The 56,954-nt window shown below is 67.1% G+C and carries 55 protein-coding genes and 1 pseudogene (1 of these 56 running past the window's edge); 23 read left to right on the top strand and 33 right to left on the bottom strand.

All coding sequences use genetic code 11. The annotated features are described in order from the left end of the window. The 5 genes and pseudogenes from VF592_RS12105 to VF592_RS12125 all read left to right on the top strand — a co-directional run. Nucleotides 1-259: pseudogene (locus VF592_RS12105) on the top strand (ubiquinone biosynthesis protein UbiB); the annotation flags it as partial. Continuing rightward, nucleotides 256-1,380, top strand: coding sequence for a hypothetical protein (locus tag VF592_RS12110; protein ID WP_331005887.1), 1,125 nt, complete (start codon nt 256-258; stop codon nt 1,378-1,380). The pseudogene VF592_RS12105 and the gene VF592_RS12110, both read left to right, overlap by 4 nt. Next, on the top strand, nt 1,377-2,555 hold the full coding sequence (gene coaBC, locus VF592_RS12115) for a bifunctional phosphopantothenoylcysteine decarboxylase/phosphopantothenate--cysteine ligase CoaBC (protein WP_331005888.1): 1,179 nt from the start codon (nt 1,377-1,379) through the stop codon (nt 2,553-2,555). Before VF592_RS12110 ends, coaBC begins: the two co-directional genes overlap by 4 nt. Nucleotides 2,556-2,601: 46 nt before the next feature. After that, nucleotides 2,602-3,036, top strand: a complete 435-nt coding sequence (dut, locus tag VF592_RS12120; protein WP_331005889.1) for a dUTP diphosphatase — start codon at nt 2,602-2,604, stop codon at nt 3,034-3,036. Then, entirely contained in the window at nt 3,033-3,788 is a 756-nt protein-coding gene (locus VF592_RS12125) for a HesA/MoeB/ThiF family protein (protein ID WP_331005890.1), read from the top strand. The genes dut and VF592_RS12125 overlap by 4 nt, the downstream gene beginning before the upstream one ends. Here VF592_RS12125 and galU read toward each other — a convergent pair. After that, a complete protein-coding gene (gene galU / locus VF592_RS12130; protein WP_331005891.1) occupies nt 3,785-4,654 on the bottom strand; it encodes a UTP--glucose-1-phosphate uridylyltransferase GalU in 870 nt (289 codons plus the stop codon). The genes VF592_RS12125 and galU overlap by 4 nt on opposite strands. An 87-nt stretch (nt 4,655-4,741) precedes the next feature. Between galU and wecB (VF592_RS12135) the strand changes: the two genes are divergently transcribed. Continuing rightward, entirely contained in the window at nt 4,742-5,872 is a 1,131-nt protein-coding gene (wecB, locus tag VF592_RS12135) for a non-hydrolyzing UDP-N-acetylglucosamine 2-epimerase (protein ID WP_331005892.1), read from the top strand. Further along, nucleotides 5,856-7,151 carry a UDP-N-acetyl-D-mannosamine dehydrogenase gene (gene wecC, locus VF592_RS12140; protein ID WP_331005893.1) on the top strand — a complete coding sequence of 432 codons (1,296 nt, stop codon included), beginning with the start codon at nt 5,856-5,858 and terminating at the stop codon, nt 7,149-7,151. Before wecB (VF592_RS12135) ends, wecC begins: the two co-directional genes overlap by 17 nt. Here wecC and VF592_RS12145 read toward each other — a convergent pair. Next, nucleotides 7,148-8,104 (bottom strand): M48 family metallopeptidase, encoded by a 957-nt coding sequence (locus tag VF592_RS12145; RefSeq protein WP_331005894.1) that lies wholly within the window; start codon nt 8,102-8,104, stop codon nt 7,148-7,150. The two genes, wecC and VF592_RS12145, sit on opposite strands and share 4 nt — an antisense overlap. Nucleotides 8,105-8,202: 98 nt before the next feature. Here VF592_RS12145 and VF592_RS12150 point away from each other — a divergent pair, with 98 nt between their 5' ends. Together VF592_RS12150 and VF592_RS12155 are read left to right on the top strand one after the other, a co-directional pair. Next, nucleotides 8,203-8,964 carry a metallophosphoesterase family protein gene (locus VF592_RS12150; RefSeq protein ID WP_331005895.1) on the top strand — a complete coding sequence of 254 codons (762 nt, stop codon included), beginning with the start codon at nt 8,203-8,205 and terminating at the stop codon, nt 8,962-8,964. 205 nt (nt 8,965-9,169) lie between these two features. Next, complete coding sequence (locus tag VF592_RS12155) at nt 9,170-9,415, top strand: hypothetical protein (protein WP_331005896.1); 246 nt, start codon at nt 9,170-9,172, stop codon at nt 9,413-9,415. An 89-nt stretch (nt 9,416-9,504) separates the two neighbouring features. On the opposite strand, the gene VF592_RS12160 is transcribed toward VF592_RS12155, so the two are convergent. Continuing rightward, nucleotides 9,505-11,436, bottom strand: a complete 1,932-nt coding sequence (locus VF592_RS12160; RefSeq protein WP_331005897.1) for a nucleoside-diphosphate sugar epimerase/dehydratase — start codon at nt 11,434-11,436, stop codon at nt 9,505-9,507. 294 nt (nt 11,437-11,730) lie between these two features. Between VF592_RS12160 and VF592_RS12165 the strand changes: the two genes are divergently transcribed. From VF592_RS12165 to wecB (VF592_RS12175), 3 genes are read left to right on the top strand one after another with little or no spacing between them, the layout of a single operon-like run. Further along, complete coding sequence (locus VF592_RS12165; protein ID WP_331005898.1) at nt 11,731-12,783, top strand: polysaccharide biosynthesis protein; 1,053 nt, start codon at nt 11,731-11,733, stop codon at nt 12,781-12,783. After that, nucleotides 12,783-13,895: an NAD-dependent epimerase/dehydratase family protein gene (locus VF592_RS12170; RefSeq protein ID WP_331005899.1), complete on the top strand. Its 1,113-nt coding sequence runs from the start codon at nt 12,783-12,785 to the stop codon at nt 13,893-13,895. Before VF592_RS12165 ends, VF592_RS12170 begins: the two co-directional genes overlap by 1 nt. Nucleotide 13,896: 1 nt before the next feature. Continuing rightward, a complete protein-coding gene (gene wecB, locus VF592_RS12175) occupies nt 13,897-15,027 on the top strand; it encodes a non-hydrolyzing UDP-N-acetylglucosamine 2-epimerase (RefSeq protein ID WP_331005900.1) in 1,131 nt (376 codons plus the stop codon). On the opposite strand, the gene VF592_RS12180 is transcribed toward wecB (VF592_RS12175), so the two are convergent. The 8 genes from VF592_RS12180 to VF592_RS12215 form a co-directional block, all read right to left on the bottom strand. Continuing rightward, nucleotides 15,021-16,184 (bottom strand): glycosyltransferase family 1 protein, encoded by a 1,164-nt coding sequence (locus VF592_RS12180; RefSeq protein ID WP_331005901.1) that lies wholly within the window; start codon nt 16,182-16,184, stop codon nt 15,021-15,023. The two genes, wecB (VF592_RS12175) and VF592_RS12180, sit on opposite strands and share 7 nt — an antisense overlap. Beyond that, nucleotides 16,181-16,945: a hypothetical protein gene (locus VF592_RS12185; protein WP_331005902.1), complete on the bottom strand. Its 765-nt coding sequence runs from the start codon at nt 16,943-16,945 to the stop codon at nt 16,181-16,183. Before VF592_RS12185 ends, VF592_RS12180 begins: the two co-directional genes overlap by 4 nt. After that, nucleotides 16,942-17,334 carry a capsular biosynthesis protein gene (locus tag VF592_RS12190; protein ID WP_331005903.1) on the bottom strand — a complete coding sequence of 131 codons (393 nt, stop codon included), beginning with the start codon at nt 17,332-17,334 and terminating at the stop codon, nt 16,942-16,944. The genes VF592_RS12185 and VF592_RS12190 overlap by 4 nt, the downstream gene beginning before the upstream one ends. Before the next feature lie 10 nt (nt 17,335-17,344). Beyond that, the gene (locus VF592_RS12195) at nt 17,345-18,805 is read right to left on the bottom strand and encodes a hypothetical protein (RefSeq protein ID WP_331005904.1); all 1,461 of its coding nucleotides are present in this window, start codon (nt 18,803-18,805) and stop codon (nt 17,345-17,347) included. Further along, nucleotides 18,805-19,788: a lysylphosphatidylglycerol synthase domain-containing protein gene (locus tag VF592_RS12200; RefSeq protein WP_331005905.1), complete on the bottom strand. Its 984-nt coding sequence runs from the start codon at nt 19,786-19,788 to the stop codon at nt 18,805-18,807. Before VF592_RS12200 ends, VF592_RS12195 begins: the two co-directional genes overlap by 1 nt. Then, nucleotides 19,785-20,591, bottom strand: a complete 807-nt coding sequence (locus tag VF592_RS12205; protein WP_331005906.1) for a glycosyltransferase family 2 protein — start codon at nt 20,589-20,591, stop codon at nt 19,785-19,787. The genes VF592_RS12200 and VF592_RS12205 overlap by 4 nt, the downstream gene beginning before the upstream one ends. Next, entirely contained in the window at nt 20,584-20,979 is a 396-nt protein-coding gene (locus VF592_RS12210) for a GtrA family protein (RefSeq protein WP_331005907.1), read from the bottom strand. Before VF592_RS12210 ends, VF592_RS12205 begins: the two co-directional genes overlap by 8 nt. Before the next feature lie 106 nt (nt 20,980-21,085). Further along, on the bottom strand, nt 21,086-22,795 hold the full coding sequence (locus VF592_RS12215) for a hypothetical protein (RefSeq protein ID WP_331005908.1): 1,710 nt from the start codon (nt 22,793-22,795) through the stop codon (nt 21,086-21,088). A 203-nt stretch (nt 22,796-22,998) separates the two neighbouring features. Here VF592_RS12215 and VF592_RS12220 point away from each other — a divergent pair, with 203 nt between their 5' ends. Beyond that, complete coding sequence (locus tag VF592_RS12220; protein WP_331005909.1) at nt 22,999-24,222, top strand: glycosyltransferase family 4 protein; 1,224 nt, start codon at nt 22,999-23,001, stop codon at nt 24,220-24,222. A gap of 16 nt (nt 24,223-24,238) precedes the next feature. On the opposite strand, the gene VF592_RS12225 is transcribed toward VF592_RS12220, so the two are convergent. Further along, nucleotides 24,239-25,300 carry a glycosyltransferase family 2 protein gene (locus VF592_RS12225; protein ID WP_331005910.1) on the bottom strand — a complete coding sequence of 354 codons (1,062 nt, stop codon included), beginning with the start codon at nt 25,298-25,300 and terminating at the stop codon, nt 24,239-24,241. Nucleotides 25,301-25,409: 109 nt separating this feature from the next. Here VF592_RS12225 and VF592_RS12230 point away from each other — a divergent pair, with 109 nt between their 5' ends. After that, entirely contained in the window at nt 25,410-26,153 is a 744-nt protein-coding gene (locus tag VF592_RS12230; RefSeq protein ID WP_331005911.1) for an NAD-dependent epimerase/dehydratase family protein, read from the top strand. Here VF592_RS12230 and VF592_RS12235 read toward each other — a convergent pair. From VF592_RS12235 to VF592_RS12275, 9 genes are all read right to left on the bottom strand, one after another. Then, nucleotides 26,150-27,430, bottom strand: a complete 1,281-nt coding sequence (locus VF592_RS12235) for a protoporphyrinogen/coproporphyrinogen oxidase (RefSeq protein ID WP_331005912.1) — start codon at nt 27,428-27,430, stop codon at nt 26,150-26,152. The two genes, VF592_RS12230 and VF592_RS12235, sit on opposite strands and share 4 nt — an antisense overlap. A gap of 17 nt (nt 27,431-27,447) precedes the next feature. Then, nucleotides 27,448-28,761, bottom strand: coding sequence for a lipopolysaccharide biosynthesis protein RfbH (rfbH, locus tag VF592_RS12240; protein WP_331005913.1), 1,314 nt, complete (start codon nt 28,759-28,761; stop codon nt 27,448-27,450). Then, nucleotides 28,758-29,882 carry a CDP-glucose 4,6-dehydratase gene (gene rfbG / locus VF592_RS12245; protein WP_331005914.1) on the bottom strand — a complete coding sequence of 375 codons (1,125 nt, stop codon included), beginning with the start codon at nt 29,880-29,882 and terminating at the stop codon, nt 28,758-28,760. Before rfbG ends, rfbH begins: the two co-directional genes overlap by 4 nt. After that, nucleotides 29,864-30,637: a glucose-1-phosphate cytidylyltransferase gene (gene rfbF / locus VF592_RS12250; RefSeq protein WP_349256365.1), complete on the bottom strand. Its 774-nt coding sequence runs from the start codon at nt 30,635-30,637 to the stop codon at nt 29,864-29,866. Before rfbF ends, rfbG begins: the two co-directional genes overlap by 19 nt. 10 nt (nt 30,638-30,647) lie before the next feature. Continuing rightward, on the bottom strand, nt 30,648-31,631 hold the full coding sequence (locus VF592_RS12255) for an FAD-binding oxidoreductase (protein WP_331005916.1): 984 nt from the start codon (nt 31,629-31,631) through the stop codon (nt 30,648-30,650). 68 nt (nt 31,632-31,699) lie between these two features. After that, the gene (locus tag VF592_RS12260) at nt 31,700-33,505 is read right to left on the bottom strand and encodes a hypothetical protein (protein WP_331005917.1); all 1,806 of its coding nucleotides are present in this window, start codon (nt 33,503-33,505) and stop codon (nt 31,700-31,702) included. Then, nucleotides 33,498-34,796, bottom strand: a complete 1,299-nt coding sequence (locus VF592_RS12265) for a hypothetical protein (protein WP_331005918.1) — start codon at nt 34,794-34,796, stop codon at nt 33,498-33,500. Before VF592_RS12265 ends, VF592_RS12260 begins: the two co-directional genes overlap by 8 nt. Nucleotides 34,797-34,803: 7 nt before the next feature. After that, nucleotides 34,804-35,982, bottom strand: a complete 1,179-nt coding sequence (locus VF592_RS12270; protein WP_331005919.1) for a hypothetical protein — start codon at nt 35,980-35,982, stop codon at nt 34,804-34,806. A 205-nt stretch (nt 35,983-36,187) separates the two neighbouring features. After that, the gene (locus tag VF592_RS12275) at nt 36,188-37,846 is read right to left on the bottom strand and encodes a hypothetical protein (protein ID WP_331005920.1); all 1,659 of its coding nucleotides are present in this window, start codon (nt 37,844-37,846) and stop codon (nt 36,188-36,190) included. 126 nt (nt 37,847-37,972) lie between these two features. Here VF592_RS12275 and VF592_RS12280 point away from each other — a divergent pair, with 126 nt between their 5' ends. Genes VF592_RS12280 through VF592_RS12305 form a run of 6 tightly spaced genes read left to right on the top strand, consistent with a single transcriptional unit; the run spans nt 37,973 to nt 42,454 of the window. Next, on the top strand, nt 37,973-38,980 hold the full coding sequence (locus tag VF592_RS12280; protein ID WP_331005921.1) for a ketoacyl-ACP synthase III: 1,008 nt from the start codon (nt 37,973-37,975) through the stop codon (nt 38,978-38,980). A 14-nt stretch (nt 38,981-38,994) separates the two neighbouring features. Beyond that, nucleotides 38,995-39,219: an acyl carrier protein gene (locus VF592_RS12285; protein WP_331005922.1), complete on the top strand. Its 225-nt coding sequence runs from the start codon at nt 38,995-38,997 to the stop codon at nt 39,217-39,219. A gap of 17 nt (nt 39,220-39,236) precedes the next feature. Continuing rightward, the gene (locus VF592_RS12290) at nt 39,237-40,268 is read left to right on the top strand and encodes a ketoacyl-ACP synthase III (protein ID WP_331005923.1); all 1,032 of its coding nucleotides are present in this window, start codon (nt 39,237-39,239) and stop codon (nt 40,266-40,268) included. Beyond that, a complete protein-coding gene (locus tag VF592_RS12295; protein ID WP_331005924.1) occupies nt 40,265-41,026 on the top strand; it encodes an SDR family oxidoreductase in 762 nt (253 codons plus the stop codon). Before VF592_RS12290 ends, VF592_RS12295 begins: the two co-directional genes overlap by 4 nt. Nucleotides 41,027-41,045: 19 nt before the next feature. Further along, nucleotides 41,046-41,810 (top strand): SDR family oxidoreductase, encoded by a 765-nt coding sequence (locus VF592_RS12300; protein WP_331005925.1) that lies wholly within the window; start codon nt 41,046-41,048, stop codon nt 41,808-41,810. Then, nucleotides 41,807-42,454 carry a NeuD/PglB/VioB family sugar acetyltransferase gene (locus tag VF592_RS12305; RefSeq protein ID WP_331005926.1) on the top strand — a complete coding sequence of 216 codons (648 nt, stop codon included), beginning with the start codon at nt 41,807-41,809 and terminating at the stop codon, nt 42,452-42,454. Before VF592_RS12300 ends, VF592_RS12305 begins: the two co-directional genes overlap by 4 nt. Here VF592_RS12305 and VF592_RS12310 read toward each other — a convergent pair. The 12 genes from VF592_RS12310 to rpsU form a co-directional block, all read right to left on the bottom strand. Then, entirely contained in the window at nt 42,441-43,085 is a 645-nt protein-coding gene (locus VF592_RS12310; RefSeq protein WP_331005927.1) for a sugar transferase, read from the bottom strand. The genes VF592_RS12305 and VF592_RS12310 overlap by 14 nt on opposite strands. Nucleotides 43,086-43,089: 4 nt before the next feature. After that, nucleotides 43,090-43,809 carry an aldo/keto reductase gene (locus VF592_RS12315; RefSeq protein WP_331005928.1) on the bottom strand — a complete coding sequence of 240 codons (720 nt, stop codon included), beginning with the start codon at nt 43,807-43,809 and terminating at the stop codon, nt 43,090-43,092. 47 nt (nt 43,810-43,856) lie between these two features. After that, entirely contained in the window at nt 43,857-44,660 is an 804-nt protein-coding gene (locus tag VF592_RS12320; protein WP_331005929.1) for a TauD/TfdA family dioxygenase, read from the bottom strand. Between the two features lie 66 nt (nt 44,661-44,726). Next, nucleotides 44,727-45,830 carry an aromatic ring-hydroxylating dioxygenase subunit alpha gene (locus tag VF592_RS12325; protein WP_331005930.1) on the bottom strand — a complete coding sequence of 368 codons (1,104 nt, stop codon included), beginning with the start codon at nt 45,828-45,830 and terminating at the stop codon, nt 44,727-44,729. A 49-nt stretch (nt 45,831-45,879) separates the two neighbouring features. Continuing rightward, entirely contained in the window at nt 45,880-47,037 is a 1,158-nt protein-coding gene (locus tag VF592_RS12330) for a DegT/DnrJ/EryC1/StrS family aminotransferase (protein WP_331005931.1), read from the bottom strand. 93 nt (nt 47,038-47,130) lie between these two features. After that, nucleotides 47,131-48,390, bottom strand: a complete 1,260-nt coding sequence (locus VF592_RS12335; protein ID WP_331005932.1) for a hypothetical protein — start codon at nt 48,388-48,390, stop codon at nt 47,131-47,133. Next, entirely contained in the window at nt 48,387-50,597 is a 2,211-nt protein-coding gene (locus tag VF592_RS12340; protein ID WP_331005933.1) for a polysaccharide biosynthesis tyrosine autokinase, read from the bottom strand. Before VF592_RS12340 ends, VF592_RS12335 begins: the two co-directional genes overlap by 4 nt. 15 nt (nt 50,598-50,612) lie before the next feature. After that, on the bottom strand, nt 50,613-51,320 hold the full coding sequence (locus VF592_RS12345; protein WP_331005934.1) for a polysaccharide biosynthesis/export family protein: 708 nt from the start codon (nt 51,318-51,320) through the stop codon (nt 50,613-50,615). Between the two features lie 52 nt (nt 51,321-51,372). Continuing rightward, complete coding sequence (locus tag VF592_RS12350) at nt 51,373-52,761, bottom strand: O-antigen ligase family protein (protein WP_331005935.1); 1,389 nt, start codon at nt 52,759-52,761, stop codon at nt 51,373-51,375. A gap of 13 nt (nt 52,762-52,774) precedes the next feature. Then, complete coding sequence (locus VF592_RS12355) at nt 52,775-53,125, bottom strand: hypothetical protein (protein WP_331005936.1); 351 nt, start codon at nt 53,123-53,125, stop codon at nt 52,775-52,777. Nucleotides 53,126-53,147: 22 nt separating this feature from the next. Beyond that, nucleotides 53,148-53,720: an FKBP-type peptidyl-prolyl cis-trans isomerase gene (locus tag VF592_RS12360; RefSeq protein ID WP_331005937.1), complete on the bottom strand. Its 573-nt coding sequence runs from the start codon at nt 53,718-53,720 to the stop codon at nt 53,148-53,150. A gap of 105 nt (nt 53,721-53,825) precedes the next feature. Then, complete coding sequence (gene rpsU, locus VF592_RS12365) at nt 53,826-54,032, bottom strand: 30S ribosomal protein S21 (RefSeq protein ID WP_007404630.1); 207 nt, start codon at nt 54,030-54,032, stop codon at nt 53,826-53,828. 169 nt (nt 54,033-54,201) lie between these two features. On the opposite strand from rpsU, the gene cysS reads away from it, so the two are divergent. The 3 genes from cysS to VF592_RS12380 form a co-directional block, all read left to right on the top strand. After that, complete coding sequence (cysS, locus tag VF592_RS12370) at nt 54,202-55,659, top strand: cysteine--tRNA ligase (RefSeq protein ID WP_331005938.1); 1,458 nt, start codon at nt 54,202-54,204, stop codon at nt 55,657-55,659. Nucleotides 55,660-55,936: 277 nt separating this feature from the next. Then, nucleotides 55,937-56,293 (top strand): hypothetical protein, encoded by a 357-nt coding sequence (locus VF592_RS12375; RefSeq protein WP_331005939.1) that lies wholly within the window; start codon nt 55,937-55,939, stop codon nt 56,291-56,293. 19 nt (nt 56,294-56,312) lie between these two features. After that, nucleotides 56,313-56,954: the 5' portion of a D-2-hydroxyacid dehydrogenase gene (locus VF592_RS12380; RefSeq protein ID WP_331005940.1), read on the top strand. The gene runs 297 nt beyond the window's last position; only the first 642 of its 939 coding nucleotides appear in the window; it begins with the start codon at nt 56,313-56,315; the stop codon falls past the right edge of the window.

Consider the following 56,954-nt stretch of genomic DNA (forward strand, 5'->3'; position numbering starts at 1 on the left):
GGAATGGGTGCGCGGCGAGCTCGGGCCGGAGGCGATGGTCGCCAATCGCCTGGTCGCCGACATCCGCACCCTCGCCAAGCTGCCCGAACTCGTCCGCCGGCTCGAGACGCGCTACCTGCCCCCGCCCGGCGGCGCCCCCCCGCCCCTGCCGCTCGCCCATGTCGAGATCGTCGGCGCGCGATTCGGCTGGCGATATGCCGTCGTAGCGGTCGCGGCCGCCGCGCTGGGAGTCGTGGCGACGATGCTGGCGGTCGGTTGATACGCGCGGCCAAGCCCTGGTGGACCGCGCAGCCGACCCGCTTCGCCGGCCTTTCCAGGGGCCGGGCGCGCGCGGCGCTCGGACTGCTCCTGCTGCTGCTCGCGGCCTGCCTGCTCGCGCTCCGTGCCCCCTCCCCGCCGCCGGCGAGCGGAGAGCCGGCGAACCGGGCGGAGGATCAGGCCGATGTCGTCCTCTACCAGACGATCGTCGAGCAGGTCCGCCACGGCGGCGACTATTACGCGATCACCGCCGCGGCGCTGAGGAGCGGGAACTATCCCCTCCGACCCTTTGTGACCTTTCGCCTGCCGACGCTGGCGGCGATCCAGTCGCGCCTGCCTGATCGGGGATCGGAGGCGCTCCTTTACGCGCTCGCGGCGGCGGTGGCGCTCGCCTGGTGGGCGCGGTTCGTGCCGGCATTCGGGCGAGGACCGCCGCGCATGGTCGCGCTGCTGCTGCTCGGGGCGGGAATGCTCGTCTTCGTCCAGCGCGAGCTGATCTGGTTTCACGAGATCTGGGCCGGCCTGCTGATCGCGCTGTCGCTGGCGCTCAGGCGGCCCGGGCGCTGGGTGGAGGCGGCGGCGTTCGGGCTGGCGGCGATGCTGGTGCGCGAGACGGCCGCCTTGTATGTCGGGGTGATGGCGGCGGCGGCGTGGATCGAGGGCGAACGGCGCGAGGCGCTGGGCTGGGCGTTCGCGCTGGCGGTGTTCGCGATCGTGGTCGCCGCCCATGCCCATGCGGTGGCCCAGGTGGTGCGCCCGCTCGATCCCGGTTCGCCGGGCTGGGCGGGGATGCTCGGCTTCGGCTTCTTCGTGCGGACGATGACGATCACGACCGCGCTCAGCCTGCCGCCGCTCTGGCTGGCCGCCCCGCTGGTCGGCATGGCCCTGTTCGGCTGGGCCGCCTGGGCGGAGCCGCTGGCGGGGCGGGCGCTGGCGACCTTCGCCGCCTATGCGATCCTGCTCGGCGTCGCGGGCCGGGTGGATACCTTTTATTGGGGGCTGCTCGTCGCCGGACCGTTGCTGGCGGGCCTCGCCTTCGCCCCCGACGGCCTGCGCGATCTGCTGCGCACGGCGGCGGGCGAGCGGCGCCGCCGGATCACCATCACCCGGGTGGTGCGGTGAAGCGCATCCTGCTGATCGTCGGCGGCGGGATCGCGGCCTATAAATCGTGCGAACTCGTCCGGCTGCTCCGCAAGCGCGGACATGCCGTCCGCTGCGTCATGACGGAGGGCGCCGGCCATTTCGTCACGCCCATGACGCTGGCCGCGCTGTCGGAGGACCACGTCTACACTTCGCTCTGGGACCTGAAGGACGAGCATGAGATGGGGCATATCCAGCTCAGCCGGCAGGCCGATCTGGTCGTGGTCGCCCCCGCCACCGCCGACCTGCTCGCGCGCATGGCGGGCGGACAGGCCGGCGACCTCGCGACCACCGTGCTACTCGCCACCGACAAGCCGGTTCTGGCCGCGCCGGCGATGAACGTGCGCATGTGGCTGCACCCCGCGACGCAGCGCAACGTCGCGCGGCTGCGCGGCGACGGCGTACGCGTGCTCGACCCCGACCAGGGCGCGATGGCGTGCGGCGAATGGGGGCCGGGCCGCCTGCCCGAGCCGCCCGCCATCGCCGACGCGATCGAGGCGATGCTGACCCCCGGCGCCCGTCCGCTCGTCGGGCGCCACGCGCTGGTGACGGCGGGGCCCACGCACGAGCCGATCGACCCGGTCCGCTACCTCGCCAACCGCTCCTCGGGGCGGCAGGGCTTCGCGATCGCGGAATCCCTGGCCATGCTGGGCGCGCGGGTGACGCTGGTCGCCGGCCCCGTCGCGCTGCCCACGCCCGCCGGGGTCGACCGGGTCGATGTCGAGACCGCGCGGGCGATGGCGGCGGCGGTCGACGCGGCGCTCCCCGCCGATGTCGCAGTGATGGTCGCGGCCGTGGCCGACTGGCGCGTCGAAGCGGCGGCGCAGAAGACCAAGAAGGGCGAGGCGGCCCCGGCGCTCCAGCTGGTCGAGAATCCAGACATCCTGGCCACGCTCGCGCGCTCGCCCACGCGGCCCGGACTGGTGATCGGTTTCGCGGCGGAGACCGAGCGCGTCGTCGAACACGCGGTCGCCAAGCGGGTGCGCAAGGGCTGCGACTGGATCGTCGCCAACGACGTATCGGGCGACGTGATGGGGGGCGAGGCTAACGCGGTGCACCTCGTCACCGCCACCGGCGTCGAGGATTGGCCGCGCCTGCCCAAGCAGGCGGTCGCGGCGCGGCTGGCCGAGCGGATCGCGGCGGCGCTCGACCGGTGACCGGGCCGGGGTCGCGTCGCCCGATCGGGGGCGCTAAGGCGGCGCCATGATCCGCATCTCCCTTCTCCGCCTGCCGCATGGCCGGGACCTGCCGCTCCCGGCCTATGCGACCGCGGGCGCGGCGGGCATGGACGTGGTCGCGGCCGAGGACCTGACGCTGGAACCCGGCGCGCGTGCGGCGGTCGCGACCGGCTTCGCCATCGCGATTCCCGACGGGTTCGAGGTGCAGGTCCGCCCCCGCTCCGGGCTCGCCCTCAAGCACGGCATCACCTGCCTCAACACGCCGGGCACCATCGACAGCGATTATCGCGGCGAGGTGAAGGTGATCCTCGCCAATCTCGGCACCGGGCCCTTCGCGGTCCGGCGCGGCGAGCGGATCGCGCAGCTCGTCCCCGCGGCGGTGACGCGCGCGGCGGTGGAGGAGGTCGTGGCGCTCGACGACACGGCGCGCGGCGCGGGCGGTTTCGGGTCGACCGGTTGAGCTTCACCGGCGACGAGCTCGCCCGTTATGCCCGCCACATCGTCTTGCGCGAATTCGGGGGCGGCGCGCAGGCCCGGCTGAGCGCCGCCACGGTCGCGCTGGTCGGCGCGGGCGGAATCGGCTCGCCGGCGATCCAGTATCTCGCGGGCGCGGGCGTCGGGCGGCTGATCCTGATCGACGACGACCGGGTCGACGCATCCAACCTCCACCGCCAGACGATCTATTCGACCGCCGATGCGGGCACGCCCAAGGTCGAGGCGGCGCGCGCCGCGGTGGCGCGGCTCAACCTCCATGTCGCGGTCGAGTGTCGGCCGGCGCGGATCGACGCGGACAGCGCCCCCGCGCTCCTGGCCGGCGCGGACGCGGTGATCGACGGTTCGGACAATTTCGCCACGCGTCTCGCCGTCGCCGACGCCGCGCTGGCGATGCGCGTGCCCCTCGTCTCGGCGGCGGTGGCGCAGTTCGAGGGGCAGCTCGCCACCTATCGCGGCTGGGAGCCCGCCCAGCCCTGTTACCGCTGCTTCGTCGGCACCGCGCCCGAACGGCCGGGCGGCTCCTGCGCGGAGGACGGCGTATTAGGCCCGGCGGCCGGGGTCCTCGGCAGCCTCGCAGCATTGGAGGCGATCCGCGCGGTCGCTCCGTTCGGCGAGGATTCGGCGGGCAAGCTGGTGCTCGTCGACCTGCTCGCCCTCCGCTTCCGCACGCTCAGGCTGCCCAAGGACCCCGGCTGCCCGGCCTGCGGCCCCGCCTAGCCCAGCAATTTCCTGGCGAAATCCCGCACCGCCGGCCCGATATCGTCGCGCGCCAGCGCCAGGGCGAGATTGGCCTGGATATAACCCGCCTTGTCGCCACAATCGTAACGCTGCCCATCGAACGTATAGCCGTGAAAGGGCTGGCGCCCGATCAGCTGTGCCATCGCGTCGGTCAGCTGGATCTCGCCGCCCGCGCCCGTCACCGGATCGTCGAGCACCTTCATCACCTCGGGCTGGAGGATGTAGCGGCCGGGAATCATGAGGTTCGACGGCGCGGTACCCCGGGCGGGCTTCTCGACCAGCGCGGTGACCTCGGTCAGCCGGCCGTCGGTCCGGCCGGGCGAGATGACGCCATATTTGTCCGTCTCCTCGTCGGGCACCTCCAGGGCGCCGACGATGTTGCCGCCCACGGCGGCATAGGCTTCGACCATCTGCTTCAGGAAATTGGGGGCGCCGACCATCAGCTCGTCGGGCAGGAGCACCGCGAAGGGCTCGTCGCCGACGATCTCGCGCGCGCACCACACCGCGTGACCCAGACCGAGCGGCTCCTGCTGGCGGACATAGACGGGCGATCCGGGCTTTTGGCGGATATTCTCGATCGCGGCGAGCGACTTGCCCCGCGCGCGCATCGTCGCCTCCAGCTCGTAGGAGATGTCGAAATGATCCTCGAGCGAGGATTTGCCACGCCCGGTGACGAAGATGATCTGCTCGATCCCCGCCTCCAGCGCTTCCTCGACCGCATATTGGATCAGCGGCTTGTCGACGACGGTCAGCATCTCCTTGGGCATCGCCTTGGTGGCGGGCAGGAAACGCGTGCCGAGGCCGGCGACGGGGAACACCGCTTTGCGGACGGGCTTGTGGGTCATGGATCCTCCTGGTTGCCCCCGCATATCGCTGGTCGCACGATGCGGCAATTGACGCCCCCTTAAGGCCGACTCGTTAAGCGAGATTTCATGTTCAAACCCAAGGTCCTCGTCGTGTTCGGCACCCGGCCCGAGGCGATCAAGCTGTTCCCGGTGATCCGCGCCTTGGCCAACACGGGCGCGGTCGATGTCCGCACCTGCGTCACGGCGCAGCACCGCGGCCTGCTCGACCAGGTGCTCGCCATCGCCGGTCTGGCCCCGGACCGCGATCTCGACCTGATGGAGCCGGGGCAGGCGCTCGACCGGCTCACCGCGCGGCTGCTGACCGGGCTGGGCGAGGTGATGGACGCGGAGAAGCCCGACCGCGTGGTCGTCCAGGGCGACACGGCGACCGCGATGACGGGCGCCCTTGCGGCTTATTACCGGCGCATCCCCGTCAGCCATGTCGAGGCGGGGCTGCGATCGGGCGACATCCTCCATCCCTGGCCCGAGGAGGTGAACCGCCGCATCGTCGCGCCGATCGCCGACCAGCATTTCGCGCCGACCGAAACCGCGGGCGCGGCGCTGCGGCGCGAAAATATCGATCCCGCGACCGTGTACGTGACCGGCAACACGGTGATCGACGCTCTGCACTGGACGGAGGCGCGGATCGCCGCCGATCCGTCGCTCGCGGCCGGGCTCGACGACATCGCCGCGCGGTTCGCGGGCAGGCGCGTGATCCTCGTCACCACCCACCGACGCGAGAATTTCGGTGGCGGGATGGAAGCGATCGCGCGGTCGATCGCGCGGATCGCCGAGCGGCCGGACGTGGCGGTGCTCTTTCCCGTCCACCCCAATCCCAATGTCGTCGACGTCATGGACGCGCTACTGGGCGACCGCGCCACCATCGCGCGGGTGGACCCGCTCGACTATCCCCACTTCGTCCGCGCGCTCGGCCTGTGCCACCTGGCCCTGTCCGATTCGGGGGGGGTGCAGGAGGAGGCGCCCGCGCTCGGCAAGCCCGTGCTCGTCATGCGCGAGACGACCGAGCGCCCCGAAGGCGTCACGGCGGGCACCGCCCGGCTGGTGGGCACCGACGAGGATCGCATCGTTTCCGAAGTCTTCACGCTTCTGGACGACGAAGGCGCCTATCAGGCCATGGCACGCGCCCATAATCCCTTCGGGGACGGCAAGGCGGCGGGCCGAATCGCAAAGGTGATCGCGCATGGTTTCGGACACTGAACTCAGCGTCGTCGTCCTCGGCCTCGGCTATATCGGCCTGCCCACCGCCGCGGTGATCGCGCGGACGGGGGCGCGGGTGCTGGGCGTCGACGTGGCGCGGAGCGTGGTCGATACCGTCAATTCGGGCCGGGTCCATATCGAGGAGGTCGACCTGGACGGGCTCGTCTCGGGCGTCGTCGCGCGCGGCGATCTGCGTGCCTCGACCGAGATCGCGCCCGCCGACATATTCGTGATCGCGGTGCCGACTCCCTTTGGCGACGACCATGCGCCCGACATCTCGTTCGTGCTCCAGGCCGCCCGGTCGATCGCGACCGTGCTCAAGGTCGGCGACACGATCATCCTCGAATCGACCTCGCCCGTCGGCACCACCGAACAGGTCCGCGACCTGATCGCCAGGCTCCGGCCCGATCTGCGGGTCCCGGGGCGCGCGGGCGAGCAGGCGGACGTCGCGATAGCCTATTGTCCCGAGCGCGTCCTGCCGGGCCGCATCCTCCACGAACTCATCGCCAATGACCGTGTGATCGGCGGGGTGACGCCACGCTGCGCGCGCAAGGCGCTGGGCTTCTACCGCCGGTTCGTGCGCGGCGCCTGCGTCACCACCAATGCGCGTGCGGCCGAGATGACGAAGCTGACCGAAAACGCATTTCGCGACGTCAATATCGCGTTCGCCAACGAACTCAGCCTAGTCGCCGACACGATGGGTGTCGATGTGTGGGAGGTGATCCGCCTCGCCAACCGACACCCGCGCGTGAACATCCTCCAGCCCGGCCCCGGCGTCGGCGGGCATTGCATCGCGGTCGACCCTTGGTTCCTGGTCCACGGCGATCCGGGCAACACGCCGCTGATCCGCACCGCGCGGCTCGTCAACGACGGCAAGACCGATCATGTGATCGCACAGGCCGCCGCGCTGATCGACGCGCGGCCCGGCGTCCCGGTCGCGTGCCTCGGGTTGGCGTTCAAGGCGAATATCGACGATTTCCGCGAAAGCCCCGCGCTCCGCGTCGCCGCCGCGCTGGCCCGTCGTTTCGGCGATCGGGTGCGCGTGGTCGAGCCTTTCGCGCAAGGGCTGCCCGCGGCGTTCGCGGGAAGCGGTGCGACGCTGGTCGATGTGGACACCGCGATCGAGACCTGCCCGATCATGATCGTGCTGGTCGACCACGACCTGTTCCGGTCGATCCCGCTGGAAGAGCGCGCGGGAAAGCAGGTGCTCGATACGCGCGGCATCTGGCCCGACCAGCCCCGCCCCACGTCGCCGGATCGGCTCAGGCTCGCCGGCTAGTCCAGCGGTTGATCGCGGGTCGCCAGGAGCGCCGGCCTGGTCGGCCGCGCCTGCCCCGCCAGCGACCTGGCCGCCTTTTCCAGCGAGTCGGCGCGGGACCGCGATGACGGATGCGTTCGCGCCCGGAACACGCCCGAATCGATCTCGCCGCCCCGCTCGCGCCAGAATCGGGCCGCGCTCAGCGGATCGTAACCGGCATTGGCGAGCAGGTGGACGCTCAACTCGTCCGCTTCGTTCTCGGTACGGCGAAACAGCCGTCCATTGCGGCCCAGCTCGCGCAACAGACCACGATCGACCTTCGCCGCCGTCAGCCGGTCGGGATGCCGCAGGATGATGTGCGCGAGTTCATGCGCGACGATCACCGCGATCTCGTCGTCGCGGTAACGCTCGAAGAACCGTTCGCCGAGATGGACGATGCGGCCGTCCGATCCCGCGAACGTGCCGCGCCCGAGGAGCAGTTCGTATCGCGCGCGGCAGGCCGGCACGGGCCTCACCGTGACGACCCTCGTCGCGCCGTCGCGAACAAGCGTGAGCGCGATGGGTGCGCCGGGATCGCCGCGCTCGATCAGGTCGATCGTTCGATCGCGATCGGCGATGCCGACGTCGCCCCCGGTCGCCACGCCGTTCACCGCGATCAGCCCGTCATCGGCGCGCACGCCGGCGACCGCCGCGGGCGCACCGGCTATGACCGCTTCGACCGCGACGGGAGTTTCGAAGCCGAACGCCCGGCGTGCGGCGTCCCGGTCCGCGACCCCATATTGGCCCAGCGCATGGATGACGACTCCCACCGCGGGCTGACGTTCCCGACATAGCGAGACATTGGCCAGCGCCAGCCGATGGCCGATCGCCGCCAGCCGGGCATCGGCGGCGCGCAAGGCCTCGTGAAAGCCGGGCGCTGTGGCCTGGGCCGCGAGTGTCGGCGCGAGCAGCGCCAGGGCGACGGAAACGGTCATCGGGCGCGTTCATAGATGGTTCGGACCGTGGCGCCCAGACGGGTCCGGTTGCCGGAAGCCACGGCCGCCACTATCTCGCGCGCCATCAAAGGGTGAACATGCTCGCTAAGTTATTGAGATCACGAGTGCGCGCCGACGCGCAGCGCGATGCGCTGCCGGACGGAACGCGTGTCTATGCGGTGGGCGACATTCATGGGCGCCTTGATCTCCTCGACGAGCTGCTCGCCCGCATCGACGCCGACGATGGGCGCCGTGACCCCGCCGAGACGACGATCGTCTTTCTGGGCGATCTGGTCGACCGCGGCCCCGATTCGGCCGGCGTCGTGGACCGGCTGCGGCACCTTGCCGGGTCCGGCCGGCGAGTCCGTTTCCTGGCGGGCAATCACGAGGAAGTGTTCGTCGAGGCGCTCGCCGGGGATCTTCAGGCGCTCAAGCTTTTCTGTCGGATCGGCGGGCGCGAGACGGTCCTGAGCTATGGTGTCGGCGAGACCGACTATGAGCGGCTCGGCTATGACGAACTCGCCGAAGTGCTGGCGCGGCTGGTTCCCGATTCGCATCGGCGTTTTCTGGAGTCTTTCGAGGACATGATCTCCCTGGGCGATTACCTGTTCGTCCATGCGGGGGTCCGCCCCGATCGGTCGCTCGACGACCAGCGCGTCGGCGACCTGCGCTGGATTCGCGATCCGTTTCTCGGCCATCGCGGGCGACTCGGCAAGCGGGTGGTTCATGGCCACACCATCACCCCCGAGGTCGAGTTCAGGCCGCATCGCATCGGCATCGACACCGGCGCTTATGCCACCGGCAGGCTGACCGCTTTGGGATTGCAGGGGACCGATCAATGGCTGCTCCAGACGGGCTGAGCCGTCCACCCGGCCTGTCCGTCGCACGGTCGGGCGCTCGACTCGCTTTCCAAAGTCGCCGCAGGCATTATAGGAAGCTGGCGGGGTGAGGTTTGTTGCACCGCCGCAACAGTGCGGAACGCTTTTTGCACTGATATCGTTAGGCTATTGTCCTGCGCACGTAATCGTGTCATGGCCTTAGGCTACGAACAATAGGGAGTTCGACATGCGTCTTGGGAAGTATCTCCTGACCGCCGCGGCCGCCATGATGGCAGTTGCTCCGGTCAGTGCCGCCGCCGTTAACCCGGCCGCCAGCCTTTCGGTTTCTCAGTCGGCGCGTGCCGGCTCGGCGACCGCCAAGGATAGCGAAGCCATTGGTGGTGGTATCTTGGTCGCGATCCTCGCGGCCGCTGCCGTGATCATCGGCATCGTGATCATCGCCGACAGCGACGATGAACCCGATAGCCCGTAAGCTTCGGTTCACGACGGAATAAGAATAGCGGTCTTCGGGCCGCTATTTTTTTGTCCGATCCATGCGCGGCGCGCGCTTCGGCCGTCGCACTAAGCATTCAACGGCGTCGCGTGATGATCGGTATGATCGTCTCGCCCGGCGGGTCGGATCGTAGCGCCAGCCGCCTGTCGACGTTCTTCCTGCCGTATCCAGTCGACATTGTCCGGTGCCGCCGTGAAACCATCCACCAATGCGATGAGCTGAGCACGGACCGAGTCGATCTGCTGGTCGTCGAGATCGATCCGCAACCGCTCCAGTCGGGGAATCAGCCGATCGGCCGGCAGGAACTGCTCGTTCGCGGTCATGATGCGCGGATGGGCGGTCGGTGCGGGATCGTCACCGATCAGCAACTCCTCGTACAGCTTTTCCCCCGGGCGAAGGCCGGTGTAGACGACCTCGATATCGCCTTCGGGCGCGTGCTCGCCGCGTACCTTGAGGCCGGACAATTCCACCATGCGCGTGGCCAGGTCGACGATGCGGACCGGCTCACCCATGTCGAGCACGAACACCTCGCCGCCCCGCGCCATGACATTGGCCTGCAGCACGAGTTGCGCGGCCTCGGGGATCGTCATGAAATATCGGATCACGTCGGGATGGGTCACGGTGATCGGGCCGCCCACGGCGATCTGCTGGCGGAACAGCGGCACGACCGAACCGCTCGACCCCAGCACGTTGCCGAAGCGGACCATGGAAAAGGTGGTCGCGCCCGGGCCGTCGGCCAAGGCCTGGAGCACCAGTTCGGCCAGACGCTTGCTCGCGCCCATCACGTTGGTGGGCCGAACCGCCTTGTCGGTGCTCACAAGAACGAAGCGCCCGACCGCATGGTCGCGCGCGAGCCTGGCACAGGTCCAGGTTCCCACGACGTTGTTGCGCACGCCGTCGACGACATTGTGCTCGACCAGCGGCACGTGCTTGTACGCCGCCGCGTGGAAGACGACGTCCGGTCGCCATGTCTCGAAGATGCGGCGCATCCGTATCTCGTCGCAGACCGACCCCAGCAGCGGCAGGAGCAGCTCGGCGCCGTCCTCCACGGCCTCGTCCAGCCAGCGCAGCTCGCTATGGATCGTGTACAGCGCAAATTCGCTGATATCGACGAGCAGCAATCGCGCCGGTTTCAGCAGCGCGATCTGGCGGCACAACTCGCTGCCGATCGAGCCGCCCGCGCCGGTCACCATGACCACCTTGCCGCGGATGCTCAGGTCGGCCTGGTCGATGACGGGCCGTACCGCCTCGCGACCGAGCAGGTCGTCGACCTCGAGCAGGCGAAGGTCGGAGGTCGTGACCTTGCCATGCGCGATGTCCATCAGCCCGGGCAGCGTCCGAACCGCGAGCTCGGCCGCGCGGATCGCCTCGAGGATCTCGTTGCGACGGGTCCTGCTCGCTGACGGAATGGCGAGGAGGACCTCGGCGATCTCGTGGTCGCCGGCCAGTTCGGTCATGCGGTCCGGTCCCCATACGGGCAGCCCAGCGACCCGCGCGCCGCGCAGCTTGCGATCGTCGTCGATGAATCCCACGACTCGCAACGTGGCGCTGTCGCCGATCGCCGCGGCGAGCTGGCGTCCGGCCGATCCCGCACCATAGACCAGGACACCCCGCTTGGTGCCGACCAGGCGCTGTCGATATCGGCCACCCAGCCAGTAACGCACCAACGCGCGCGATCCGCACAGCGCGATCAGGAGGAGGACCGGCTGGATGATGCCGATCGTGCGCGGCACGCCCGGAACGGTCTGAAGCGTGAACACGGCCGCGTAGATGACGCCATAGATGATCACGGCCTGCACGATGTCGGTCAGCGCCGCCCACCCGACATAGCGAAAGGCCGCGCGGTACAGGCCGCAAAAGGTGAACACCGGCAGCGCGATCACCAGCGCGCCGAGCACGGCGGGCCATTGGGCGAACAGATCGACCCAGACGTTCAGACGGAGATAATAGGCCGCCCAGACCGCCAGCACGCATAGTCCGGCGTCGACCGTCACGGCCATCGCCTGCTTCCAACGGCGCGGCAATTCCACCACGGACGCGATGGATCGCACAAGAACACTCATCGGACCGGTCCCTTACCCGGGGCCGACAACGCCCCCAACCGCCCTGATACCCTAGGGCCACCCGTTGTCGCCCGCATAAAGCAAAGCCGCCCGGCGTGCCATGTAGATACGACGCCGTTTCGATTGATCCCGCCGGGGCGCCTCGCTAACAGCGCGGACACGCCGGCGATCAAGCCCAGTCCGAGCTTCGGACCGCGATGTCAGGCGCGACCGCACCGATCCGCAACCGTCATGAACCGGACCAGGACCTGCATGTTCGACCAAAAGATACTCCTGATCACCGGCGGAACCGGTTCGTTCGGTTCCACGGTGCTCAAACGGTTCATCGACGAGCCGTTCGGCGAGATCCGCATTTTCAGCCGCGACGAGAAGAAGCAGGAGGACCAGCGCCTTTTTCACCGCGACAAGCGGCTGCGCTACTATCTCGGCGATGTCCGCGACCAGCGATCGGTCGCCAACGCGACGCGCGGGGTGGATTATATCTTTCACGCCGCGGCCCTCAAGCAGGTGCCGTCCTGCGAGTTCCACCCGATGGAAGCGGTCAAGACCAACGTGGTCGGCACCGACAACGTGCTGGAAGCCGCGATCGAGAACGGCGTCTCGCGCGTGGTCTGCCTGTCGACGGACAAGGCGGTCTATCCCATCAACGCGATGGGCATCTCCAAGGCGCTGATGGAAAAGGTGATGGTCGCCAAATCGCGGCTTGCCGTGGGCACCGACACGGTGATCACGGGCACACGTTACGGCAACGTCCTCGCCTCGCGCGGGTCGGTGGTTCCGTTGTTCGTGGGGCAGATCCGCGACGGCAACCCCATCACGATCACCGACCCGGAAATGACGCGCTTCGTCATGTCGCTGAGCGAGGCGGTCGACCTGGTGCTCCATGCGTTCGAGCATGGCGACAATGGCGACCTGTTCGTCCAGAAGGCGCCCGCCGCGACGATCGAGGTGTTGGCCCAGGCGGTTCTCGACATCATGGACCGGCCCGATCATCCGATCCGCACCATCGGGACGCGCCACGGGGAGAAGCTGTTCGAGACGCTGCTCAGCCGCGAGGAGATGGCGATGGCGGAGGATCAAGGGCAATATTACCGTGTGCCACCCGACAATCGCGACCTCAATTATTCCATTTTCGTCGAAAAGGGTGATCGCCACATCGCGGAGTTCGAGGATTTCAACTCGCACAACACCCGTCGGCTCGACCGGGGGGAGATGGTCGAAACGCTGAACAAGCTTTCCTACATCCAGAAGGTGCGCCAAGGCGCCGCGCCCGAGAGCGATTGATGAACCGTCCAGCGCGCATCGCGGTCGTCGGCGCGAACGGCTTTGTCGGCAGGAATCTCTGCCTGCGTCTGTCGGAGGATGCGCGTTTCGTCCCGGTGGCGCTGACCCGTGACGACGCCGACGCCCTGTGGGCGGATGTGATCGGTGGGGCCGACGCGATCGTCAATCTCGCCGGGGTCAACCGGCCACCACCGGGAACCGGATACGAGGGCAATCACCAGGTCGTCGACCGGCTCACGATGCTGGTCGACGCCTCGCGTCGCGAAACGCCGATCCTGCACCTCTCGTCCGCCAAGGCGGGCGACGGCACGCCTTATGGCGACAGCAAGAAGCTGGCGGAGGACCGGCTGCTCGCCTGGTCCGCCGCGACGGGGGTTCCGGTCGCGATCCACCGGGCGGTGAACGTCTTCGGTAAATGGTGCCGGCCGGACTATAATTCGGCGGTCGCGACCTTCTGCCACAATGTCGCGCGTGATCTTCCCATCCGGGTCGACGATCCGTCGACGGCGCTCGCGCTGATCCATATAGACGACCTGATCGACACGCTGATCGCCCGGCTGGCCGAGCCGGTCGAGCCCGGATTCTTCGACGCCGGGCCGGTATATGCGACGACGGTGGGCGCGGTCGCCGATGCCGTTCGGGGCTTTCGCGCCGATCGTGCCGACAACATGATCGCCCATGTCGGAGTTGGGCTGCCTCGCGCGCTCTACGCGACCTATGTGTCGTACCTGCCTCCCGCCGATTTCAGCTATGCGATCGAAAGCCACCGCGATCCGCGCGGCAGCTTCTCGGAAATGCTCAAGACGCGCGACTCGGGCCAGTTCTCGTTCTTCACCGCGCATCCCGGCGTGACGCGCGGCGGCCATTACCACCATGCCAAGACCGAGAAATTCCTCATCGTCCACGGCGACGCGTTGTTCCGGTTTCGCCACATGCTGACGGGCGAGACCTATGAGGTGCGCACGACCGGCGAGACCCCGACCGTGGTCGAGACCGTGCCCGGCTGGACGCACGACGTCACCAATGTCGGCCAGGACATGCTGATCGCGATGCTCTGGGCGAACGAGCTGTTCGATCGCGCCCGCCCCGACACGATCGCCGAGAAGGTTTGAGATGCGCAAGTTGAAGGTCATGACCGTGGTCGGCACCCGGCCCGAGATCATCCGCCTGTCGCGCGTCATGGCGGCGCTGGACGAGCATTGCGACCACCGCATCGTCCATACCGGGCAGAATTACGATTACGAGCTCAACCAGGTCTTCTTCGACGATCTGAAGATCCGCCGTCCCGATCACTTCCTGGAAGCCGCGGCCGCCAGCGCGGCCGAGACGATCGGGCAGGTCATCATCGCCGTCGACCGCGTTCTGGAGGCGGAGCGGCCCGATGCGATGCTGATCCTGGGCGACACCAATTCCTGCCTGGCGGTTATCCCCGCCAAGCGCCGGCGCATCCCGATCTTTCACATGGAGGCCGGCAATCGCTGCTTCGACGACCGTGTGCCCGAGGAGATTAACCGGCGCATCGTCGACCATACGGCGGACATCAACCTGCCCTATTCCGACATCGCGCGCGATTACCTGCTCGCCGAAGGGCTGCCGCCCGACCGGGTGATCAAGACGGGCAGTCCGATTTTCGAGATCCTGAACCATTACCGGCCCGGCATCGACGCCTCGACTGTCCTCGACGCGCAAGGTGTGCGGCCGGGCGAGTATTTCGTCGTGAGTTGCCACCGCGAGGAGAATGTCGACTCGGACGGCCAGCTTCGCCGCTTTCACGAGGTGCTCAACGCCGTCGCCGAGCACCATGATCGCCCCGTCCTCGTCAGCACCCACCCGCGCACGCGCAAGCGGATCGAGGCGCAGGGGCTCGAATTCGACAGGCGCGTCCGATTGCTGAAGCCGTTCGGGTTTCTGGACTATAACGCGCTTCAGATGCACGCGCGGGCGGTGCTGTCGGACAGCGGCACCATCAGCGAGGAAAGCTCCATCCTCAACTTCCCCGCGCTCAACATCCGCGAGGCGCATGAGCGGCCCGAGGCGATGGAGGAAGCCTCGGTCATGATGACCGGCCTGAGCACCGAGCGTGTGCTCCAGGCGCTGGAGATCCTTCGCTCGCAGGCGCGCGGGACGGAGCGGACGCTGCGTCCGGTCGCCGATTATTCGATGCCCAACGTGTCGGACAAGGTAGTGCGCATCATCCTGAGCTACACCGACTATGTGAACCGGACGGTGTGGCGCGACTATTGATCACCGCGCGCTACCTCGCCCAGGAAGCGGAACGTGTCCTGGGCGCAGCGGGTCCATGAAAAGGCCTGCGCCCGGTCGAAGGACACGGCCGCCAGCCGGTCGCGAAGCGCGGCGTCCGCGATCATCGTCCGCAAGGCCCGCGCGACCGAGTCGGCTCGTACCGGATCGAAATACACCGCGTCCTGGCCCAGGACTTCCGGCATCGGCCCATAGGACGAACTCGCGACGGGCAGGCCCGACGCCATCGCCTCGAGCAGGATGTTGGGCATGTTCTCGCAGGTCGATGCGAAGACGAAGCCGTCCGCCTCGCCATAGCAGCGGTGCAATTCGTCGAACGGAACCAGGCCGCGATACCGCACGAATATGCCGGCCCGATCGACCTCCTCGATCCGTTCGCGCAGCCGGGCGAGCGCGGGCGGATAGGCGGCGCCGACCAGGTCGAGGGTCACGGGCAAGCCCTCCGCACGCAGCTGGCCTACCGCGCTCACGACGTTCCACTGGTGCTTGTAGACATCGACCTGCGAGACATAGACCAGCCGGAACGGTCGCTCCGGCGTCAATTCGTCCCGCCCGACCGCGCGGCGTGGCGCCAGAAAGAAACGCGGCTCCAATCCGTGCGGGACGATCGCCGTCCTCGACGGCGGCCGGCCGATCGCGGTCGTCACCCGGTTCCGGGCATAGTCGGTCAGGAAGATGACCCCGTCCGCCGTCCGGAAGGACCGCGCCTGCGCCCGCCGCAACAGCCGCATCTTCCACCACATCGTCGATCCACGACCGAAGCGCGCGGCCTCTTCGGGCTCGAACGGCAGCATATTCTGCGACATGGTCACCGTCCGCACGCCCGCGCGGCGCGGCAGGGTTCCGCCGGGAGAGAAGAGCAGGTCGCAGCCTTGCGCCCCGACCGCCCGGGGCAGAACGGCCTGCTGCCAGCCCGCTCGCCACGGCAGCGCGCGATCGAGCGCGGGTATGTGAATGCGGTCCAGCCAGGGCCGGTCGGGCAATCGCGACCGCGTATGCCCGCCGCTCCAGACCACGACCCGGTCGATCCCCGCGGCTCGGGGCTGCGCGGCATCCAGCAGCCGGCCGAGATGGGTGAGCCCGCCGCCCGCGCGGATGTTCGACGCGTCGATCCCGATCGAAAGCCCAGTCTCCGTCATCCCGCCGTCGCTCGATCGGCGTCGCCGAGCGAGGGGGGAACCGACGCCAGAAAGCGCTCCACCTCGGCCGGCGTACCGAGCGGCACCACGGCGTCGACCGGCACGTCCTGGATGAACACCGCGCGCCCTTCGGCGAGCAGGTCGTTATAGAGGGGCGCGACATAACGCTCGCCCGCATCCGTCGGGCGGCCCGGCGCGTAGTGACGGTCATATGCCCGCGCGAAGAGGTCGAACGAGCCGAACCAGTACAGGCCGATGGTGGCGTGCGGCGAGATGCGCATCTTTTCCCGAACTTCGCCCACGCGCCCCTCGTCGTCCGCAGCGGCGAAGCTCCAGTGATCGCCATCGGCGGCGAAGCACGGGATCCAACCCTCCCCCCGCGGTGCTCGCGCCGACAGCGCGGACGGATGCACGAACGTATCGATGTTGTAGATGAACATCGGATCGGCGCGATCGCTGATCGCCGGCGCGGCGAGCGTCGCGGTCGTCGCCTGCCCATCGGTCGGCGCGTCCAGCTCGATCAGCGCGTGGTCGGCGATCCCGAGCGCGGCGGCCTCGCGCGCGATGAAGTCGCCGGCCTCGTCCGCCGCGCGCACCACGAACACGAAACGCGTCCCCGCGCCGATGAACGAGCGCAGGCTCAGCATGGACCAGGCGAACAAACTGCGCCCATGCGCCTCGATCCGGTATTTGGGCACCGCATAGCCCGCGTCGAGGAAGCGTCGGCCGAAGCCCGCCATGGTGATGATCGCGGTCGTCACGACGCGTCGTCTCCCAGCAATTCGCGGATTTCGGGATAGCTCAGCCGCAGGAACTCGTCGGGGCGGATCGACCGGTCATCGACATAGAAGCCGCCCTTGCCCGGCCAGGGCTTGCCGACATGAAGCTCGTCATACGGAACCTCGTGCCGGTCGAGCCAGGCCAGGAGGTGCTTCGCGGTCTGGGCGATCAGCAATCCCATGTTGCCGCTATGCGTGTTCATGTTCCGCGACGTGGACAGGATGACGTAGAAACCCTCCGCCCGGTACTCGCGCAGCCGCTCCACGACCGCCGGGAACGGGACCAGGTCGTCATATTCCTCGTCGCCCGCCTTCAGCGGGCAGATGGTGCCGTCGATGTCGAAGACGATGCAGCGTTCGCGTCTGATCATGTTGGTCCGTTCAGGCGGCTTCCAGCGCGCCGAGGATCGCGTCCGCGTTGATTGCGAACCCCAGCACCTTGCGCGGCCGGTCGATGTGGAGGGGGAGCATGCTGACGAAGAGCGACGCCTCGCAGAGCCGGACCAAGCCGGGATCGAACCCGGCCGCCCGCTGGCGCTCGGCGAACATCGGCGCCGCCCATTCGGGGGCGGGGCGATCCAGCACCAGCTTGAGCCGAAGCGCCTCGTCGACCTGGATATCGAACGAATCATGGTTGATCAGATCATATTGACCCAGGACCGAGTGGCTCAGCTTGGCGATGTCGTAATAAGGATGGGTGTAAAGGTCACCCTCCCCACTCGCGCCGCGCGGGTCGATCAGCTTCATGAGCTGGCTGGTCTTGCTGTACAGGATGTTCGAAAAACACAGGTCGCCATGACCGATCACCAGCCGGTCGGTCGGAAGCCGGTGCCGGTGCCGGGCGAACAGCGCGAGATAGCGTTCCAGCAACCGGTCCACCCCGCCGCAGCCGCGTTCCAGCAGCGGCGCCAGCTCGGCATATTGCGGCAGCTCCTTCAAGGCCGCGACGCGCTCGCGCACCTTGTCGACGAACAGCGCTTCCACCTGAGCCTCGGCTTCCCCCTTCGCCGCGGGCCGGCTCGCGCGGAGCCGTAGAAAGAAGAACAACTGGTCCAGGAAGCGGCCGAACTCGTCCCGGTCGAGCGCGCCGTGCAGCCATTGCAGCGCGGTGTCGGGGATGTGCAACCGCTCCATCCGGTAAGACGCCCGGTCGCTGGCCTCCCGAAAGTCGAACGGTTGGACGAAGAACATCTGCATCTCGGGTGGGAGCAGCCCGTAAAAAGCGAACTCGCGCCGCAGCTTCGTGACGTCGGTGGACGTCTTGGTGATCAGATATTCGGTCTGGGTGATCGCGTTGAAGAACCGCGCATCGAAGGCGTTGGACAGGTAGCGTAGCAACACCACCTCGTCGTCGAGATCGACGAGCGCGAGGCGGTCGGGCATGCGGACCAGGCGCCCGGCTTGTTCCTGGAAGAAGCCGGGCAGGTCGCCCTCGGCGCGGCGCGGGATGTAATCGCGCAGCTGAGCGGCGTCGAGCAGCACCCAGCCGCTCCAGTCCGGGCCGTCGCCGGCCGCCAGGACCAGGCCGCCGGGCGAATGTTCGGCCTGTCGCAGAAAGATCGTCATCGCGGCGGGCTCGCGCGTACTCACCACGCGCGAGGGACAGAGCAGGAACATGTCCCCGCTCCACTCGCCTCCCCGCAGCCGCACCTCCAGCGACGACCAATCCGCTTCGTCGTTCAGCTCGATCGCCGGCCTGAGCCCGGCGTCGCGGACCGCGCCGCGGAAACGATCCGCAAGCGTCCGCCGGCGAAAGATCAGCCGGGCGAAATCGCCGATGCCGATCAGCGCCTGAACGCGCCCCGATACCGGTCCGCTATTGTCGTACAGGACGTGGAGCATCAGACGCCCACCTTCCGGCCCAACGTCGCGACCGACTCGATGCGGGATCGAAACAGGCCGATGCCCGCCAGGAGCGCGGCGAAGACGAGCGGCACCTGGGTCGCCACCAGATAGCCCATGGCCTCCGGTATCCGACGAAAGGCCGCGCTGGGGGGCAAGTTGTCGAGCAGCGTGTCGCCCCGGATCACCGCCGAGAGAAAGGAGATCAGCGTTCCGAGCGGCGCCACGTCCGCCGACGCCCCGACCATCACGATACCCATGGACAGCAATTCGAGCATCCAGATCAGCATCGTCAAGGCGATCAACGGTGCGTAACGTCCGCCGATCATCAGCGCCGCCCCGTGGACCACCGCGCGCGCTTCGGTGATCCGGCGCAGCGCCGCCACTGTCCACGACCCGTCATAACGTCGGATGATGAAACCGGCCAGGCGGCGCAGATTGTCCGGCAGAAGCGCCACCGCGAAGACGGCCAGGACGACGAAGGCCGATGATGCGGTCAGTACCGGGCCATAGTCGGCGGCGCGGGCGGGACCGGACGCGATCGCGAGAAGCAGCAGGAGCAGGATCAATCCGACATCCAGCATGCGCTCGACGAAGATGATCGTGACCGCGCGTACCGCGCCGCCCACCGCCGCCGAAAGCTCCACCGCCCGGTAGACGTCGCCCAGCTTGAACGGAATGGCCAAGCCCGCGCCGGCGGTGAACAGGTGAATCGCGCCGAGCCGGCGAAGGCTGACGCGGTCGTTCGCGGCGATCAGCGCAAGTCGCGCGACGCGCAGCAGATGGCTGGCCAGATAGGTCGCAGCCGCGAACAGCAGCGTCGCGGCGGTCACGGGAAGCGTCACCGCGCCGTTCCACCCGGCCACGATCACCGCGACCGACATGTAGGCCAGCGTGGCCAGCGCCGCGGCGAAGAGCAGCGCGCGCAGCCAGGGCTCGACCGCCAGGCGACGACGCGTCCCGATGCGGAATGCCTCGCTCAAGCCATGGTCCCGTCCGACATGTAGAGTGGCTCGGCGGTGTAGCGCGCATCGGGCGCTCCCGAGAAATCCCGCGCGAGATAGCGACGCCGCGCGACCTTGTAGGCGAGCGGTAGACGGAGCACGCGAAGCGACTGCTGCACGAGCTTGACGTTCGACACCTGGTCGTCCTCGCGCCAGCTGAGCGGGAAGAACCGCATCCGCCACCCGGCCGCGATCGATCGAAGGATCATATGGTAGTTGAAGGTCAGATCGTTGGCGTTGCCCAACCAGAAGCGATCGGCGAGCGCTCCCACCCGGTACATGTTCAGCCCACTGCCCAGATCATGAATCCGAACGCCGGTAGCGGCCGAATAAAGCGCGTTGAATACCCGGTTCCCCAGCCTACGCGTGGTCGAATAGCCGACCAGCTTCGATCCCTTCATGAACCGCGCGCCGAGCAACGCGTCCAGGCCCGCATAGCTGCGGTCGCGCAGATAGGGCGCGATATCGGCGAAATCACCCTGATCGTCGCCGTGAAGCACGATCAGGTAATCGAACCCTCCCTTCAATGCGTGATGAAAGGCCGTCTTGTGCGATCCGCCAAGCCCGTAATTATTATCGTTCCTGACCAATCGGGTAGGTACGTCGCGCATCCTCCGAAGCGCCTCGATCGCGACCTCGCGACCCCCGTCGGTACTGCGGTTGTCGACGACCATCACCTCGGCCAGCAGTCGCTGGTGCTCCGGGGTGATCTGCGCGAGCACGCGGCCGATCTGCCGCTCGCAATTGTACATGGGAACGAACAGCAGGATACGGTCAGTCATCGCGAAACGGTTCCTTGTGCCCTGCGGGAATGCGGGCACGAATGCCGCGTGTCAGCAGCGACATGAAGGCGAAGTTGGCGGTGAACGTCGCCGGGAGCACCGCCAGCTTCGCGAGCAGCGGCGACATTCGCGCGGCCAGCACGCCCACCGCGACGGACGCCGCGATCACCGCGACGATCTGGTACAGCAGGTAGGCCAGGAACAGGCCGAACAGGAAGCCGCCATCATAGGCGAATATCCGCTGCACCGACGCGAAGAAGACAAAGGCGACGGCGACGCTGGCCGATAGGATGTTGGCCCAGCCCGGTTGCGCGCCCCAGTGAACAAGCAATGCGAACAGCAGAAAGTCGATCGCGAGCCCCATGCCCGATACGAGGGCGAACGCCATGACCCTGCGCAAAAGGTGCGGTACGGCGGGCATGACGATCGCGGTCGGTCCTAAAACTGGGCGACGATGTCCGCCGCGCGCTCTTTTTCCGCTTTGCGGCGTCAGGTCAACCTCCCGTGCGCGTCCGTGCCCGCCATAGCGTCCAGAGCTCCCCCTGGGCCACTATCCCGTGGCGCGCTTCGACCGCGGAACGGATCACCGGCCAGAGCACTTCCCCATGCGGTCCCGCCTGGGTGTCGATCCGCTTCTGGATCACGAAGGTGGTGGCGTCGACCATGCGGTCCAGATCGGGATGAACCGTCGCGGAGAAGCTTCGGTCGATGTGCCACCAGGTCAGCGCGCCGGGCGGCGGCGGCAGGCGCAGGAAGGCCGGATAGGGATTGGCGAAGTCGACCGCGAACACGACGTCGCCCGGACGCACATGGGGCCGAAGCAGCCGCATCGCCTCGGCCAGGCTGCGGACCTCCATCGCGGTCAATGCGCGCCAACGTCGGCGCCGTTGCGCCAGGCTGTTGGGGGGCAGCAACGCCTCGGCGCCCGCCTTCCGCAATCCCGGCCGATCCGGGAAATCCCGCATCAGCCGCCGCGACACGAGCAACGTCTCGCCCGCCGTACCACGTAGCGCGGGGATGGCCCCGGCGTCGAGCCCATGGGTGGCAACCGCGTGATCCACGACCGACATGGCGTCGAGCAGCGGTGTCGTTCCCCCGACCACGCCCACCAGCGTCCAGGCGAGCGCGCGGCGCATCGGTCCGGGATCGCGCCCGCGCCGCGTGCCCGCGTCGCGCATGCGGCGTCGCTGCACCTCGGCGACGACGATCACCGCGACCAGAAACGGCGGCACCTCGCGCGTGAAATTGTTCTGGGTGTGGACCACCGTCGCGATCCCGACGGTGCCGGCGAGCAGGAGCGACGGCTTCCACCATGACCGCACCGCCTCGGCGACCGAGCGCACCGGCTGGAGCAGCCAGATCACCCCCATGCCCACTGCGACGAACACCGATCCGATCGCGACGGTCTGGAGCAGGTCGCGCCCCCAGAGTCGGGCAAGCAATCCGTCCCTGTTCACCGAAGCGGCCAGCGCAAGGTCGCCCAGATAGGCGCGATTGTTGCCGAACAGCAGTTCCACCGTGCCGATCATCGCGGCCACGACCAGCACCGCCACCGGGATCGCCCGCCAGTCCAGTTGCCGCAGAGCCGCGCCCAGCAGGACGAAGCCGATCGCGCCCATCAGGAAGTTGATCTTGAGGTAGAGCAGCAGCCCGCACATCAGGCCGATCAGCAGGCCGTCCGGCACCCACCCAGCACCCCCCTCGCCCCGGCGGGGTAGCAGCGTCATGGCCGCCAGCAGGACGAGGACACCGTGGCCCCAGCGATTATAAGGCGCGTTGTGCGAATAGATGTACCAGAACGCGTCCAGGTCGCGCGGCGACATCGCGATCGCGATCGCACCGACTCCGGTGAGCAGGAACAGCGGCGGCGCCAGACGCCTCGGCAGTCCCGCCAGCGCGATCAGCAGCAATATTCCGCCGACCAGCACGCCCGCATGGACGATCATCAAGGGCGAGGCCGGCTCCGCCAGCGCCAGCAGGCGAAAGGGCCAAGTGAAAGCCTGCCCGATCGGCGTATGATAGTCGAGATGCGGCACCTGGCCCAGGGCGCTGCGCCAAGCGTAATCGATCGGCACATAGATGTCGTGGAAGAAGCGCTCCACCAGCACGCCCTGCGCCGACATCGCCGCCGCGGCCAGACCGACATATGTTCCGATCAAGACGGCCGTGGCGGTGATCGGCCGCTCCGCCACGCTGAGTCTCATTCCGCCCTGCCCGTTCCACCGCCTGTCGTTCGCTCCGACAGACTAGGCGCGGCGACCGATCGCCACAACCTTTCCGGGCGGATTGCCGTGACGATCGCGTCCCCTCGTCTCGCCGGCGCGATGCACCCGCCGATCCCGGCGTTGCGCGCCTTGCGGGTGCGTAGCACGGACGGCTATGCGCCCCCGATCAGCCGGAGACCCTTGTGCCCAAGCGACCGAAGATCCTGTTCCTGACCCAAATCTTCGATCCCGAAGGCGCGTTCAAGGGACTGAGCTTCGCCAAGGCGCTACGCGACCGCGGCTTCGACGTGGAGGTCCTGACCGGCTTTCCCAATTATCCCCAGGGCAGAGTACAGCCGGGTTACCGGATCAGGCCGTATCAGCGCGACCTCATGGACGGCATCGTCGTGCACCGCGTCCCGCTTTACCCCAGTCACGACCGATCGAGCCTGCGGCGCTCCGCGACCTACCTGTCCTTCTTCGCCTCGGCCCTGATCTTCTGTCTGCTGCGTGGCAGGCGATACGACGCCATCTATGTCTATCATCCCCCGATGACGGTGGGCTTCGCAGCCGCCGTCTCCGGGCTGTTCACCCGTCGTCCGTTCGTGATCGACATCCAGGACCTTTGGCCTGACTCGGTGATGGTGTCGGGAATGGCAGGTGGCCGTGCCGAACGGGGGCTGAGGGCGATGTGCGACTTCGTTTATCGCCGCGCCGCACGCGTGGTCGTGCAGTCGAACGGCATGGGAGACGCGCTGGCGGAGCGCGGTGTCGCGTCCGCCAAGCTCCGCACCATCTATAACTGGGCGGACGAGCAGGCGGCGGTGGCGCACGGGCGAACCGACCTGACCCCCTATCGCTTCGAGAACCGCTTCACCTTTGTCTATGGCGGCAATATGGGACCGCATCAGGCACTCGATGCGGTCGTAGAAGCGGCCATCAAGGCTCAGGCGCGGATACCGGCAATCCAGCTGCTGCTGGTGGGCGAGGGTATCGAATTGCCGCGCCTGCGCCGTGTGGTCGCGGAGCGGGGCGTCGATGCCGTGAGGTTGATGCCGCCGGTCCGTCAAAGTCAGATCGCCGACGTGTTCGCAAACGCGAACGTGTTGGTCGTCCACCTGGCGAACCTCGACTTCTTCAGGTTCACCGTTCCATCCAAGACGCAATTCTACCTCGCCATGGGTAAGGCGATTCTGGGGGGTCTAGAGGGCGAGGCCGCGCAACTGATCGCGCAGGCACATGCCGGGCTGACGGTTGAGCCGGAGAACATCGACGCGATCGCCGACGCGATGATCGAACTCGCGACGATGAGCAATACTTCGCTACGGAAAATGGGTGAAAGCGGACGGCACTTCTACCATGATCGCCTCTCCTTCGATCGCGCCATCACAGAAACCGTGTCGGTCCTTGATGAGGTGACCAGATAGGTCGTTCGCCGATGAGTCAGAATCCGCGCAACACCACCTGTAGGAAGCGAAGCAGGATACGGCGTTCCTTAGGAAGGCGAATGCCCAATGCATCCTCCAACTCCTGCTTCGGGATTTCCACTCGCCAGAAGTCGCGAAACTCGGCCCGGTGCTGAGCGATGATCAGCGGCAGCAATCGGCCCCACAACCACGGTACTTCCCAGCCCACGAGCCTGCTTTGCAGCCTGTATCCCCATTCGAGCCCGGTCTTCACGGTGGACGGGCGGGCCGTCTCATTCTCCGCGATCCGCACTCGGATCAGCGCGTCGCGATGCTGCCGCAACTGGTGAAGCTTCGCGAAGCGAGCGAGCAGCCAAAGGTCGGAGGCGGGAAACTCTTCCGGGTAATAGCCGCCGATCCGTCGCACTAGGTCGCGCTTAAATAGCCAGCCTCCCGTGCTCCCCAGAACTGCGCCCCAGAAGAATTTCGCCTGCGGGATGTTTCTCGTCCGCCGGCCCAAGAAGTTCAGATCCAACAAAGCGCGCTTGGCCAGATGCCAGGGGAGCGATCTCGTCGCACCGTGATCCACGGAGCCGCCTTCCCGCTGATCGAACACCTGTTTTCGGCAAATCAGCCCGTCGATCTCACGATTGCGGTCGATCGCGGCAAACATGACTTTCAGGAAAGCCGGATCGAGCAGATCGTCGTCGTTGAGGATCGACAGCCAAGGCGCGCGCGCCACGTCGATGCAGCGATTGTGATTGTGGAAAAGGCCGATATTCTCGTTGTTGACCAGATACCGGAATTTGCGCGAGCGCAGCTCGGGAAAGCGGCCGAGCAGAAGCTCCGGACCCGCCGACTCCGGATCATTGTCGACCACTACAATCTCGAACGGTAGATCGAAACGTTGCGCCAGGACGCTGGCGATCGCTTCGGCGAGGAAGTGCGGACGCTGATAGGTTGGAATTGCGATCGTCGCCACGGGCGAGCTATCGTCGCTGCCCTGTGCGGCGATCCTGTAGGGCTTGTCGGCAATCTCGGCTATGGCATCGCGGAACGGCAGCCCCGCCAGGGCTTCCAGCCCGGTCTGATCGATCACCTTGTTTCCCGTCGCATGAGCATCCGCGCGACTTGTAGAATCCCCGCTGACCCTGGGCAAGGAAATGGCGGTTGAAATTACCCGTCGGGGTGGGCAGTCGGGCACCCTCATGCCCGACCAAATCATCACGATAACCGGCGCCACTGGGCTGCTGGGCGGCGCGCTCGCCGCGCGTCTGGCATTTCGTCCGGGAACGCGCGTTATACCGATCGGCCGGGCTTCGAGCGACGAGGACCGTCGCGATGCCATCATATCGGCCGATCGCATCATCCATCTGGCGGGCGTGACGCGGCCGTCCGATCCGATCGAGTTCGCCTCCGGGAATGTCGGCGTGACCGAGCAGCTGGCCGATCTCGTCGAACAAGGCGGACGCGCGACGCCCCTGGCGTTCGCCTCATCCATCCGGGCGACCGAGACGACGCCTTATGGGCGGACCAAGCGCGTGGCGGAGGATGTCCTGATCCGGCTCGCGGAGCGAACCGGCGCCCCGCTCGCCATCTTCCGGTTGCCGAGCTTCTTCGGCGCATGGTCCAGACCCTATTACAACTCGGCGGTGGCGACGTTCTGCCATGAGATCGCGCATGGTCGACCGCCCTCGGTACGGGCACCGCACGCGCCGCTGACGCTCGTCCACCTGGACGATGTGGTGCGGGCGTTTCTCGACTGGATCGACTCGCCCGCGCCGGCGATCACTTTTCACCGGGTAGAGCCCAGCTACATCGCTACGGTCGGCAAGGTCGCCGAGCTTATCCAGGGCTTTGCCGATCGCGGCATTGCCGACCCGTCGATCGACCTTGCCGACGGGCTAGTCCGCGGGCTGCACCAGACGTATCTGGCTCACCTGAAGTCCTAGCCGAAGGCCAGCCTCGCCGCCGCGATACCGCTGAGCATCGCCTGGTTGCTCCACAGATACTTCCATTCGCCGAAGCGGCCGGCGCAGTGCACGCCTTGACTCTCCACCCAGGCACGGACCTCGTCGCGCCGATCTTCCATCCCCCGGTCAAAGACTACATTGCCGAAGGGCAACCTGCGATGGTCGAGAACCACGATATCCTGGGCAGTAGCCAAGCCCATCTTCTCGATTCCCCGCACGGTGTTCTCCTTCTGCTCCGCGGGGGACAGGCGCTGGGGAGCACGGGTCGACGAGTAGATTTCGAACTGAAGCGCGCTGCATCCCGGTGGAACATTGGCCGGCGACTTCAGATCGGGTGAATAGGCCCGCGCCGCAGCGATGTCCCGATCATAGATGTAGAACCACAAGGCAGGCGCCACGTCCGGCCGGTTGAACCCGACGGAGATCAGATCGACCGAGGTCGCGAACAGGGTAGAGGCGAGCTGGCGGATGCGCTCGGGACAATCCGATATCATCCCGACCACGATCGGAAGCGGAATCGTGGACACGAGAGCGTCATACGCGGCCTCGCTATGGTCGGCGAACAGCACTCGCCGGGCCTGCACGTCGATCCGCACCACGCGCTTCCCCGAGCGGATGTCCGCGGTTTCGACCAGGGGATCGAGGAAGCTGCGATACCCACCCTGCTCGGGATACCGCATCTCCTTGGCGTAATAATGGTTTGCGGTATCGGGCGACACGGCCCCGCGCAGCACCTCGCGCAAATCCGCCCGGCGCATGCGTTGCCCCACCCACTCGGTTCCGAGCTCAGCTGCGGGAACCGTCCAGTATTTCTCGGTATATGGCAACGGCCAACGCTTTGCGATCGGGGCGCCATATTGCTGGACCAGCCAGTCCTCATAATGGTCGATCGGCCCCGTCTCCACCTCCACGAGGCCGGCGATCAGTTCCACCTTCTCCTCGGCCGGCAACGGATACAGGTTCGTCTGCACCGGGTGTTTCAACCACAACCCGGTATCCCAGCAGAGCGACTCGGGCTTGTGCTTGAAATGAATGGTCGGATCGAACACCGCACGGACTTCCGGTTCGGTAGCGAAAGAGAGATGGACCGCTTGATCGAAACGAAACCCGTGGATCGTGAAATTCTCGAGCAGGCCGCCGGGTGTTTCGCGCGCCTCGTAGATGGTGGCGTCGAGTCCTAGCCTGCGCGCTTCATAGGCTGCACCAAGCCCGGCAATGCCCCCGCCGAGCACCAGGTTGCGCCGAGCCGCCGGCATGTCGGTGCGACCGCTCGTCAGAAGTTGAGCCCGAAAAACTCTTCCAGCTTGTCGCCCATGAACGCGTAATGCCGCTCGTCCAGACCGGGATAGACGCCGAGCCAGAAGGTATCGCGCATGATCTTGTCGGTGTTGGTCAGGTCGCCGACGACCCGGTGCTCGATGCCCTGATAGGCCGGCTGCCGGAGCAGATTGCCCGCGAACAACAGGCGCGTGCCGATCTTGTTGTCGTCCAGGAAGCGAAGAAGGTCCACGCGCGCGACGCCCGTTCCCTCACGCAACGTGAGCGGGAACCCGAACCAGGACGGATCGGAATTCGGGGTGGCCTGGGGCATGATGAACTGCTCCTCCATCCCGGCCAGCCGATCGCGGAGCAGACCGAAATTGCGCCGCCGTGCGGTGATGAAATCGTCCACCCGCTCCAGCTGGGCGAGCCCGCAGGCCGCCTGCATGTCCGTGATCTTCAGATTATACCCGATATGCGAATAGACATATTTGTGGTCGTATCCGTAGGGCAACGAGCCGTGCTGCTGCGCGAAGCGCGTGCCGCACGTATTCTCGCAGCCCGGCCCGCAATAACAGTCGCGGCCCCAGTCGCGGAAGCTTTCCAGCAGCGTCTTCAGCTCGGCGGAGCGCGTGAACACCGCGCCGCCCTCCCCCATCGTGATATGGTGAGCCGGGTAGAAGCTGAGCGTTCCCACATCCCCCCAGGTGCCGACCGACCGGCCGTCGAAGGTGGCTCCCAGGGCGTCGCAGCAATCCTCAACGAGCCACAGGTCGTATTTGTCGGCGATGCGCCGCACCTCGGCCAGGTTGAACGGATTGCCCAGGGTGTGGGCGACCATGATCGCGCCGGTCCGCTCCGACACCGCCGCCTCGATCAACGACGCATCGATATTATAGGTTGGAAGGTCCACGTCCACGAACACGGGAACCAGGCCGTTCTGGATGGTCGGGTTGACGGTGGTCGGGAACCCGGCCGCCACCGTGATCACCTCGTCCCCCGGTCGCAGCGCGCGGTCGCCGAGCCGCGGCGAGGTAAGCGCCGTCAGCGCCAGGAGATTGGCCGACGACCCGGACGTCGTCGTCAGCACGTGCGGCACTCCGAAGAACCGCCCCAGCCCCGCCTCGAACGCGGTGTTGAACCGCCCGGTCGTCAGCCAGCCGTCGAGCGAGGCGTCGACCATCAGCTGCAATTCGCGCGCGCCGATCACCTTGCCGGACGGCGGGATCACGCTCTCGCCGCCGACGAACGGCTTGGGCGCGAGCGCGGTTTCGGCATATTGCCCGACCAGCTCGGCGATCTGCTGACGAAGTGCCTCGGCGGTCATTGAGCTATTCCATATTCTTGCGGGAGTGACGACGCCGTGTCGGGCCGGGCGGCTCTATACGCGTCAATTTCGGCCATGCAATGCGCTTGCATCTCCTCGCGACCCATCCATGCCTTGTGCCACCGGACGATCCGCCCGAGCGCCTCGTCGAGAGTCCAGCGGGGGCGCCAGTCGAGGCGCTCGCGCGCCTTGGAGATGTCGAGCTTCAGATAACGCGCTTCATGCGGGTGGAAGCCCTTGTCGTGCACCCAGCGCGCATCGCCGCCCCAGTGGCGGATCATCCGGCCGACGATCCATCCCACCGGCTGCGCGTCCTCGTCGCGTGGACCGAAATTCCAGCCCTCCGCGAAGCTCTGACCGTCGACATAAAGCCGTTCGGCGAGCGCGAGATAGCCCGACAACGGCTCCAGCACATGCTGCCAGGGCCGCGTGGACAGCGGATTGCGGACCGCGACGGGTTCGCCCTTCTCGAACGCGCGCAGGATGTCGGGGATCAGACGGTCCTCCGCCCAATCGCCTCCCCCGATCACATTGCCAGCGCGCGCGGTCGCCAGCGCCGGACGATCCGGGCCATCGAAGAAGGAGCGCCGATAGGCCGACGCGACCAGTTCGGCGCACCCCTTGCTGTTGCTGTACGGATCATGCCCACCCATGGGCTCGTCCTCGCGATAGCCCCAGGGCCATTCCCTGTTCTCATAACATTTGTCGGTGGTGACGGCGACCAGCGCGCGAACGCCCTCGATCTCCCGTGCGGCCTCCAGCACGTGCACCGTGCCCATCACGTTCGTGGCATAGGTGCCCACGGGGTCGCGATAGGAAAGCCTGACGAGCGGCTGGGCCGCCATGTGGATGACGATCTCCGGGCGAAAGGCCGCCATGCTCCCGCGCACCGCCTCCAGATCGCGGATGTCGCCCAGGTCGGACTCCATGCCCGCCGCGACTCCGGCGGTCGTGAACAGATCGGGCACCGTGTCGGCGGGTAGCGCGAAACCCTTCACCACCGCGCCCATGCGCTGGAGCCAGAGCGACAGCCAACTGCCTTTGAAGCCGGTGTGACCGGTCAGGAATACCCGCTTGCCGCTCCAGAATAGCGCGTCGGCGCTCACTGCCAGATTTTCCACGGCGCCGATCCGTCCGCCCACAGGCTTTCGAGATTCTGCTTGTCGCGCAACGTGTCCATCGGCTCCCAGAAACCCGGATGCTGGAACGCCATCAGTTCGCCGTCGTCGGATAGATTGCGAAGCGGCTCCTGCTCCCACACCGTCGAATCGTCCTCGATATAGTCGAGCACCTTCGGCGACAGAACGAAGAAGCCCGCATTGATCGAAGCGCCGTCGCCCTTGGGCTTTTCCAGGAAACGCGTGACCTGGCCATCCCGGATGTCGAGGGCGCCGAAGCGCCCCGGCGGTGTCGCCGCGGTCAGGGTCGCGAGCTTTCCGTGGCGACGATGAAAATCGACGGTCGCGGCGATGTCGACATTTCCCACGCCGTCGCCATAGGTCAGGCAGAACAGCTCTTCGTCCTTGACGTACTCGGCCACGCGTTTCAGCCGGCCCCCGGTCATCGAGCTATCACCCGTATCGATCAGCGACACGTTCCACGGCTCGGCGCGACGCTGGTGAACTTCCATGCGGTTCTCGGCCATGTTGAAGGTCACATCGGACATGTGCAGGAAGTAGTTGGCGAAATACTCCTTGATCACATAGCCCTTGTAACCGCAGCAGATCACGAAATCGTGGATCCCATGCGCGGCATAGATCTTCATGATATGCCACAGGATGGGACGCCCGCCGATCTCGATCATCGGCTTGGGCCGTGCCGATGTTTCCTCGCTGAAGCGCGTACCGAGCCCGCCCGCCAGAATTACTGCTTTCATGTAAATCCAATCAGTCCGAAGAGACGAATGCGTCATAGTGAAAGGCATGCGGGTCCAGTCCGGCGTCGACCAGCGGCTTCTCCGCGGCTTGGATCATGGCCTGCGACCCGCAGGCATAGACCTCCGCCCCGCGCAGATCGGGCCAATCCGCGAGCAACGCGTCCTGAACATAACCGCGCCGGCCGGCATAATCGGGCAGCGCGCGCGAGAGGACGGGAACAACGCGCACGCCCGCCGACTCCGGCGGCTGCCAGTAGACGTCCTCGGGCTCGCGATTGCCCCAATAGACCGCGATCGGGCGACCCGCCGTTGCGGAGGGATCGGCGGCGATCTCCTCCAAAAGCGCCTTGACCGGCGCAATCCCCGTTCCCGTCGCCAGGAACAGCATGGGACCGGTCCGCTCCTCGCGGCGGAAAAAAGTGCCCAGCGGTCCCTGCAGCCGCATCAACTCGCCATCCATGGCGTGATCGAACAGGTGGTTGGACATGACGCCCCCCGGATAGCGCCGGACATGGAGTTCCAGCGTTCCGTCGGACCGTGGCGCGTTGGCGATCGAATAGCTGCGACGCACCCCCTTGGCGATCAGGTCGACATATTGGCCGGGAAGGAAATTCATCGGCGTCGTCGGCGGCAGGCGCAAGGTGACCTCGATCACGCCGGGTGCCACCGTCCGCTTGGCCGCCAGCCGACACGGCAGGGTGCGCGTGACGATTCCCTTCATTCGGCCGAGGTCGACGATGTCCAGTTCCAGGTCGCTCGCCGCCGATCGGCAGCAGGTCAGGATCACGCCGTTCGCCCGCTCTCCGGTCGACAGGCTTTCCTCGTCGCGCAGCAATCGGGTCTCGCCCTTCACCACCCCGGCCTTGCAAACGCCGCATCGGCCGGTCCGGCAACTATGTTCGAGCACCAGATCCTGCGCGCGCGCCGCTTCGAGAATGGACAGGTCTGCGCCCGCGTCGAAGCGGCGCCCGTTGCGGAGAACGACTGTCGACATAGGAATTTGCGGCTCAAACTCGGGTCGCGGGCGGGAAATACGGTTCGTCCTTCGCGGACCGTCGCCCCTTAGGAGATCGGTCGCTCGGAGGCAACCGGATCGCGCCTGACGCGCCGCCAGATACTGATCTCGCCATCGACCATGACGGGGCGGAAATCGCGTTTCACGACCGAGCCGTAAATGGCCCACATGCGCTGGCCATAACCGGGCTCGTCGCCCGGCAGCACCCCCAGCATCTCGCGAAGGCGATTGGCCGCGCCCGGCGTCACGGGCGGAGCGGGAACCGCGTAATCCACCCGGATCACGTAATCGGCCTGTCCGACCAGCGCCTCCGGCGCCGGATGATGCCGATCGGAGTAGGTTCGCCCATAATCCCACCAGGCCATCGAGCCGCGCGGCGACGGCGCGCGAAACACGAACGGGTAAGGATTGGAGAAGTCCAGCGACAGGATCATCTCACCTGCACGAACGCGGTGTCGTAGCGCGGCGACCAATCGGAAAAGCCGGCGTTGTTCGGCTAATTCGGTGCTCGGAGCCTCCGCGGGAGTGTGTGCAAGCTGTTCGCCGCAGCGACTCCCCCCCGAGTGGGCGCCGGGATCCGACAGTAGGGCCCCGCGGGGAAACAAGAGTGCGTCCAACGGGGTGCCCCGCAGCGCCGGAGCGGCACAGGCGGTCGCCATCCGCGCTTCCAGATTGTGCGCCGCGATCGCGGCCGCGTCGATCAGCGGCAGCGGCAGAACGGTGGCGGCCACGATCAGCGCCACGATCAGGCGGCCACGCGAACCTTGCCCGCGCAGCGGACCGGCGGAGGCGCCTTGTCCGGCGAGTTCCGCGGCCACGAGGACGGCGATGGCAGGCATGGCGACTTCCCAGCGCGGATGGTTCTGGGCGTGGATCGCCGCCGCCGCGACCAGGATCGCGACCAGCAGCAGCACGGGCCGCCACCATGTGGCTATCCACGCCCTTGCCGGCCGGAGCGGGGCCCGCGCGGCGATCACCGCCAGCGCGGCGACCCCGAACAACCCGCTTTGCAGCAGCGACAAGGCCACCCGGCCCCAGCGTACCGCGCGTCCCGAGTCGACGTTCACCGCCGCCGCCATCCTGATATCGGCAAGGTAGGCGCCGAGATTTCCGAAAAACAATTCCACCAAGGCGGTCATCGCCAGCCCGGTCGCGACGGCGCCCACGAACACGCCGGGTCGCAGAAAGCGCAACGCCATCGCCACCACCGCCAGCACCAGCATGGGCCCGAAGAACGACACCTTCAGCAGGAACATCAGGAACAGCGCGGTGCCGAGGCAAAGCGCGTCCAGCACGCCGCCGACCCGCGACCGCCGCCGCTCGGGCAGCGCGACGATCAAGGTGGCAACGATCGCGAAGCTCCAGCCCCACCGGTTATAGGGTGCGAGATAGTCGTAGAAGAACACCCCGGCATCGGCCGATCGCCCGGTCGTCGCGGTCAGCAGGACGATCGCGGCGGCCAGTACATAGGGGACCGGGGCGAGCCTCCGGGGCAGAACCATCGCCGACAGCGCCAATGCGAACCCGCCCACCAGAAGATTGGCGCGCAGGACGTCGAACATCGTGCCGCCGGTCACGCCGCCGATCAACGCATAGGGCCAGTAGAAAGCCTGGCCGATAGCGCTGGGGAAATCGAGATGGGGAACCTGCCCCGCACGCATCCGCCACAGTGAGTCGAGCACGAACATGAAGTCACGAATGTAGTATCGGACGATGATCCCGGGCGATGTCAGCAGTCCGGCGCCGACCAGCACCAACAACACAAGCAGCGTCAGGTGAGCACGGTCATGACCGGCGGGCCCGCGCGCGCCGGTCATGACCGCGAACATCCGGGCGCAGGCGCGGTCAGCCACGCCGCTGCGCCTGCCGGATGATCAGCACGGCCGTGATCACCATCGCGGTCTGCGCGACGAGCGTTATCGACATCGCCTCCTGCGCCGTCCGGGGCGCCCGCATCGTCAGCAACGCCACGCTTCCGCCGAGCAGCACCAGGTTGGCCAGAAACCAGGTGCCCGCGCCCCGCCACGCCACGATCGATTGACCGAGCAGATTGGTCGCCCCCGAAACCGCCGCGGCCAGCATCACGGTGAAGACGAACGCGGCCGAGAACCGGTAGCTCGAACCATAGAGCCAGGTCAGCGCCGGCGCGAACGGCGCCGCGACGGCGCCGCCGACCACGAGAGCCGCGAAGCTGAGGGCGGCCGGCCCCAGGACCATCTTCGACGACAAGGTCCCGCCGTGCGACCGCTCCACCAGGCGTGGGAATATCGCCTGCGCAAAGGCGAGCGGAACGAACAGCGCCAGGGCATACCATTGCATGCCGGCGACGAACTGCCCGAATTCGGTCGGGGCGCGCTGATGCTCGAACAGCGTGCGCGCGGTGAGCCAGCTGACCGTGTTGAAGACCAGCGCCGATCCCAGCGTCGGCAGCGCGGACGCGAGGACGTGGTGCGCCGTCGCCCGCGTCGGCCACCGCGACGCGGCCCGGCGCGGCACCAGTGCGGCCCGGCGGAGAAATCGTAGGAACAGGACCGCGGGGACGAGGTTGAACAGGATCACCCCCCAGAGAAGCGACTGGCCGGCGGGATACGCCCATTGCGTCGCCGCCATCACGGCGAGGATCGCCGCCCCCGCGCAGACCGGCGCCACCGATTGGCGAAAGGCGCGCAGCCCCTGCATCCCGGCGATCGTCAGCGCGTAAAAGGCCATGCACAATGCTCCAAGGAGCACCGCGCCCCGTGAGACCTGGATCTCGCCCGCATCGAGCAGGGGCCAGTATAGCGGCGCGGTGAGCAGGAAAACCGCGCTGGTTCCTGCAAACAGCGCGGCCGCCGCGACCAGGGCATCGGCGGTCCGCCGTGGCGACCGGTCGCGTTCCGAAACCGCCTTGGTGATCGCGATCGGCAACCCGGCGGCCATGTACACGGACAGCAACGTGGCGGTGATCACGAAATAGTTATAGCTGGAGAACTGCGCCACGGTGAGCACGTTCGCGGCAAAGATGGTCAGCAGGTTGAGTGAACCGCGCGAGAAGAACTGCACGAGCAGCACATAGCCCGTATCGCCCATCAGCGAACGCCGCCCGCCCAGCGGAGCCGACAGACCGCTCGGCCCGGAAGGCCTGTCCTCCACCGGGGTCGTCAAGACGAGCTCAGCGGGCGGCCAGCGCCGTCGCGGCGGCCCGATTGCTGGCCGTCGTCAGCCGCTTGAGCACCACGACATAAGCGAGCATGGGCAGCAGCGCGAACCAGGCGCGTGCCGCGAACGACGCCATGCCCCCCCAAAAAAGCGTGATCAGCCACACGTCGAGGACGATCACCGGCGAAATGAACGGCGCACAATAACGCGCGAGCAGCCGTCGCAGCACGATGATGACGGCGGTCAGCAGCGCGGCGGAAACCCACCAGAAGGTCGGGAGGTAAAAAAGGTGTTCCCCGAAATAGCCGATCGCCGTCGAATGCTCCATGCTGACCCCCTGCCGCCCGAGAAACAGGTCGACGAACGAGCTGTTGATGCCCAGCGGCTTGCCCGCCCAGATCTCGCGCGGAACCCAGCCCAGGAACAGAAGCGTCCACTGTTCGAGGATCGATCCCGGGTTGATGACGGACGAGCTGTTGACCCATAGGGCGCTCGTCAAGGTGATCGGCGACGCACCGGAATCCTCGGAAAGACCCGCCAGCCCGTCGCTCCAGCCGAACCGAAGCACGCGCCCGACGAACGGCAAAAGGGCGATGACTCCCACGAATAGGAAGACGTTGAACCGTACCGTACCGTAGCGAACCGTCAGCAGCAGCGGCGCCAGCATGAACGATATGAAGATGATCCGGCCATAGCCGCCCCAGAAGAACAGCATGTACCCGCCGATCGACAGCACGAACAGGCCCACACCCGCCAGCCGCCAGACCGCGGACGTGGTCGACGCGTGAAGCCGGTCCAGATGCACCATCGCGATCGCCCAGCCCGCATAGAAGCTGATCTGCAGGATGCCCTGATCGGACCAGAATAGCAGGCCGGCGCCAAGGGCGACCGCGATGATCGGCAGGTTCAGGCTGCTGGGGGCCGGCATCGCCGCGGCACGGTTCGAATCGCCGAACAGAAACATCGCCTTGGCGACGATGATGAAGCCCGCGAACCACGCCACCTGCACCTGGGCATCGACGTAGATCAAAGAGAGATACGGGATGGCGAACAGCGTCACGCCGGTGAACAGGATGACCGTGCCCAGGCTGGAGCGACCGGCATCGTGAAAGCCGAGCAGCAGCGTCAGCGTCAACACCGTCCATCCGACATAATCATTGCCGACGTCGAGCAACGCGCTCAGGACGAACATACCAAGGCTCACGACAAACACGACCGCGTCACCGACGTGCGCCGTCTCCGTCGTCCGCGATCCGACCGGCGCCGTCAGCGCCCGGATCCCATCCATATCCGGACCCACGGCCCTGTTTCCAGCGTTCATGCTGCCGCTTACGCCCTTTGATCGATCGGCGCGAATAGCTTTTCGGCCAGCCAAGTAAACCGATGCCGTCCCGCCGTCAGGCGCCCATATAGGGAAAATAGAACAGTACCAGCGCGCCTTCGGTGCCGCTGTCGCCCGCCATGGGCTTGGTGATCCTGACATATAGCTCGCCCGCCGACAGCGTCTGCCACTTGCCCGGATCGTTCATTACCACCGCCTGCAGCCCGCGCCGGTTGCCGGCGATCAGCGCCCGCGCCACAGGAACCGCGAATCCGCGGTCGGCGAACCATTCGACCAGCGTGTCGGTGCCAGCCCGATTCTCGTTGATGAACACCGCCAGCCCGGTGACCGTCATGCGCGGCGGGAAGCCCCCGATCGTGAACTGCGCGCCGCGCCGACCGCCATGATCGGCGTTCGCGATCCCTGTGTTGATCAGCGTTCGTCCATCATGCCGCCACAAAAACGCCTTTTGCGCGTCGATCGATCCCGTAAAGGCTTCGCCCCCGCGGTATTGATCGACCGGCACATTCTCGTTGCGGCGCCATTCCATCAACGGATGATTGCCCGCTCCCTCCAGCCGCACCCGCGCCGGGTCCGGCGCGCGGATCGCGTCGTGAAAGGACCAGCGCCGGTTGTTCGGACCGGGATGCGCACTGGCGTGGCGGATCACGCCCTCCACCCAGCCGCCATCCTGGCGCACCCGTACCGCATCGGCGCCGCGACGCCCGTCGCCGACCTGCATGACGACGTGCGTGGCCGGATCGGGTTGCGCCGGACCCGACGCGATCGAGACGTCGCGGAACACGATGTCGGCGTTGCTCCCCCCACCGTCCGTCGGGAGCAGGGAGGCTCGCGCATCCAGCAGCATCCGGGCACCCTGCCCGTGATATTCCAGCTTGCTGCTCATCACGGTGGCGCGGCATCCGACATAATTGCCGCTTCCGGCATTCCCGGATCCTTCGGGCAACTGAATGAGCGATCCATATATGTCGCCCACATGGTTCAGCACCGCGACCTCGCCCGCGCCGCCCAGACGAAAGACCGTTTCCCCGCACCCGCTGGCGCAGTTCAGGAACGTCCAGCCGATCGCCTGCTTGTTGCGGGTATTGTCGAAGCCGGTATTGGTGTGGAATTGCACCTGTTCCACCAGCGTCTTGTCGCAATTGCCCGGATTCGAGCGCTCGCCGTTCACCCGGATCGCGGTGTCGAAACCCTCGATCAACACGCGCTTGATCGTCAGTTCCGCGCCACCGCCGGTGCCGGTCAGGTCGAACGCGACGCTGGTGCCCGCTCTGGGTGACAGGTTGCGCAGGAAGAAGTCCTGGAACCGCACCCCGACATAGGTTTGCAGCGGGATCGCGGCGCCCTGGTCGATGTCGACCGCCAGCGTGGAGGCGTAATTGGCGCGTCCGACCATGCCGAACCCCAATAACGACCCACCCCATTCCACTCGGGTACGCAGCCGCAAGCTCCCGCGCGGCAGGTTGATCACGTCCATGCCCCAGCCTGGCCTGCCCGGCGGCGACACGGGCGGCGATGCCGCCGTGCGATAGGCGCGTTTCAGCGCCGGCGTGAAATCGTCGCCTTCATCCGTCCGGCGACCGTCGATGCCACCGGCACCGTGCGTCTCACCCTGGGGCCGCGCAGTGGAGGCCGTCGCGGCGGTCGCGCCGATCGCCGCACCGGTGCCCGCCAGAAACGCGCGGCGGGTGGGGGCGCCATCCTTGCTGCTCATGGCGGCCGTCTACCGCCCTAGGATGCCGCCGGAAACCATTATTCGCCTTGGCCGTGCAACGGGTTCCGGTATAGGCCCCGCGCGATGCAGCAGGGCGCGCACAGGCAAGCTAGGGACCAGGGAAGCGTGCCCGCGCGGATCGCGGCGATCGCGACGCATGTTCCCGAGCACGTCCTGACCAACGAAGCGCTCGCCGCGCAATTTCCCGGCTGGTCGGTCGACAAGATCCTGGACAAGACGGGTATCCGGGAACGCCGGATCGCGGCAAAGGGCGAGACCGCGCTCGACTTGGGCGTCGAGGCGGCCCGCAAGTTGCTGGCCCGCGAACCGGGCCGGGCCGTCGACTTCCTGATCTTCTGCACCCAGGCGGGTGACCACATCTTGCCGACATCGGCCTGCCTGATGCAGGAGCGGCTCGGACTGCCGACGCATATCGGCGCGCTCGACATCAATCTGGGATGCTCGGGGTTCGTCTACGGGCTGTCCCTGGCGGCTGGGCTGATCGCAAGCGGCGCGGCGGGCACGGTGCTCCTGGTCACCGCCGACACCTATTCCAAATACATCCATCAAGGCGACAGGAGTGTGCGGACCTTGTTCGGGGATGGCGCCGCCGCGACTTTGGTCGTCGCCGACCCGGCGGGCTCCGCGGGTATCGGCCCGTTCGTCTTCGGCACGGACGGGCGCGGCGGCGACCGGCTGATGGTCGAAGCCGGCGGCTTCCGCCTGCCCGCGAGCGCCGACACGTGTATCGAGACCGAGGATCGGTCGGGCAATGTCCGCACACGCGGCCACCTGTTCATGGACGGCGCGGCGGTGATGTCGTTCACGTTGCGCGAGGTGCCCCGGGCCTACCGGGCGCTGCTCGCCCGGACCGCGACGGAACCCGCCGACTGGGACCAGGTGGTGCTTCATCAGGCGAACAAGTTCATGCTCGACGCGCTGCAGAAGAAGCTGGGCCTGGCCGACGACAAGGTCCCGCGCCGCTATGAGGACATCGGCAATACCGTGTCGTCGACGATCCCCTTCGTGCTGGCTAGCTTGTTCGAACAGGGTCGGCTAACGGCGCCGGGGCGGATCATGCTGATCGGTTTCGGGGTCGGCTTGTCCTGGGCCGCGGCATCGATCACCCTGTAATCAACGGAGTTTCCATGAGCGAATTCTATGAAGGCCTAGCGGAGATCCTCGAAGTCGAGGTAGACCAGATCATCCCCGAGCTCGAACTCGAGGACGGCAGCTGGGACTCGCTGGCGGTGGTATCGACGATCGCGTTGATCGACGATGTGTACGACGTCACCGTCCACCCTAACGCGCTGGGCGATTGCAAGACGGTGGGCGACATCGAAAAGCTGATCGCCGCCGAGCGCGGGGAGTAAGTCGGGTGAATGTGGGGATGAGGGCGCGGACGTCCGGGGCCCGGATCGCAGGCGTGGTTTCCTGCGTCCCTCCCCGCATCGTCGACAATACGGAATTCGAGAAGCGTTTCGGCGCCGGCGCGGCCGAGGTCACCAAGATGACCGGGGTCCAGCAACGCCACTATGCCGAGGACGGCGTCGCCACCTCCGACATGTGCGAGAAGGCGGCGGAGCACCTCCTAGCCAAGCTCGGCTGGGAGCGCGACAGCGTCGACGGCATCATCTTCGTGTCGCAATCGCCCGACCTGCTGCTCCCCGCGACCGCCTGCATCGTCCAGGGGCGGATGGGCCTGCGCCCCGGCATCATCGGTTATGACGTAAGTCTCGGCTGCTCGGGCTACCCTTATGGCCTGTGGCAGGCGATGATGACCGTCCAGACGGGCGCGGCCAAGCGCATGCTGGTCATGGTCGGCGACATCTCGACGCGCTGCATCGACCCCAACGACCGCTCCACCGCGATGCTGTTCGGTGACGCCGGCACCGTGACCGCGATCGAGTGGAGCGGCGAAGGCCTGGATCCTGCCTTCTTCGTGCTCGGCAGCGACGGGCGCGGGGCGGAGCATCTGATGATCCCCCGCAGCCGCCAGCGCAATCCCGAGGCGGTGGGCAAGCTGGAGGGCCGCGACCTCGACGCGCTCTACATGGACGGCGGCGAGATCTTCAATTTTACCTTGAAATCGGTCCCGCCCCTCATCCGCGAGACGATCGAATGGGCGGGCGAGAGCGTGGAGGCATATGACACCTTCCTGCTTCACCAGGCCAACACCTTCATGATCAACCACCTCGCCAAAAAGGCCAAGCTCCCCAAGGAGAAGGTGCCGATCAACATGGACCGGTTCGGCAACACCAGCTCGGCGACGATCCCGCTGCTGATGACCACCGACGCCGCCGACCTGCTCCGATCGGGCCGTCGCAAGGTCGGGATGTTCGGCTTCGGCGTCGGTTTTTCCTGGGCGTCCGCCTCGATCGAGTTGGGTCCGCTCGACGTCGTCGATCACATCATCCTGTGACCTTCTCGCCCGACGCCCTTCGGGGCAAGCGCATCCTCGTCACCGGCGCGTCGTCGGGCATCGGTCAGGCGACCGCGATCCGACTGGCGGCGCACGGAGCGACCTTGGTCGTGATGGGGCGCGACGAGGCGAGGCTGGCCGTCACCGCCGACCGGCTCGCGCCGGGTGATCACCAGGTCCGCACGGGCGACCTGACGGATGCGGACGCGACCGCCGATCTGGTGAGCGAGATCGCCAAGGCGGGTGGTCCCCTGCACGGCGTCTTCCATTCGGCGGGATCGTCGCTGGTTCTTCCGGCCAAGCTGACCAAGAATCGCCATCTCGACGAGGTATTCGGGGCGGGCTTCCGCGGGGCGTTCGGCGTCGCGCGCGCGGCCGCCAAGAAGGGCGTGATCGCGGACGGGGGATCGGTGGTGTTCATGTCGTCGGTGTCCTCCTTGCGCGGACGCCAGGGCATGGTCGCCTATTCCGCCGCCAAGGGCGCGGTCGATGGCATGGTGCGCGCGCTGGCGACCGAGCTGGCGGCGCGCGGCATTCGCGCCAATTCGATCATCTCGGGCGCGGTTGAGACGCAGATGCATAATGATTTCGTCGGGTCGGTTGATGAGACGCTGGTCGCCAACTACCGGAACCTGCACCTGCTCGGTTTCGGCAGCCCAGGCGACATCGCCGACGCGGCGCTTTTCCTGCTCAGCGACGCGTCGCGCTGGATCACGGGTTCCAGCATGGCGGTCGATGGCGGCTATACCGCCAAATAACCCGCCCGGAGTTCCCGCCATGACCGTCTTCCGCCCCGATTGCCTGGCCGAGCGGCGCGTGTTCGTGACCGGGGCCTCGTCAGGCCTGGGCCGCGCGACCGCGATCGGCTTGTCCAAGCTGGGCGCACACGTCGCGATCTGCGGGCGCGACGAGGGCCGGCTCGCCGAGACGATGGCGCAGCTGGGCGGCGAAGGCCACATCTCCGTCCCCGCCACCATCGCCGACACCGACGCGACCGCCGATCTGGTCAAGGACGTCGCCAAGCGTTTCGGCCCCTTGCACGGCGTGTTCCACGCGGCGGGGATCAGCCTGACCATGCCCGTGCGCATGACCAGGCAATCCCAGGTGGACGACACGTTCGGCCCATCGGTCTTCGGCGCATTCGGCATCGCGCGCGCGGCCGGGCAGAAGAACGTCATGGCCGAGCGGTCGTCCGTCGTCCTTATGTCCTCCATCTCCGCCGAACGGGGCCATAACGGCATGATGATCTATTCGGCCGCCAAGAGCGCGGTCCACGGCCTGGTCCGCTCCGCCGCAGTCGAGCTCGCGCCCAAGGGCGTACGCGTCAACGCGATCATCGCCGGCGCGGTCTATACCGAGATGTACGCCCGCGAGGTCGACCGCATGGGCCCCGACTGGATAGCGGGCGTCGGCGCCAAGCACCCGCTAGGGTTCGGCGAGACCGACGACATCACCAATGCGGTCGCATATCTGATGAGCGACGCGGGCAAGTGGATCACCGGCACGACGATGACGATCGACGGGGGCTATACGGCGCAATGAGCGAGCGGATCATCATCGTCGGCGGCGGCGGCTTTGGGCGCGAGCTGGTCAGCCATGTCGGCGACGCGCATCGCGCCGGGATGCTCCCCGGGCTGGGAGGTTATCTCGACGATGCGGGCGACGTGCTCGCGGCGTTCGGCCATTATGCTCATGTCCCCTGGCTCGGTCGCCTCGACGATTACCGGCCCGAACCGGGCGACCTGTTCACGCTGGCCGTCGGCGCCCCTCGAACCAAAAAGGCCCTGGCGGAGCGCTTGCGGACGCGCGGCGCGCGCTTCGCGACAGTGATCCACCCCAGCGCGGTCACCTCTCCCACGGCCAAGCTCGGCGAGGGCGTGATCGTCGGCACGCATGCCGGGCCCGGCGTCGATACCGTGCTGGGTGATTTCGTGACGCTCAACAGCTATTCGGGGATCGGCCACGACGCGGCGGTCGGCGATTTCACGACGATCAGCGGCCATGTCGACATCACCGGCGGCACGCAGATCGGTGAGGGCGTGTTCATCGGCTCGAACTCCTCGATCCTGCCGCGCGTCAGGATCGGCGACTGGGCCAATGTCGGCGCGGGATCGATTGTCTACCGCACGATCAAGTCCGGCCAGACCGTCTACGCCCCGCCCGCGAAGCTGCTCAAGAAGGGTTAGGGTCGAACCCCGCCGGGAGCGCCGTCTCGCCGCGGAAGGGGAGCATCGTCGCCGCATCCGACGAGTTTATGCCGTGTCGCCCGAAAACCTTGCGCACCGTCATCCAGATGATCCGCAAATCCAGGGTGAAGCTGCGATTCTCGACATACCAGACGTCGAGCGCGAACTTTTCGGGCCAGGAGATCGCGTTGCGGCCGTTGACCTGCGCCCAGCCGGTGATCCCCGGCCTGGCCTCGAACCGCCGCGCCTGGTCGGTGCTGTAGAGCGGGTCGTACACATGGACGAATGGCCGCGGGCCGACGATGCTCATCTCCCCGCGCAGGATGTTGAGCAGGCCGGGCAACTCGTCGACCGAACTCGACCGCAGCTTCAGACCGAACGGGGTCAGCCGCATCTCGTCGGGCAGCGCGTGGCCGTCCGCATCGACCGCGTCGAGCATCGAGCGGAACTTCAGGATGTCGAATGGCCGCCGCGCATACCCGGTGCGTCGCTGGCGGAACAGCACCGGCCGACCAAGCTTGATCGCCACCAGCGGCGCGACGACCAGCAGCAGTGGCGATAGCGCCACGAGCGCGCCCATGGCGGCCGCGAGGTCGAAAGCGCGCTTGCCGTACCGGGCGTAGAACGTCACCCGCTCAGCCCGCCGACCAGGGGCGCAGGACGTCCAGATGCGCCCGGCTCGACGCGGACACGACCGCCGTCGCGACCGCCGGGAAGTCGAACACATGGCGGAGCGCATCGTCCGCGGTCAGCGAGGTTTCCGCGAACACGCGTCCGGCCGCGAACGGTCGGATCGCCACGACCGCCTTGCCCCGGTCCGCACAGGCCGCGACGACCGCGTCCATTCCGCGCTCGACCGGGTTCAGATACACCGCGACGCCGTCGCACCAATCGGCCGCGACCAGCGCGTCGGCCACGGGACGGGTATAGGGAAAGCCGATAAAGCCACCGATCTTGCCCTCGGCCCTGAGCGCGTCGACCACGCTAGCGATCTCGCCTTCCGCCTCGCGCAGGATACGCAACCGCGCCTCCTCCGCCTTCAGGTCGTGACGCAACAGCCATTGCACCACGTCGAGACGCTCGACGTCCAGCGCCTGAAGGTAAGCCTCGATCTTCTCGCGAAAGCGAGTGGCCGAAAAGCGGTCCTCGCCGAAATGCGGGCTCGCGACCTTGGCGATCAGCGTCGCATCCGCCCGCGCCAGCCCCGCCCGCGCCCAGGCGGCGGCGAACAGCGGAAAGGTCGCATACTCCGCCGAACAGTGGAAGCCGCGGATGCCGATGTCGCGGGCGTGGGCGAGCAGGTCGGCCGCGGCGGTGTCGTCGTCGCCGGGTAGCCGCATGGTCCCCAAGGTCACGCGCGAGACGGGCAGCGCGCGGGCGCTGCCCGTCCTGCCTGATCGGTTCACGCGTCGACCAGGAACGACGTCTTCCAGAGAAACCGCGTCGACGTACCCTCGGGATCGAACGAGTCGCGGCCATGCAGGACGTAATCGTCCTTCCAGATGACGGCATCGCCGGGCTGGAGCTTCACGCGTCCCGTATGGGCCGCGATGCCGGGGCTATTCTCCAGGAACTGGAAATATTCCTCGCGCAACGCGTGCACCTCGTCGCCAGCGTCGGGATCAACGCAATAATAGTTCCAGTTGACCAAAGGCTGTTCGCCGCCCAAGTCGATGGCCTTGGCCACCTTGCGGTCGCCGGAACGGGCATGTGGCATCTGGGTAGCCGAAAGACGTGCGAGAAGATCGGGAACCTCGTCGCGCATCACCGCCACGACATCCTCGGCATCGATGAAAGTCGTGGCTCCCCCATTGGCCGGCATCGCGACGCACCCCAGGAAGCCATAGCCGACCGCCCGGTCGCTGCGCTCGACCTGCACGCTGTCGGGCGAGGTATAAGCACCATCGGTGTGGAGCGGCTGCGCGTTGGCCGAATGACGATAGGCGTCGGGTACAGCCGGGTCGTAGCGGACCTCCATCCAATAGCTGCCCGTGCGCTGCTGGTCGCGGTCACCCAGGGTCGCGTCCTCGGCGAGCGCCATCGGCTTGCCGACGCTTTCGAAGAAGCGCCAATAATAATCGCGCAGATCGCCCTCGGGCTTGGGCCCGCGGATATGGATGACCTTGGACGCGGGATGCGCCTCCAGCACTTTGGCGGCGACCGCTTCCGGAGCGGTGTCGGCGGAAAAATCAAGCGTGGTCAGCACGGTTATACTCCCGTTGAACGTCGTGGGTTACTAGGGACATGGCACGCATAGCTCAAGCGCGCGCCGTCACTCCGCGGCCTGGAGCACCGGCTCGACCCCGCCCGCCATCGCGTGCGCATAATGGCGATGGAAATCGCGAATGCGGATTTCGTCGTCGCCGATCGCGCCGGGCGCGTCGGCCAGGTGGATACCGCGCTGGATCTGTTCGAGCACGGCACGATCCTCCTCGATCAGGCGAAGACTCATCGCGTTCGAGTCGGCGCTGATCGGATCCTGCCGCGCGCGGTGCTTGGGGCTGAGATCCACCCTCGGCTCGAAATTGCGCATCCGCAGCAGCGTACGCTCCGGGCCCTCGGGCAATAGCTGCCCGACATAGAAGGAGAGCCCTTGGCTCGAACTCACGAACAAATTGGGAAAGACGTATATGTGAAAGAAACTGTTATGGTCGAACGCGCGCTCCTTCAGGTGCGACAGGTAGCGCAGGCGTAGTTCCTCGCGTGGTTGATCCTGACGGGGAAAATGTGCGCTTGAATGGCCGGAATCGAAACGTGCGTCATCGATCGGCAGCTTGCCCACGCCCCAGGGCACGAAGGTCTCTTGGTGGACGGTCGAGCAATGATAGCATTCGAGGACGTTCTCGACGAGCAGCTTCCAGTTCGCCGCGTGGGGTACTCCCGCGAACTGCGTCTCCGGGCCCAGATAGCCGCCCATCTCCTCCAGCACCGCGCCGAAGCCGCCCAGATGCTCGTTCAACGTCACGGTGCCGCCGCCCCGGTCCACGAATACGAACTCGCCGCACGTGTCGACCGGGTAACGCGTCAAGCAAAGCCGATCATTATCCTTTCCCAGGAACTGGTCGCGCTTGGGCAGGCCGAAGGGAAAGCCCGTCTTGTCGAAATTCCAGCCGTGATAACCGCACAGCAACATGCGGTTGCCACGTTCGCCGAGCTGGATGCGGTTGAAGCGGTGCGAGCAGATATTCTGAAACGCGTGCAGCTCGCCCTTAAAGTTCTGCACGACGATCGCCGCGCCGGCATGATCCACCGTGACGTAATCCCGATCGCGCGCGAGCTCGCTCCTGAGCGCGACGAACTGCCACCCGCGGCCGAACAGCTGTGCCACCTCTTCCTCGAAGACGGGCCGGCTATGGTAGTTAGCCTTGGGGATCATGAGCGGTTTCTCGCGCCGAGTGTCGCATGTGGCTGCACAAATAGGATCGTCAGGTGTGTTCTGAAAGGCTGGGCGACCGGTGGCATGCGGCCAGGTCGGTCAGCACCGCGGCGACACGCTCGACATCGCCATCAACCATGTTCGATCCCGAAGGAAGGCACAGCCCGATCTCGAAACATCGCTCCGCCACCTCGCCGCCGATGACCTTCGCCCCGGCGAAGATGGGCTGGAGATGCATCGGCTTCCATAACGGGCGGCTTTCGATGTCGTGCGTCTCGAGCGCCAGCCGCGCTTCCTCGCGCGAGAAGCCCGATCGGTCGGCATCAATCAATATCGTGGTCAGCCATCGATTGGCGCGCATCCCCGCCGGCTCCCCACTGAAGGTCAGGCCGTCGACGCCGGCGAGCAGCTCCCGATAACGCTCGTTGATGCGCCGGCGCGCGTCGACGCGCTCGGCCAGCACGCGTAGTTGCCCCACCCCGATCGCGGCGCACACATTGCTCAGGCGATAATTATACCCATAGGTGCTGTGCTGATAGTGCGGCGCCGGATCGCGCGCTTGGGTGGACAGGAAGCGCGCCCGTTCGATCAGGTCGCCATCCTCGCTCGCCAGCGCGCCGCCTCCCGAGGTGGTGATCATCTTGTTACCGTTAAACGACAGGATCGCGAAATCCGCGCCCTTCCCTGCGTGAACGCCGTCCCGGTACGCGCCCACCGCCTCGGCCGCGTCGCTGATCCAGGTAAAGCCGTACCGCTCGCGTAGCGCGGCCATACGCCCGCCGTCGACGACATGCCCGTACAAGTCGGTGGTGACCACGACCCGGGGCAGGCCGCCCGACCGGTCGGCTTCGGCGAGGGCCGCCTCGAACCGGTCGAGATCGACGAGCATGGTATCGGCCTCGATATCGAGGAAGACGGGCTCCGCGCCCTGGTATCGGATCGGGGCGACGCCGCCGATAAACGTCATGCTCGGCGTCCACACCGCGTCGCCCTCGCCGATCCCGCTCAGGCGCAGCGCGAGGTGGAGGGCTGCGGTCCCGCTCGCCAGCGCGGCGACATGCGCGATACCGGTCAGCCCGGACAGCTGCCGCTCGAACTCGGTGACCATGGGACCGGTGGGCGCGATCCAGTTGGACGCGAACACGTCGCCGACCAGAGCGATCTCGCCGCCGCCCATGTGCGGAGAAGACAGGAAAAGGCGCGTCATGAAGACCTTCAACGCTTGGGGACGTCCGACCTTTCGGCGCGGCTCGGCGGCCCACACCACGGATGCCCGGCGAGCGCAAGGCGAGCGTGCCGCTCAGCCGCCCGCGCGGGCCACCCCCACATCGTCGACCCATGCCTCGCTGCCGGCCGGATCGGTCGAGCCGATGTCAAGCGACAGCCACTGCGCCGCACACCCGGCGGGAATCCGAAATCCGGTCTCGCGCGCGACGGCGGTCGCGCCGGGGATCACGGGGCCGCTGAGCAGGAACGCCTCCGTGCCCGCACAGGCGATCCGCCATTCGAGCCGTGACGGCGCCGAAGCCTGGGTCCGACCAGCCTTGTATCGCAACCGATACGAACCTGGTGGCAGCATCAGGATCTGACGCGCGACGACGCCATTCCGATCCGTCGACGCCCAAACCACCAGCGCGTTCCCGCGCCCACCCACGCCGGCCCTGGCCTCCGCGCCCAGGTCGACTTCGCCGGACAGGTCCCAATCCATGGGGGCAAAGTCGTTCGTTCCCTCGAACGTACCGTTACGGACCGTCTTGGGCGATCGCGCCGCCTGTCCCGAAAGCGTCCCGAACAGGTGGAGTGCCGGCTGGTAGGCGCCGCGCTCCACCATCGACTCCAGGAGACCACGCAGCACGCCCTCGTTGGCGAACGGACCGCCGCGCCGGGCGATCGCCAGCATCCGGGCGACATGGGCCGGATCCGGCGCGGTCGCGGCGGGCGATTGCCCGAGCCGGTAATAGAAATTCCCGGCCCATAGCGGACGCGTCGCCAGAAGGCGGCCCAGGTCGGACGCGGTCTGCGGAGCGCCGGCGGCGGCGACGAGGATCGGCATCAGCATGTCGTGGCTGCGCGGGTTGGTCCGCAGAGCGATGTCATAATGTCGGAGCGCGTCGGGCACGTCGTTGCGCTTCACGCTCTCCTCGATCAGCCATAACTGCGTCGGCAGGTCGCGCCGTGACAGGCGCTCGGACATGTGGAACAGCCCGGCCGCCCTGCCCTCACGCTTCGCTGCGACCTCCAGCAATCCCATGAGACGCCAGGCCGGCACGACCGTCGCGTCCCGTGACAGCGCGTTCCTGGCGAGCGCCCCCGCCTGCCGCAAGCTTGACGGATCGGCCCCGCCTTTGGTCAGTCCGCGCTCTGCTGCCCGTGCGGCGGCGCGGGCATCCCACGGCGCGAAGCCCAGCGCACGGTCAGGCTGCCCGTTTCGCAGGACCGCGCCCGCGCCGACGGCCGCCACTAGCCAGCCGATCGTCGCCACGAACAACAACGCGACCAGTAATCGAGCCTTGGACGGCAAACGACGCCCAAAGCCGCCGCGCGTGCGCGCGGAGGTCAACCCCGTTTCCTCTTGTCCTCCGACCCATAGCCATAGCCATAGCCATAGTCATAGCCATAGCCGAAATGGGCGCGCTTGGCCTCGAATTTGGTAAGGACACTGCCCAGGATCTGCGCGCGTCCTTGGCGCAGGCGGGCGATCGCCTGGCGAGCGATCCGACCCTTAACCCCGGTCGCCTCGATCACGAAGATCGTGGCTTCCGTCCGGCTGGCGATCAACGGCGCATCGGCCAGGCCGAGTACCGGCGGGGAGTCGATTACGACATGCTGGAACTGCGTCAGCAGCTCGGCGATCAGTTCCTCCAGGCGATGGCCCCGGAGCAGCTCGGCCGCGTTGGGCGGCTGCGGCCCGGCTGTGAGCACGCCGAGATTCGCCATCTCGGGGAACTGGACCAACTCGGCCAGGGTCGACGTGCCCGAAAGATAGTTGGACACCCCGCGATCGTTGACGAGCCCCAGGTCGGAATGGACCGACGGGGAGCGCATGTCCGCATCCACCAGCACCGTCCGTGCCCCGTTGCGCGCGATCGAATAGGCGATCGCGAGGGAGGTCGTCGACTTGCCCTCCGCCGGGCGGGTCGAGGTGACGCTGAGCACGCGCGGCACACCATGGTCGGTGGAAAAGGCCAGGCTGGTCTGCACGGACAGATAAGCTTCGAGCACGTTGCTTTTCGGATCGCGCAGATCGGCGACGACATTCCCCGAGTCCACCCGCGGAATGACCCCGAGAAGCGGCAGCCCCACACGGCGCTCCACGTCGGACGGGTCGGTGATCGTCTCGTCGATCTGCTCGCGGACGAACGCCAGCCCCAGCCCCAGCACCGTGCCGGCGAGCAACGCGATGAAGAGATTGATCAACGGACGCGGGCTCGACGGCCGTTCGGGCGTGCGCGCCGGATCGACGATCGACACGTTGTTGGTGCCGACTCCGCCCGCGACGCCGATCTCCTTGTAACGCTGCAACAGGCCGTTGTAGAGTTCGCGATTGGTGTCCACGTCGCGTTGGAAGATGTTGTATTCGATGCCCCGGCGGCGCTCGCTGACGAAGTTCCTCTTCAGCTCGTCGATGCGCCCCACCAAGGCCTGCTCGCGCCGCGACGCATCGTCATAGGCGGACTGGAACGCGCCCGATACGCGCCCCTCCTCTCGCGCCAGGCTGGCCTCGATCGTGCGCAGCTGCGCTGTAAGCGCCTGCACCGCCGGGTAACCCGGCTCGAACTGGCTACGAAGCCGTGCGACCTCCGCCGCGATCTCGGCGCGACGGCCACGCAAGGTGTTGATCGTCGGATTTGCGAGCGATTCAGCGGTGGACGCCCCGCCGGCCTGTAGGCGGCTTTCGGCACGTACGCGATCGCCCGTCGCGCGCGCGAGCTCGTCGTTTAGCGCGGTCAGGCTGTTGGCGACCAGCGAGCGCTCCTGCGTGCTCCCGTTCGCGTCTGTCCCGGTCGGCACATTGATGATCGACTGTTGCGAGGCGAAGCCGACCAGCTGTCTCTCCGACGCTTCAAGGCGGCGGCGCAGCTGCTCCAGCCGTCCTTCCAGAAAGCGGCGTGCATAAGCCGTCTGATCGAAGCGACGCTCGAGATTGTACAAGATGAACTCGTTGGCCCAGCTATTCGCCACATCGGCGGACAATTTAGCTTCCGGGCTCGTGAAACCCACGTCGACCAGCCGGGAAAGCCGGATCGGGGACACCTTCACCTTGCCTTCGAGGATGTCGACCGCGGTGCGGAAACGCGCATCCCGTGCCGCCGTCGCGCTCGCAGCCGCTCCGCCCAGATCGAACGACTCGACGGCGTCTTCGGCCTTGAACAACTCGAAGAAGCGCCGATTCTCGCTCAGGCGCAGCTTGCGCGCGACCCGCTCCGCCAGCGTCCGCGACGCCAGAACGCCATATTGCGTCTGATAAAATTCCTGGTCCATCGCCGACGCCTCGGGCTGCACGCCTTCGACATTGACGATCCGGCTGCCTTCCCGGTTGATCTCCATGCGCGTCGTCGCGGTGAACTGCGGCGTCGCGAGCAGCGTCGCGAGGACGCCGACCAGGAGGGCGGCGGCGATCGAACCCAGGATCAGCCAACGCCAGCGAAAGGCGATGCGATAATAGCGGGAGACGATCGACTCGTCGGGTGCATCGCCCGCCGGATCGATCCGGCGGGCGAGCGGGGCGTAATCTGCGCCGCCGAGCGGGAAACTAACGTCGTTCAAGATCTCAGATTCCCACTATTGGAGAATGGCGATGAGCGGCGCGACCAGGATCGGCGACGCCTGCAGGAAATCGCGGAAGCGACGCCGAGAAGGCGAGTCGCCGACCACCACGACATCGTTCGGATAGACTTCCGGATCGCGATAGGACCCGCGCCGGATCGCATCGAGATTGTAGAGGGCGGCCATCTGCCGTTCGCCCACCTTGCGAAACACGACCACGTCCTGAACGCGCGCGAATTCACCCGTGCCCTTCGCGCTCGCGATCGCGCGCACCAGGGTCATCCGGCCGAGCACGGGGTAGACGCCCGGCTCGTTCACCTGACCGTCGATGGTGATCACCTGGCTCGACGTTTCGTCGACATTGACTGCGACCTGAGGATCGCGGACGTAGCGGCCGCGCAGCCGTTCCTCGACCTGCTCGCTAGCTTCGGCCGGTGTCAGCCCCGCGGCCTGGATCGATCCGACCAGCGGCAGCGCGATACGGCCCGCGGCGTCGACCTGTACCGTTTGCGAGAGTTCGGGGATGCCGAACACGCTGACCGACAATTTGTCGAAGGGCCCGATCCGAAACGCCCGCGTTTCCGACCCGGCCACCATCCCTTCGGGCGCGGGAAGTTCGTCCGACGCGACTAGCGTCAGATGAGGTCCCGGCTCCAGCGAAGGTCTGGTCGAACATGCGGACAGACACAAGATCGCCAACAACAGATACGCACTTGGTTTCACGGAATTTCCAGCTAGTTGCGCACGATCAGGCGCGTGCCCCGTCATTGCGGCGTTAGCGGATGGCCGGGCGCCTGCCAAGACCGGGCTCTGGTGAGCGGCCGTCCGCCCGCGCGATCAGAAACAGACAGGCCACCGCAGTCACTGCCGACAAGGACGGGGTGCGGAGCGGGTAGTCGACCAGGCTCCACAGGATGAGCACGCCGACAATAACCGATCCCGCACGCCCCAGCAGCGCGCCGCCGCCTCGCGGCCGACGCCAGGCTACCCAGCTTCGCCGGGCGGCCCAGGCGACGAAGCCCGCCGCGAGCAGCGCCGCGCCCGCGCCCCCCTCGATGAGGAGCTCGGCGACCTCGTTGTGCGCATGGTTCAGATAGGTCTGCGACAGGGCGGCATGGGGCTCGTAGCCGCGGAACACCGCGTCGAACGAGCCGAACCCGCTGCCCCAAGGAAAAAAGGCGTCTATGATGTTCAGATAGACAGGGAGAAACTGCGACCGCAATTCACCCTCCGCGCCCGCCAGCAGTCGCTGCACCGCCAGGTCGCGCGCGAACAGGAAGGTCACGATCATCGGCAGGAGCACGGTCGCGACCAGTGCCGCGACCGCTACGGGTGAACGGCGCGCGGACCGTCGCGTGCGTCGGTCCGCGCCCGTCCACAGCAAGACCAGGCTGGCGAGCACCGACACCGCCCCGAACAGGACTCCGCCGCGCGATCCGGTCACCATCAGCATGGGCACCAGGATCGCCCCGGCACAAAGCCCGATCCAGCCCCGCACGCTTCGTGTCGCCGGGTCGGCATCGGGCCAGGTCGCCCAGACCGCGGTCAGCGGAAACGCGCAGACCAGCAGCGCCGCCTGGTGATTGCGATTGGCGAACAGCCCGACGGCCGCTCCCTGATTGGTTATCCGGTAGAAGGAGGACAGCGACCCGACCGCTTGAAGCAGTCCAACAAGCGCGCTGAGCGCACAAAGGCCGAGCAGCACCGGCACCATGGCCGGCAAGAGGCGCCCCGCCATCACGCCGACCAGCAGCACAGCCGCCGGCACCAGCACCGCGATCAGAGCGTACAAGGTCAGGTCGGGCGTCAGCGACGCAGGACGCCAGGTCTGCGCCAACCCGACCATGTCCAACCCCGCCGCAAAGGACTCGCGTCCCGCGAGCGCGCGCCACATCGAGGGCGGCAATGGCAGCAGCTGGATGATCATCAGTAGCGCCAGCCCGCCCAGCAGCGACAACGGCGTCCTTACGCGCCGCCAGTCGTGGCCCTCCAGTTGAAGGATGGCGGCACCGATCATCAGCACCGCGCCGGCATAGACGATCGGCAGGGATGCGACATCGCCGCGCGATCCGCCGCCGAGCAGGATCGCGAGCGCGACGAATACGGCCAGGGCAATGAAGTTGCGGCGTTCGCGCGGGGAACAATGTCTCCAAAGACTCGGCATGAAGCGGCCTGCCCTAGAAGATGCTGGGGGTAAGCGGGCAGGTGCCGCTGCCCCGCTCCACGCTATAATTGCGTCCGGCATAGGCATAGCGGCAGATTACGCGCGCGCCTCGGCGCTCCTGACCCGACAAGGTCGCGAGCGAAGGAATCGGCTGCGGTCGACCGCTTGGGCGTGGAAAGGTCGCGGGACATGGCTCGCCCCGACCCACTGCGGCGACGCGCTCGCGCTGGCGCGGCCCGACGATGCGGGCGGCGGTATATCGGCACAGTCGCTGCCCGCCGACCGCCCGCTCCTCGCGCTGCGCCTGGGCGAGCGACGGAGAAGGAAGGCCGACGATCAGCGCCAGGACAAGCGCGAGCCTCACGCGGCGACCCCGGGTCGGGCGATCAACGCCCGGGTACGCCGCCTGCCGGCGGAGCGGTCGGACCGCCAGGCGCCATTTGCTGCTGCATCTGCATCTGGCGGAGCACCGCTTCCGGAAGGAAGTCCAGCATCTCGACGTCGAAGGTCAGCGGCGAATTGGGGGGGATCGCGCCGCCGCCCGCGCCCTTCTCGCCATAAGCCAGGTCCGACGGCAGCCAGATACGGTATTTGGATCCCTTGGGCATCAGCTTGAGCGCTTCGGAAAAGCCCGGCACCACGCCCGCGACGGGCATGGGTGTCGGCTGCTGCGACTTGTCGAAGGTTTTTCCGTCGAGGAACCTGCCCTCGTAATTAACGAGCGCGACGTCCGTATTGGTTGGCTTGGGTCCGCTCGCCTGGCCCGGTTCGAGCACGCGATATTGCAATCCCGACGCGGTGGTCACCACGCCGCTGGCGCGAGCGTTGCGACTCATGAAGTCGTCGCCCTGACGCGCCAGCGCGTAGGCGGATATCAGCGCGAGCGCGAGGGCCAGCCACAGCCATATCAGATAACCGCGCTTCACGGGGCGCAGCGGCACGGCGGTAACGGTGGACATGCGTTTGACGCTCCGCGGCGGGGTGGGATCGGGCCCGTCCACGCGTTTGGGATGGTGGGAAATTCGGGCCCTCTCCCGCCGAGGCGACAAAGGGACCGGGGTTGCTTACCGCGCGCCGTCGCGCTCGGCGCGCTTGCGCTCCAGCTTGCGGGCCCGACGTACCGCGGCAGCACGCTCGCGCGCGCGCTTCTCCGACGGCTTTTCATAGTGGCGGCGCAGCTTCATCTCGCGATACACACCCTCGCGCTGCAGCTTCTTCTTGAGTGCGCGCAGGGCCTGATCGACATTATTGTCGCGGACGATGATCTGCATAAACCCGTTCGAACTCCGATCCAAATACCACAAGCGGCCGCGAACACCCGGTTCGCGCCGTAAGCGGGGTGCGCCTACCAGCCTCGAACTTCCAAGGCAAGCTCCGGGCGGATTTCGACCAGGCCGCGCCGGATTGGCCCGCGCGCCCCGCCTGCGCTAGAAGCACCCCATGCCGCAAGCAGCCCTCATCTTGTACAACAGCCTTTCGCGTAGCGCGGAGCCGTTCCGTCCGCTCGACCCCGCCGGTGTTCGCGTGTATTCCTGCGGGCCTACCGTCTACAATTACGCCCATCTCGGCAATCTGCGCGCCTATGTGTTCACCGACACGCTCGCGCGTACGCTGCGCTGGAAGGGCTATCCGCTCACCCATGTGATGAACATCACCGATGTCGGCCACCTCCAGTCCGACGCCGACGAGGGTGCCGACAAGATGGAGGCACGCGCGCGAGAGACCGGCAAGGACATCTGGGCGATCGCCCGCCATTACACCGAGGCGTTCAAGCGCAACCTCCGGGACCTCAACGTCCAGGAGATGAGCCGGATGCCGCTCGCCACCGATCATGTCGACGAGATGATCGCCTTCGCCGCGGCGATTGCCGATCGTCACTGCTATCTGCTCGACGGCGGCCTGTATTTCGACACGGCCACCGTGCCCGATTATGGACGGCTTGCCGGGCGCGCGGAGGACGAACGCGAAGGCCGGATCGATCCGGTCGAGGGCAAGCGCCACCCCGAGGACTTCGCGATCTGGCGCCGCTCCGCCCCCGGCGAGAACCGCCAAATGGAATGGGATTCGCCCTGGGGCCGAGGCGCACCCGGATGGCACCTCGAATGCTCGGTGATGAGCAGACTTTACCTGGGCGAGCGTTTCGACATCCATACCGGCGGCATCGACCACCGTGAAATTCATCACCCCAACGAGATCGCGCAAAATCAGGCGCATCGCGGATGCGGGAACGAGCCTGGCTTCACCGGCGCGACGGTGTGGATGCACAACAACTTCCTGGTCGAACGCGCCGGCAAGATGTCAAAATCGTCCGGTGAGTTCCTGACGCTTCAAACCGCGCTGGATCGCGGTTTTCACCCGCTTGCCTACCGCCTCATGTGCCTGCAGGCGCATTACCGGTCGGAAATGGAATTCTCCTGGGAAGGACTCGCCGCCGCCGCGATCCGGCTCAAACGCCTTGTTCAGACGGTCGCGACGCTCCGTCACCTGGCCGGCCCGTCGCGCGGGGGCGACTTCCCGTCGCCCGCCATCTCCGACCAGCTCGACGAATTCGATCGCGCGATCAGCGACGATCTTGCGACCCCGCGAGCATTGGTCGCGCTCGACCGCCTGCTTTCGCTCAAGAAGCAGTCGCCTGCGTCGATGCTGGGAGCGATCGCGCGCATGGACGAGGTGCTGGGCTTGTCGCTTCTGTCGCTCGACCGTGCCGACCTGCGGGTTCGGCCCGTCGACGCGATGATCGACGAACGGGCCGTCGCGGCCCGGCTCGGGGATCGGGTCCAGGCCCGCGCCGCCAGGGATTTCGCTCGCTCGGACGCTATCCGCGCCGAACTCGCGGCGTCGGGTGTGGACGTCATGGACGGCGATGCACTGGGCTGGGACTGGAGGCCGAAAGGCTGACGAAGCGGCATCGACAGGCCCTCGCCATTGACCAATTCTTAGTCACGCCACCGTAATTTGCGCTCGACTCTGGTGAAGGGGGGTGATGATGCCTTGGTCGCTGGTCCGGCTGTTCGTGAACAATCGCAAACGTCGACGCGAGCGTGGCCTGCCGTTCGATGTACGAACGCCGCACGCGCCGCGATTCGATCCCGTGCTGGCCGCGTTCGAGCGCGAAAGCGGCTGACCGGCCCCCGGCGGGGTTGCACCGACGCGAGCGGCGCCTGATAGCGTCACGATGAATCTCGCCAAGTCCTATCATGATATCATCCTGTGGATCGGCGACGGCACGGGCCTGCCCGACGCCATCCTCCACATTCACGCCGGCCTGGCGGTGCTGATGATGGCGCGTGTCGTGTTCGGCCGGTCGCTCGGCACCTTCATTCCCTTCGGATTCGTCGTCCTGGCGGAGGCGGCGAACGAGATACTGGACCGGCTCGCCTTTGGCGCGTGGCGCTGGTCCGATACCATCACCGACATCGGCAACACCCTGTTCTGGCCTTTCGTGATCTCGCTCGCCGTGCGCGTCAGGCCCTTGATGGCCCGCGATCGACGCGGGCCGCAGGTCGTCCCCGGGCTTGACGAACCGCGATGACCGGCGACATTCCCCTATCATGAAGGCCGTCCTCCCCGCGCCTGCCCGTGCGCTGCTGGAATCGCGGCTACCTGCCGGGTTGGAGGTGGCCTGGTTCGCGACCCCGACCGAGGCGGCGGCCGGGATCGCCGACGCCGATATCGCCTGGGTCGACATGCAGCCCACCCGCCTCGTCGCCGAGGCCGTCCGAGCGGGCGGACCGAACCTCCGATGGGTGTCCACCATCTATGCGGGCCTCGACGCGTTTCCGCTCGATTGGCTGCGCGAGCGCGGCATAATGGTGACCAACGGCGTGGGGATCAACGCGATCGCGGTCGCCGAATATGCGGTGATGGGCGTCCTCGCCGCCGCCAAGCGCTTCGACGAGGTGGTCCGTGCTCAGGGGCGCCGCGAATGGCTGGCCGATGCGCCTGGGAAAGTCGAATTGTTCGAAACCAAGGCGCTGGTCGTCGGCTATGGCGCGATCGGCCGCCTGATCGGCGACCGCCTGGCCGCCTTCGGGGTCGAAGTGACGGGCGTCACCCGCTCGGGTGCGGACGGCACGCTGACGCCCGACCGCTGGCGCGATCTTCTGCCGAGTTTCGACTGGGTCATCCTCGCCGCTCCCTCCACTACGGAGACCAAGGCGATGATCGGCGCGTCCGAACTCGCCCGGTTCAAG

The sequence above is a fragment of the Sphingomonas sp. genome (assembly GCF_036388435.1).
GTDB lineage: Bacteria > Pseudomonadota > Alphaproteobacteria > Sphingomonadales > Sphingomonadaceae > Sphingomonas.

What these genes read in the sequence shown, in the direction of transcription:
- dut (WP_331005889.1), top strand. Translation starts at nt 2,602, where the DNA reads ATGATCCGCATCTCCCTTCTCCGCCTGCCGCATGGCCGGGACCTGCCG.
- galU (WP_331005891.1), bottom strand. Translation starts at nt 4,654, where the DNA reads ATGACCCACAAGCCCGTCCGCAAAGCGGTGTTCCCCGTCGCCGGCCTC.
- wecB (WP_331005892.1), top strand. Translation starts at nt 4,742, where the DNA reads ATGTTCAAACCCAAGGTCCTCGTCGTGTTCGGCACCCGGCCCGAGGCG.
- wecC (WP_331005893.1), top strand. Translation starts at nt 5,856, where the DNA reads ATGGTTTCGGACACTGAACTCAGCGTCGTCGTCCTCGGCCTCGGCTAT.
- VF592_RS12145 (WP_331005894.1), bottom strand. Translation starts at nt 8,104, where the DNA reads ATGACCGTTTCCGTCGCCCTGGCGCTGCTCGCGCCGACACTCGCGGCC.
- VF592_RS12150 (WP_331005895.1), top strand. Translation starts at nt 8,203, where the DNA reads ATGCTCGCTAAGTTATTGAGATCACGAGTGCGCGCCGACGCGCAGCGC.
- VF592_RS12155 (WP_331005896.1), top strand. Translation starts at nt 9,170, where the DNA reads ATGCGTCTTGGGAAGTATCTCCTGACCGCCGCGGCCGCCATGATGGCA.
- VF592_RS12160 (WP_331005897.1), bottom strand. Translation starts at nt 11,436, where the DNA reads ATGGCCGTGACGGTCGACGCCGGACTATGCGTGCTGGCGGTCTGGGCG.
- VF592_RS12165 (WP_331005898.1), top strand. Translation starts at nt 11,731, where the DNA reads ATGAACCGGACCAGGACCTGCATGTTCGACCAAAAGATACTCCTGATC.
- VF592_RS12170 (WP_331005899.1), top strand. Translation starts at nt 12,783, where the DNA reads ATGAACCGTCCAGCGCGCATCGCGGTCGTCGGCGCGAACGGCTTTGTC.
- wecB (WP_331005900.1), top strand. Translation starts at nt 13,897, where the DNA reads ATGCGCAAGTTGAAGGTCATGACCGTGGTCGGCACCCGGCCCGAGATC.
- VF592_RS12180 (WP_331005901.1), bottom strand. Translation starts at nt 16,184, where the DNA reads ATGACGGAGACTGGGCTTTCGATCGGGATCGACGCGTCGAACATCCGC.
- VF592_RS12190 (WP_331005903.1), bottom strand. Translation starts at nt 17,334, where the DNA reads ATGATCAGACGCGAACGCTGCATCGTCTTCGACATCGACGGCACCATC.
- VF592_RS12195 (WP_331005904.1), bottom strand. Translation starts at nt 18,805, where the DNA reads ATGCTCCACGTCCTGTACGACAATAGCGGACCGGTATCGGGGCGCGTT.
- VF592_RS12205 (WP_331005906.1), bottom strand. Translation starts at nt 20,591, where the DNA reads ATGACTGACCGTATCCTGCTGTTCGTTCCCATGTACAATTGCGAGCGG.
- VF592_RS12210 (WP_331005907.1), bottom strand. Translation starts at nt 20,979, where the DNA reads ATGGCGTTCGCCCTCGTATCGGGCATGGGGCTCGCGATCGACTTTCTG.
- VF592_RS12215 (WP_331005908.1), bottom strand. Translation starts at nt 22,795, where the DNA reads ATGAGACTCAGCGTGGCGGAGCGGCCGATCACCGCCACGGCCGTCTTG.
- VF592_RS12230 (WP_331005911.1), top strand. Translation starts at nt 25,410, where the DNA reads ATGCCCGACCAAATCATCACGATAACCGGCGCCACTGGGCTGCTGGGC.
- VF592_RS12235 (WP_331005912.1), bottom strand. Translation starts at nt 27,430, where the DNA reads ATGCCGGCGGCTCGGCGCAACCTGGTGCTCGGCGGGGGCATTGCCGGG.
- rfbH (WP_331005913.1), bottom strand. Translation starts at nt 28,761, where the DNA reads ATGACCGCCGAGGCACTTCGTCAGCAGATCGCCGAGCTGGTCGGGCAA.
- rfbF (WP_349256365.1), bottom strand. Translation starts at nt 30,637, where the DNA reads ATGAAAGCAGTAATTCTGGCGGGCGGGCTCGGTACGCGCTTCAGCGAG.
- VF592_RS12255 (WP_331005916.1), bottom strand. Translation starts at nt 31,631, where the DNA reads ATGTCGACAGTCGTTCTCCGCAACGGGCGCCGCTTCGACGCGGGCGCA.
- VF592_RS12270 (WP_331005919.1), bottom strand. Translation starts at nt 35,982, where the DNA reads ATGTTCGTCCTGAGCGCGTTGCTCGACGTCGGCAATGATTATGTCGGA.
- VF592_RS12275 (WP_331005920.1), bottom strand. Translation starts at nt 37,846, where the DNA reads ATGAGCAGCAAGGATGGCGCCCCCACCCGCCGCGCGTTTCTGGCGGGC.
- VF592_RS12285 (WP_331005922.1), top strand. Translation starts at nt 38,995, where the DNA reads ATGAGCGAATTCTATGAAGGCCTAGCGGAGATCCTCGAAGTCGAGGTA.
- VF592_RS12290 (WP_331005923.1), top strand. Translation starts at nt 39,237, where the DNA reads ATGAGGGCGCGGACGTCCGGGGCCCGGATCGCAGGCGTGGTTTCCTGC.
- VF592_RS12300 (WP_331005925.1), top strand. Translation starts at nt 41,046, where the DNA reads ATGACCGTCTTCCGCCCCGATTGCCTGGCCGAGCGGCGCGTGTTCGTG.
- VF592_RS12305 (WP_331005926.1), top strand. Translation starts at nt 41,807, where the DNA reads ATGAGCGAGCGGATCATCATCGTCGGCGGCGGCGGCTTTGGGCGCGAG.
- VF592_RS12325 (WP_331005930.1), bottom strand. Translation starts at nt 45,830, where the DNA reads ATGATCCCCAAGGCTAACTACCATAGCCGGCCCGTCTTCGAGGAAGAG.
- VF592_RS12330 (WP_331005931.1), bottom strand. Translation starts at nt 47,037, where the DNA reads ATGACGCGCCTTTTCCTGTCTTCTCCGCACATGGGCGGCGGCGAGATC.
- VF592_RS12350 (WP_331005935.1), bottom strand. Translation starts at nt 52,761, where the DNA reads ATGCCGAGTCTTTGGAGACATTGTTCCCCGCGCGAACGCCGCAACTTC.
- VF592_RS12360 (WP_331005937.1), bottom strand. Translation starts at nt 53,720, where the DNA reads ATGTCCACCGTTACCGCCGTGCCGCTGCGCCCCGTGAAGCGCGGTTAT.
- rpsU (WP_007404630.1), bottom strand. Translation starts at nt 54,032, where the DNA reads ATGCAGATCATCGTCCGCGACAATAATGTCGATCAGGCCCTGCGCGCA.
- cysS (WP_331005938.1), top strand. Translation starts at nt 54,202, where the DNA reads ATGCCGCAAGCAGCCCTCATCTTGTACAACAGCCTTTCGCGTAGCGCG.
- VF592_RS12375 (WP_331005939.1), top strand. Translation starts at nt 55,937, where the DNA reads ATGAATCTCGCCAAGTCCTATCATGATATCATCCTGTGGATCGGCGAC.